This window comes from Chromohalobacter sarecensis (genome assembly GCF_023061135.1).
GTDB classification, from domain to species: Bacteria; Pseudomonadota; Gammaproteobacteria; order Pseudomonadales; family Halomonadaceae; genus Chromohalobacter; species Chromohalobacter sarecensis.
Map to the genome: position 1 here is coordinate 112947 of NZ_JAKGAN010000005.1, position 57259 is coordinate 170205.

Here is a 57259-nt window from a genome sequence, read left to right on the forward strand (position 1 = left end):
CTAGCCAGGCCTGTGCATTTTCGGGATCGAGCCAGGCATGGGGATTCAACCCGTCGTGAGCGTGATCATGCTGATGCTGATGGTCGTGGTCGTGGTCGTGGTCGTGGCTATGCCCATGATCGTGGTCGGCATGATCGTGATGATGCGCTTCGAAGGTGGCCCCCTGGCGGTATTCGAGTGTCTGCGTTTCGGGCAAGTCCATCAGTTCGACGCTGAGGGCGTCGTCACCCAGGGTATCCAGCGAATGCGTCAGCCAAGGGGTCAGGTCTTCGCCGATCCAAAAGACGGCATCGGCGTTCTCGAGCGCTTCGGCTTCCGAGGGGCGCATGGCATAGCGATGAGGGGATGCACCCTGCTGGATCAGTAGGTGCGGGGAGCCTAGATCTCCCATCACACGATCGACCAGCGAATAGACCGGGGGGATATCCACGGCAACGGAAGGGACAGCGGCGTAGGCGGCAGCCGGCGACATGAGTAGTGCGGCCAGGTAGGGGCTGAAACGATGCATCGGACGGTTCTCCAGGCGTGTGTGAGCGAGTATTGAACACCAATATGTTATGTTATAACATATTTTATAGTGCAAGGAGCAACCCTTCCTTTTCATCCGTGAGGTCATCCCTTCGTGGAGCAGCGACTTATGTATCCGGATTCCCCATGAGACTACTGTCGATAGCTGAACTGGATCTCGCCCTCGGTGGTCATCTCGTGTTGGAAGATATCCACCTTGATCTCGAGCGGGGCGAAATCGTCACCATCGTGGGACCCAACGGCTCGGGCAAGACGACCTTGCTGAAAAGCATTATCGGCGCCTTGGTGCCGCAACGCGGCTGTATCGACAAGTCGCCGGGCATGGTCATTGGCTATGTGCCGCAACGTTTACACCTCGATGCGACGTTGCCGATGACGGTATCGCGCTTGATGCGTCTTCCGCGGCGACGACCGAGGCATGAGATCGATACAGCGCTCGAACGTGCGGGCGTCACTCAGCAGGCCAGTAGCCAGATTAGCGACCTCTCGGGCGGGCAGTTTCAGCGCGTTCTGCTGGCGCGTGCGTTGCTTTCGTCTCCCGATCTATTGATTCTCGACGAGGCGACGCAGGGGCTCGATCAGCAGGGGATGGCCGACTTCTATCGCCAGATCGAACGGGTACGCCAAGAATTGGGATGCGCCGTCCTGATGGTCAGCCACGAACTGCATGTCGTGATGCGGGCCTCGGATCGCGTGGTGTGTCTGAACCGTTCCATCTGCTGTGCGGGAACGCCTGAGCGGGTCGCCGCCTCACCGGAATATCGCGCCATGTTCGGCCTCGATGACGAAGACGCCTTGGCGCTATACCGTCACCGCCATGCTCGTCCCTACTTGGAGATTGCCCCGTGATACTCGATGACTTCCTGGTACGCGCCACCCTGGCCGGCGTGGGCGTTGCCTTGGCGGCCGCGCCGCTGGGTTGTTTGGTCGTGTGGCGGCGCATGGCCTTTTTCGGTGATGCGACCGCACATGCGGCTATCCTGGGCGTGGCGCTGGCTCTGTTGCTGTCGACGTCGATTTTCGCCGGCGTGCTGGTGGTGTCGTTGCTTATGGCGACGATCGTGTCGCTTCTGAGCGGCAAGGGGTATGCCATGGATACGCTATTGGGGGTCATGGCACATTCGTCGCTGGCGTTGGGCCTGGTGGCGGTCTCCTTCGTTTCCGGCGTACGCATCGATCTGATGGCCTACCTGTTCGGCGATATTCTTGCCGTCGGCAAGGCCGATCTTGCCGTCATCTGGGGAGGCGCGGCCCTGGTCATGGCCTTGATGGGATGGCGCTGGTCGCGCCTGCTGACCGCAACACTCAATGCGGAGCTGGCGCATGCCAGTGGTATTGACCCGCAACGCGAACAGCTCATCCTTACGTTGTCGCTGGCCATCGTGGTGGCCGTTGCCTTGAAGGTCGTCGGCGTATTGCTGATCGCTGCCTTGTTGATCATTCCCGCAGCGGCGGCACGTACGCTTAGCCGCACGCCGGAAAGCATGGTGGTGGTCGCGGCGATGATCGGTGTGGCGGCTGCCGTCGGTGGTTTGCAAACGGCCTACTGGTTCGACACACCGACGGGGCCCACCATCGTGAGTCTTGCCGCCGCGCTGTTTGCCTTGGCGAGTGTGGTCGCGTATGTCTGGCGCACGGCGTTACGCATCATGGCAGCGCGCCCGGAGCGGTCCGCGTAAAGACATCGAATCCGCCATCCAGGCGATGGCGGATTCGAAGCGTCGCGAGTCGTTGCAAGGCGCGATGCTCAGGCCGGTGTCCAATTCCATTCCGTGCGAGCGACCGCGTCATGGGCATGCAGACTTTCGGCATGCACGATGCGAGCCTTGAAGCCGCGGACGTTTGCGTGTCCGCGCAGGGCATGCTGCACGCGGCGTGCCGCATCCTCGCAGAACATCAAGTTCTGGCCGTTAGCCAGAGCGAAGGCCTGTTCGTCGACGCGCTTGACCGCCGTCTGCAAGGCCGTGCCCAGCGCATTCTCGACGTTATCGATCAGTGCCTCGATGGGGAGTGTATCGAGGCCGTCGACCAGACGTAGCGACAGGTGCGCCTGGCTGCGCTGGCTGTGCGGCGTGGCCAGAATACCTTGCTCGCTACCCAGCCATGCCTTGACGGCCGCGTGATGGACGGGCATGTCGGTGAAATCCTCGTCGAAGGCCTGCTGGATCGACTGTTGCGCCAAGGCCGCCGAGCAGGGGCAGGTCGAAGAATAGCCGATCGTGATCTCGAGAGACGCCTGCATGCCGTATGCATCTTGGCGACAGCGCAGCGTAAAGGGGTACGCTTTCCAGCCCGCGCGTGGGCTGATTAATGCAGGGCGCTTGATCAGGACGTCACCGCTCAGATCGAGAAACGCCGTGCTGGATAAGTCGTCATGGCTATCCAGGAAGCGCTGCAATACCGTGCTCACGCGCGATAGCGTTACCTCCTGGTGCTCCAGGGCATCCAATGCCAGATAGAGACGCGACATATGGATGCCACGCGCGTCGGCAGCATCCAGTGAAACCCCGGCCGACACGCTGGCATTGAGAGGCTGGCCCGTTAGACGCACAGGCAAGGCAATATTCTCCATGCCGACCCATGCAAGCGTGCCATCCTGTGATGCCAAGCCGCTGGCCACATCGCTTAATTCAGACTCATTCATAGTAGATTGCATGTATCAGTCCCAGGCTGGAAAAGGATCGGGCAATGTCTGCCAGTGCGCATTGCCGGCGAGCATTTCCTCTTCGCTCAACAAGCAGGCATCGAGCGCTTGACGCATTTGTGACTGATTCAGGCGTTGACCGATGAAGACCAATTCCTGGCGCATGTCGCCGAAGGGTTCCTGCCATTTATCCATGATCGCCTCCCGATACTCGGGGTCGTCGGGCCAGTGCGCTTTGGGTACGGCTTTCCAGAACATCCCCGCGAAACCGTAATGCGCGATGCCGCCGGCCTGGCTCCACTGCCCAACGTATTGAGGCCGTGTGGCCAGCCAGAAGAAGCCCTTGGAGCGCAGCAGCGTGGCGTCGAAGCCATCGCCATGAATTAGCTCGTAGAATTTCTGTGGATGAAAAGGACGCCGGGCATGGTAAGTGAAGCTCGAAATGCCGTATTCCTCGGTTTCCGGCACGTGTTCGCCGCGCATTTCCTTCAACCATCCCGGTGCCTGCTGGGCGCGCTCGAAACTGAAACGTCCGGTATCCAGAACCTTGTCCAGCGGCACCTGGCCATGCGCCATGGGGATCAAGTCGGCCTCGGGATTGAGCGAGCGCAGCACTGCCGTCAGCTCATTTAGCTGTTCGGTTTCGAGCAGATCCGTCTTGCTGATCAGCAAGACATCGCAGAACTCGACTTGGTCGACCAGCAGGTCGGCGACATTGCGTTCATCGTCTTCGCCGAGGCTTTCTCCGGCCTCGGACAACGACTGGGCCTCGTGATATTGGGAAAGGAAATTGGCGCCATCCACCACGGTGACCAGCGTATCCAGCCGGGCGACCTGAGAGAGGCTCTGGCCGCCTTCGTCCGTAAAGGTAAAGGTCTCAGCTACCGGCAATGGTTCGGAAATGCCCGTGGATTCGATCACCAGATGGTCGAAGCGTTCCTCGGCGGCTAGACGCCGCACCTCGACCAGCAAGTCCTCGCGCAAGGTGCAGCAGATGCAGCCATTGCTCATCTCGACGAGGCGCTCTTCGGCTCGGTTGAGCGTCACCGTGTCGTCGGGCGCCTGTTCTTCGGTGGCCGCGCCGCGGATCAGTGAGGCGTCGATATTGACCTCGCTCATATCGTTGACGATCACTGCCACGCGCCGTCCTTCACGGTTGGCGAGAATGTGGTTGAGCAATGTGGTCTTGCCGGCCCCTAGAAAGCCGGACAGTACGGTGACCGGGAGTGTTTTCTGCGATGACGCCATGATGTTTCTCCTCTTACCTAGTATGCGCAGCGCTGTGATGTACTCGACGCCCACTTATGACGTGGCGGCACTAAATAACATGTTATATCATAACAAATTGGTAATTACTGAGATAGCCATCATGGCGATGACGTGGCCTGAGCCCGTTCCAGCGGTCACTTTTTTGGCGCATGATACCGGTTCAGGGTTTTGGTTTATCGACACAAGAAGGGAAGCGTAATGAAAGGATGCGTGCTGGGTGGGACGCTGGTGCTGCTGAGTGTGGGAAACGTGGCGCTGGCCCAGGAGGGCGCGATGGACGATCAAGCTCGCGAGGTGCTCGACCCCATCGTCGAATCCTTGATGGAGGCGCAACACATTCCCGGTATGGCGGTTGCCCTCGTCGGGCCGCAAGGCACGACGATCTCCCATTACGGTATCGCCGACCACGAGACCGGCTCAGCGGTCGACGGCGCCACGCTGTTCGAGATCGGTTCGCTCAGCAAGACGTTCACCGCGACACTCGCCTCCCAGGCCTCCGTTCAGGGCAAGCTCGATCTCGATGCCCCGGTCAGCCGCTATCTGCCCGCGCTCGAGGGCAGCGCCTTCGATGAGATCAGCGGCCTCAACCTCGGCACCCACACCACCGGTGGGCTGCCGCTGTTCGTGCCGGATGAGGTGACCGACCGTGCATCGCTGATGAGCTGGTTCCGCCAGTGGCAGCCGCCGGAAACGATTGGCGACGTCCGCACCTACTCCAATCTCGGTATCGGGCTACTCGGCGTGGAAACGGCGGCGAGTCTGGATAGCGAGTTCGTTCCCGCGATGCGTGCGCATGTGCTGGAGCCGCTGGGATTGCAGCACACCTGGTACGATGTTCCCGACGATCATATGGCTGATTACGCCATGGGTGAGAACAAGGACGGCCAGCCGATGCGCGTGGCGCCGGGCGTGCTCGACGATGAAGCCTACGGCATCAAGACGACCGCCGGCGATATGGCCAGGCTGGTGCAGGCCAACCTGCATCTCGCGGAGATCGGCGCCGAGCTACAGCAGGCCATCGACGCTACTCGCCAGGGGTATTACCGAGTCGGCGACATGACGCAGGATCTGATCTGGGAGCAGTACCCACTCCCCGTCGCGCTCGATACGCTGCTGACCGGTAACGGCTATGACATGATCCTCGACCCCAACGCCGCCAAGGCGATCGAACCGCCGCAAGCGCCGCGTGACGATGTCTGGATCAACAAGACCGGCTCCACCAACGGCTTTGGCGGCTATGTCGTGATGCTGCCCGGCGAGCAGACGGGGCTGGTGATGCTGGCCAACAAGAACTATCCCAATGACGCTCGCGTTGAGGCGGCTTATCGCATCCTGTCCGGCCTTGGCGTGATCGACGTGCCGTAGTGGGGTGATGCGTGTCTTAGCCCGGCATCAACAGGCTCCACCACGCCACACCCAGCAGTAGAAGGGCCAGCCCCCGGTTGAACCATTGCCACTGCCGCCTCGTACGAAATAGCCGGCCACGCCGCTGCTCCTCCGTGGAGCAGTTTGGCGTTGGCAATGCCAAACTAGGGAGAATTGTTTACACTTGAGGAAGTAAGAGGAGGAGCCCCTATGAGCATCCAGCTAGATCCTATCGTCTCGGAGTTTGCGACCCAGGAGCAGGCCGACAGCTATGATCGCTGGTTCCGGGCCAAAGTACAGCACAGCCTCGATAATCCAGGTCAGGGGATGTCCCATGACCAGGTCATGGCCAAGGTCGATGGGATCATTGCCGCCGCAGAGCGGCGCCAGGATGACAAAGAGTTGTGAGCCTACTGATCCACTGGCATGACGATGCCATTGCCGACCTGCTTGAACTGATCACCTATATTGCCGAACGCGATCCCCAAGCCGCCCAACGGTTGCGCACCCGCCTCGAGGTAGCCATTGCCTCAGTGGCTGAGTACCCCTATCTGCATCAGGTTGGCCGCGTGCCTGGCACGCGGGAGATCGTGGCTCATCCGAACTTCATCGTGGTCTATCGAGTAACCGACCGCATTGAGATCACGTCCGTAGTTCACGCTCGCCAGAATTATCCATGATGGGTTCTTCGTCACTTCATGTGGATCTTGTGTGATATAGCATGCGCCTCACGGCGTTGCCGATCCCGGCATCAACAGGCTCCACCACGCCACACCCAGCAGCAGAAGGGCCAGCCCTCGGTTGAACCATTGCCACTGCCGTGTCGTACGGAACAGCCGAGCGACACCGCTGCCCATCAGCGCCCAACTCGCCAGGCAAGGTACGGCCACGCCGCCGAAGATGAGTGCCAACACGGCAACGTGCGCCGTGCTCGACGCGCCATCGGTGAATACACTGACCACCGAGAGCGCCATCATCCAGGTCTTGGGGTTGACCAGTTGCAGCCCGGCGGCCTGCAAGGCGCCAAAGTGCGGTACCCGGTCGGAGGCGTCGTTTGCCAGCGTCGGTGGCGGGCTGCAATAGAGCTTCCAGGCTAGCCAGCTCAGCCATATGACACCGAGCATTGCCATGATCTGGCGAACGCGGGGGTAGGCAAGCAGCGTATTTGCCAGGCCACCGCCGACGACCAGCACGATCATGGCGGCCGCCAGGCTGGCACCGAATACTGCGGGCAGCGCGCGCTTCCAGCCCCGGCGTGAGCCTTGCGTCAGAATCAGCAGGTTGGTCGGTCCCGGCGTGATCGAGGCGACGAAGGCGAAAAGCGTGAAGGGCAACCAGGACGACATGGGGAACTCCGCAAAAAGAAGGGAATTGCCACTATGGCGTCGGTGGGCGTTCGCGTCTGGAAGGTTTGAGCAGCGACGTGTGGGCTCAGGTCGGTGGCCGGCAACGGCGCCGATAGTCGGCCGGTGTCAAACCGTAGGCACGCCGAAACCAGCGGCCCAGGTGGCTCTGATCGGCGAAGCCGAGTTCGCCGGCCACGGCGGCGGGTGATTCGCCTGTGGCGAGCCGCTGGCGGGCGAGACTCAAGCGCAGCTGTACCAGATAGGCATGGGGCGCCAGGCCGAAGGCAGCCTTGAAAGCGCGGGTCAGGCGGAAACGATCGACGCCGCAATGCTCGGCGAGCGTCTGCAGGCCGATATCGTCACTGCTATGGGCGTGGAGATACGCCTGGGCGCGTCGCGCAACACGGGGCAGACGCGGATCGTCATCCCGGCGTCGCTGACGCCAGCCCAGGTGCGGCACCATGCCCTGCAGCAGCGTATCGAGCGCGGCATCGCGCTGGAGCCGCGTGCTCGGCGCGCGCAGCATAGTGAAAGCGTTAGCGACGGCGGCGATCAATGACGCGTCGTCGACCAGGGTCGAGGCGAATCCCGGTTCTCCCGCAGCGACGCCCGGCGTGCCGAATTGATGCAGCTCGCGTTGCAGCCAGTCTGCGTCAAGATAGAGCATGGAATACGTGAAGCCGCCACGCGTCGGCGCGTGGCCGTCGTGAATCTCGCCCGGCTCGACGAAGAAGAGACGCCCCGGCGTACTATCGTGTCGCGAACGCCGACAGTGAAACTGCTGCACGCCCTGTTCGGTGAAGCCGACCAGATAGCTATCGTGCCAGTGTGGGTCGTAGGCATGGCCCTCGAAGTGCGCGCGGATCGTCTCGATACCCGTATCGCCATCCTGCTGCAGGTCGATCCAGTTCGTCGATGTCATCTCATCCCCCTGCGCCCTCATCATGCTGAGCCGTTTAGCATGTCAGTGCGCGCAACGCTTGTCTGGAACGTTCGTGCATCAGTCCGGTACCGGGGTCTCGAAGGTATCGCGTCGGCGCACCGTCAGCGTGGTGCCGATCGAGGCGACGATGATCAGGCCAATGGCCAGCCATTGCAGGCCGCTCAAGAGTTGGCTCAGGAACAGCAGGCCGGAAAGTGCGCCGATCGCGGGTTCCAGGCTCATCAAGGTGCCGAACGTCTGGGTAGGGAGGCGTGGCAGCGCCACCATTTCGAGCGTGTAGGGCAGGGCCGTGGACAGCACGGCGACGGCAAGCGCCAGCGGTAGTACTTCCGGGGCGAAAATCGCTGGACCGACGTCGATCAGCCCGACAGGGGCGATCACCACCGCCGCAATGGTAATGCCCAGCGTGGCGCTTTGGGCGCCGTTGACCGAGCCTGCCTTCTGGCCGAACAGTATATAGAGTGCCCAGCAGACGCCAGCGCCCAGCGCGCAAGCCGCCCCATAAGGGTCTATCGGGCCATTGCGGTCGTCGCCCAGCAGCAGAAGGAACACCAGGCCGAGCACGGCAAATGCCACCCATAGCAGATCCAGCCAGCGTCGCGAGGAGAGCATCGCCACCGTCAATGGCCCGGTGAACTCCAACGCCACCGCGATACCCAGCGGCACGGTCTGCAGCGCCTGGTAGAAGAGCAGATTCATGACGCCCAGGGCGACGCCGTAGATCACGGTCGACTTCCAGGCGCGGCGGCTGAATCGCTGGCGCCAGGGCCGCATCACGATCAGCAGTATAAGCGCGGCGAGAATCAAGCGGATCGAGGTCGTGCCGGTGGCGCCGATGACCGGAAACAGGGTCTTGGCGATGGAGGCGCCGGTCTGGATCGAGCACATCGCCACAATCAGTATGGCCACCGGCCACACTCTGGCCACGAATTCGCGCATGGCGACTGACATGACACCTCCCTTGTGCTGGAACATGATACTTCCCTGATGACGCCAGGCCCGTCCTCACATGCCTAGAACACGCATTCAAAATTAAAGCGTCTAGACTACGCCGTCTCTACGCGGACATCTAACGCCGTGTCATCGAACGCCAGACGGCCGGCAATCGCTGCCATCTTCGCCAGCGGGTTGGCGTATTGCCAGGCGACATCGTGGTGCTCGTCAACGCTGTAGTACGTGGCGTCGCCCTTGAAGGGGCAGTGGGTTACGGTTTCGGAGCGCTTCAAGTGGCCCATGTGTACGTCGCTTTGGGGCAGGTACTGACGCGGGGGATAACCGCGCTCGCGAAGCTCGATGGCGCGGGTGCTGTCGGCGAGCAGCGTGTCGCCGTCCCATACTCGAACGCGACGCGTGTGGGGGTGCAGGCTGATGCGGTCTTGCGTGGTGTCCGCGGGCATGAGGCCTCCCGACTATTGAGTGTCTGCCGATAAGGGGGATCCAGCGAGTGCGCGTTTCACGGCAGTCTCGGCATGCAGTGACTCGATACTCGGTCTTCCCGCGAGACGGATTGTCGCACCTTGCCTTGCATCATAGCGCCGCAGGCCGCCTCTGACCCGGGGTGCGTGCGCATGGCATCGGATACACCATGAGCACGCGCAATCATCTGGCTGTGTTTGGCACAGGGCTGCGCTAGTATGGCACGCGTCTGACAATCCCCCGGCCGATTCCATGTTCTTTTTCTCGCGCACATCCACGCGTCGTCTCACTGCTTGGCTGAGTCTGTTCGCCATGCTGCTGGTCATCTGCGGCCCGGTGATAGGCCAGGCCAGCGCGTCCCTGCGGGATGATTCGATGCCCGCGCACAGGATGATGCACGCTGACGGTGGGCAGGGTGCGCCGTCCAGCGGCCATATCGAGTCGGTCGGGCTTCACGATCAGTGTGCTTATTGCTCGTTATTCGGCCATTTCCCGGTCATCGAGGGGGCTTCCAATGCCCCTTTACCGGACAATACCGCCGTCATTGCGCCGCGCGTGCCGAGGGTACTTGCATCCCAGGCCGTGGCGACCACCTTCCCTAATGCACTGACCCGCGCCCCACCTCCCGTTTTTCGTCACGTCTAAGCGGTCTCGATCCGAGCCAGGCGTGTGCATATCGACGCATGCTCAGGGTCGTCGACCAACGATGGATTCGGCTACCTGTCGGTAGCCAACGGCACGCTATGCGGGGGCTTCATGTCTCGTTCTTCACGTGACGCCAGCGACCTTTATCGGTCGGTCTGGCGTTGGCATTTCTACGCGGGTCTCATCGCGATTCCCTTTCTGATCTCGCTGGCGGTGACCGGTGGGCTGTATCTCTTCAAGGATGAGATCGACCAGTGGCTCAACGCGGACATCGTGCGCGTCGAGGCACAGTCGTCGCCCACGGTAGCGCCGCAGCAACAGCTCGATGCCGCCGTGGCGGCACATCCCGGCGAGGCATTCCGCTACGTGCCGCCGGCAGCGCCCAATCTTGCGTCGGAGGTTGACATCACCACCGCCGACGGCAAGCAAGCCGTCTACGTCGACCCTTATACCGGTGAAGTTACCGGCACGACGGCCTATCGCGGCAGCGTGATGTGGATCGTGCGGTCTATCCACAGCCTCAGCTACTTCGGCGAGACGGCCAGCATGATCATCGAGATCGTCGGCGGCTGGTCGATCCTGCTGGTACTGACCGGGCTCTACTTGTGGTGGCCACGCGGACGGCGCGGGGGCGTGATGACGGTACGCGCGACCCCGGCGAAGCGGCTCTTCTGGCGCGATCTTCACGCCGTTACCGGGCTCTTCGTGGCTGGCTTCATTCTCTTTCTCGCCGTGACCGGGATGCCCTGGACCACGGTCTGGGGTAGCAAGGTCAATGAGCTCGCCAACGGCCACAATTTCGGTTATCCGGACGGGGTGCGTGTCAACGTGCCGCTCTCCGACGAACGGCTGGCGGAGCGGGAGAAGACGACCTGGTCGCTGGAGCAGGCGCAGTTGCCGGAATCGACGCCCGGGGGCGCGGACGCGCAGAGCATCGGCCTGAACGGCGCAGTACGGACGTTCGACGATCTGGGGCTCGCGCCCGGCTATGCCGTCAGCCTGCCGAGCGACCCTAGCGGGGTCTATACCGGCTCGATCTACCCCGACGATTTGTCACGGCAGCGCGTCGTGCATCTGGATCAGTACAGCGGCGAGCCGCTTCTGGATATGAACTATGCCGACTACGGCCCGCTGGGCAAGTCGCTGGAGTGGGGCATCAACGTCCATATGGGCCAGCAGTACGGGCTCGCCAATCAGCTGATTCTAGCGCTGGCCTGCGCGGGGATCGTGCTGCTGTGCGTCTCTTCGGGCGTGATGTGGTGGAAGCGCCGACCCAGCGGCAAGCTGGGAATTCCCCCTGAACCCAAGGATCCTCGCCGACTGCGCGGCGTGCTGGCGTTGCTCGCCATCGGTGGCGTCATCTTCCCGCTGGTGGGCGCCTCGATGATCGTCATGGCGGTGGTGGATGCACTGGTGCGTCGGTTCAGTGTCCGGCGTGGGGTGGCGGCCGTCTAGTCCGGGGTGGCGGCGCGGTCGCCTTGGTGGACGACCGCGCCATATCCCTCGCCAGGACGGGGTATTATCCTGAAGGGGAGTATGTTCTCTCTCCGACCAGGATCGACGCGATGAACGCTGCCTCCGCTCGCCCCACGACCCTTTCCGCCGCCTGGAGCCTATGGACGCTGTTGCTTGGCGTGGGGCTTCTGATGATGGGCAATGGCTTGCAGGGCTCACTGCTCGGGGTGCGGGCGTCGGCAGCGGATTTCGGCAACACGGTGACGGGGCTGGTGATGTCGTCCTACTTCGTCGGCTTCCTGTTGGGCTCGGTGCTGACGCCACGCAAGCTGCGCGAGGTAGGGCATGTGCGGGTCTTCGCGGCGCTGGCGTCGATCACCTCAGTGGCGATTCTGATCCACGCCTTGTTCGTCGAGCCGATGGTCTGGGCGGCCATGCGCTTCGTCACCGGTTTCACGTACGCGGGGCTTTATGTCGTCGCCGAGAGTTGGCTGAACGGCTACGCCTCCAACCGTCTGCGCGGGCGCCTGCTGGCGATCTATATGGTGATCAGTTACCTCGGCATGGGCGGTGGGCAACTGCTACTTGGCAGCGCCGACCCGTCGGGCATGGCGTTGTTTCTGCTGGTGTCGATCCTGGTGTCGCTGGCCCTGGTGCCGATCTTGATTAGCTACACGCCGCAGCCCGAGCTCAGCCAACCCGAGGCGATGAGCCTGCGCGCGCTGTACCGGCTCTCGCCGTTGGGGACGGTGGGCTGTTTCATGACCGGCATCACCAATGGCGCGGTCTTTGGCATGGGCGCCGTGTTCGCTACCAACAGTGGCTTGAGCGTCGCGCAGGTGTCGGTCTTCATGGGCGCATTCATCTTCGGTGGCGCGATATTGCAGTGGCCGTTGGGCAAGCTATCCGACAAGGCTGACCGGCAATGGGTGATCGTCGGCGTCGCGCTGGTCGCGGTGCTGCTGGCGCTGGTCGGCGCGCTCGTCAGCGGCTGGTCGCCCCTGGCGCTGACCCTGCTCGGCGCACTATTGGGTGCGACGACGCTTACGCTTTACTCAATCTTCCTGGCCTGCGCCAACGACTTCCTCACCGACCAGCAGACCGTTGCGGCCAGCGCGAGTCTCGTCCTGGCGTTGGGTATCGGCGCGATTCTGGGACCGGCCAGCGCCGGCGTGCTAATGGAATGGCTGGGGCCGGACGGTTTCCTTTGGGACCTGGCCGTCATGCATATCGTCATGGTGTTGTTCGGGCTCTACTGCATTCGTTATTACCCGACTAGCGCATCGCCAGAGCAGGGCCACTACGTGATGGTGGCCTCAGATACCACGCCGCTGGGCACGGCCTGGACGGAAGAAGCCGCGCAGGAAGAAGGGCAACTGGAGCTGGCGCTGGAAATGGAGGCGGAACCGGAAGCAGATGATGATAGTGGCCAAGGGCCGGTCTGACGGAGGGATGGCTGAGCGAATGCTTCCTTTAGGTGCGTAGCATGCGATAGGTGCACCGTTTCGGTGAATCGAATGGCGTAATATCAAGAGGAATGGCGTGCAAGGCGTGCTGTAACATCATGTAGAGTCTTGTTACTTCAACGTTTTACCGCAAACGGCACGTTTTTTCCTTGTCGTTTGTCACAAGCCTGGGACAACGCTCCTGTAAGCCTTGAATGAATTCCAATGACATCGGCAACGAAGCCTGGACGCCCCATGGGACGTTCAGGCTTTTTTTGTGGGCTGGCTATGAAACTTGAGATTCCCGTCGGGCTGCTCTATTCGACGACCGGCACCTATCAACGCATCAGCAACAATGCACGCAGCGGCGCTTTGCAAGCGGTCGCCGACATCAACGCCGACGCGACGTCTGGCGTGACGCTGGTGGCGCATGAGTATGACCCGCGCGGTGAACTCGAGGCCTACCATCAGGGCGTCGAGGCCTTGTTGGCCCAGGGAGTGAACCACGTGGTAGGCACCACGACCTCGGCGAGTCGTAAGGATATCGTGCCTGACGTCGAGCGCGACGACGCCCTGTTGTGGTACGCCTGCCCCTACGAAGGTTTCGAGTGCAGCGAGAACGTGCTCTATTCCGGCGGTTGTCCGAGCCAGAATCTAGTGCCGCTGCTGGCCTATGCGCTGCGTGAGCATGGCAAGCGTGGCGTGCTAATCGGCTCCAACTATGTGTGGGGCTGGGAGAGCAACCGCATCGCCCGCGAGCTGGTGGAAGGCGCCCATGGTCGTATCGTGGCGGAGAAGTACTTTCACTTCGGCGATTGCGATTTCGACGCCATCGTCACCCGGATTCTGGAAGGCGCCACCGACTTCGTGCTCAACAACCTGGTCGGCGAGTCCTCCTATGCCTTCCTGGCTCAGCTAGATGCCGCCTGTGAGCGTCAGGGAATGCCCATTACCGTGCTCAGCTGCAACTTCACCGAGTGCGAGCTGCCGGCTATTCCTCGCCTTGGGCATGTGCGCCTGCTGTCTTGCGGACCCTGGTTCGATCATCCCGGCAACGGCTTCAGTGCGCGTCAACGGGTACGTCATGGTCCGCAGATCTATTCGAGCTGTTACACCAACGCCTACAACGCCGTGCAGTTGCTGGCACGGGCCTGCGACACGGTGGGTAGCGACGATCCGGCCGCGGTGCTGGCGTGGCTGCATTCAACCCCGCATCCCACCTTTATGGGCGAGTTGGCGTTTAATCCGCGCAACAACCATCTGGCACTGCCGTGCTGCATCGCCGAGGCGGGGGATGAGGGATTTCGCATCGTGCACCACGAAAGCGGCGTGCGGGATGCCGATCCCTACCTGACCCGCACCGGTCTCCTCCAGTTCCGCGACGTGGTCGGTGCTGCGCCTACGTCGCCCCACTTGAGGGTCGTGAAATGAATGCGGAAACCCTGACACCCCGGTTGCTGCTGGTGGACTGCGAGCCGCGTTCGCAGGAGATGCTCGACAAGAGCCTGGCGCGTTTGGGCTTGCATGGCTGGGCTGTGACCGAAGATGCTGATATCGCCCTGACCGATGTCGATGGAGTGATCGTCGAGCTGGATCACTTCGCCAGCCCGCGTCTGCTCGAAGCAGCGCACGCGGCGGGCCTGCCGATCGTAGCGATGACCCACCATCAGACGCTGTCGCAGATCCAGCGTGCGCGGCGACTGGGCGCTACGGCGATCCTCAACAAGCCGATCACCCAGCATACCGTCTATACCACGCTGGCCATGGCGAGAACATTGCGTGAACGGATTACCGAGCTCGAAACCGCCCATGACCGGCTGACCGTGCAGGTGGATCATCAAGGCCTCATCGCCCGAGCCGTGGCGCGCATCATGGTCAGCGCCGATCTGGATGAAGCGCAGGCGTTCGAGCGGTTGCGCAGCGATGCCATGTCACGGCAGCTCACCCTGGTACAGGCCAGCGAGCGGTTGCTGGCGCAGATGGCGCCCGTCCGTCGTCAGGGAGGGGCGTCATGACGGTGCTCAAAGCATTGCTAAAGCGCAAGACCGTGGCCATCGCGCTGCTCTATATCTTGATCGTGGTGGCGGCGGCGATCTTCGCCCCGTGGCTGGCACCGTATGATCCCGCCAAGCAATTCTTCGAGGGCCTGACGCTGGAGGGCGCACCACTGCCACCTAACGCCGATTACTGGCTGGGTACGGATTTGCTGGGGCGCGATTTACTCTCACGAGTCATCTATGGCGCGCAAACCTCGTTGATCATCGGCGTCGTCTCCAACGGCATTGCAGTGGTGATCGGCACGCTGGTGGGCGTGACCGCAGGTTTCGTGCGCGGTTGGCTGGGCTCGGTGTTGATGCGTCTGACCGATTTAATGATGGCCTTTCCGGCCTTGCTGCTGGCCATCGCGCTGGCGGCGATCCTGCAACCCAGCTTGTGGATCGTGGCCATGGTCATCGCCATGGTGAACTGGGTGCAGATCGCACGCGTCATTTATTCGGAAACGATCTCTATTTCGTCGAAGGACTTCGTCGCCGTCGAACGCACCATCGGCGTCAGCGCACCGCGCATCCTGTTTTCGCATCTTCTACCGCATTTGCTGCCGACCATTCTGGTCTGGGCCACTTTGGGCATCTCAACCACGGTGCTGCTCGAAGCCACGCTGTCGTTTCTGGGCGTCGGCGTGCAACCACCCAAGCCTAGTTGGGGCAACATCATCTTCGAGAGCCAGACCTACTTCACCTCGGCGGTATGGCTGGTGCTGTTCCCCGGCATTGCCATCATCGCACTGTCCCTGAGTTTCAACCTCGTCGGCGATGCGCTGCGGGATGAACTCGATCCCACGCTGAAAGGGAGAAGCTAATGGTCTGGTACATCGCCAAGCGCGTCGTCTATTCGCTGCTCATTCTGCTGGGGGTGACGTTCGTTACCTACCTGCTGCTCTACATGATTCCGGCCGACCCCGCACGGCAGATCGCCGGTCGCAGCGCCACCGCCGAGGTGGTGGCCAACATCCGCCACCAGTTGGGGCTGGACCTACCGTTCTACGAGCAGTACGTCCGCTATCTGGGCAACCTGCTGCAGGGCGACCTGGGGCGCTCCTACGTGCAGCGCTCGGAGGTCTCGACGCTGCTCGCCTCGCGAGTGGGCCCGACGTTACAACTGATGGTCGCCGGCATCGGCTTCGAGCTTCTGATCGGCATCACGCTGGGCATCGTCGCGGCGCTCAAGCGGAACTCGGTGCTCGACCAGGTGCTGATGGCGTTCTCGTTCATCGGCGTATCCTCGCCGCATTTCATCGCCGCGATGCTGGCGCTGTATTTCTTCGCGGTCTATCTCGGCTGGTTTCCGTTGGGCGGTTACGGCGGCGTCGAGCACCTGCTGCTACCGGCCATCACCCTAGGCGTGCTGGGCAGCGGTTGGTACTCACGCATGGTGCGCTCGTCGATGATCGACGTACTGCATCAGGACTTCATCCGCACCGCCCGAGCTAAGGGGTTGGGACGCGCTCGCGTGCTGCTGCGCCACGTGCTGCCCAACGCCATCGTGCCGGTGATTCCCATGATCGGCATCGACATCGGCATCTTCATGAGTGGGCTGGTCGTCGTGGAATCCGTCTTTGGCTGGCCCGGTCTGGGACAGCTTGCCTGGCAAGCCATCCAGCAGGTGGATATTCCGATCATCGTGGGCGTCACCATGCTCTCGGCGGTCGCCATCGTGCTGGGCAATCTCGTGGCCGATCTGGCCGTGCTCTTCGTCGATCCGCGCATCGACGTCACCAAAACTTGAACCTCAAGGGAACCCTGCCATGAATAACAAATTGAAAGGCTTTGCTCTCACCGCGTTGAGCGTTGCGATCAGCACACAGGCCGTCGCGCAAGACACGCCTCAATCCGGCGGCGACATCATCGTCACCTACCAGAACAACGTGGCGACGCTGGATCCGGCGATCGGCTACGACTGGCAGAACTGGTCGATGATCAAGAGCCTGTTCGACGGCCTGATGGACTATGAGCCGGGCACTACCGAACTGAAGACGGACCTCGCCAAGGATTACGCGATTTCCGAGGATGGCCTGACCTATACGTTCCATCTGCGCGAAGGTGTCAAGTTCCATAACGGCCGTGAAATGGTCGCCAGCGATGTGAAGTATTCGCTGGAGCGCACGATCAATCCGGAGACGCAAAGCCCCGGCGCCGGTTTCTTTTCGTCCATCGAAGGTTTTGATGAGGTGGCGTCTGGCGATGCCACTGAGCTTAGCGGTATTACCACGCCCGACGACTACACCGTCAAGATCCAGCTGTCCGCGCCGGATGCGGCCTTCCTGCACATCATGGCTCTCAATTTCGCCTCGGTGGTACCCAAGGAGTCAGTCGAGAAGTGGGGACGCGATTTCGGCAAGCATCCGGTGGGCACGGGCGCCTTCGCGCTTGAAGACTGGTCGCTTGGCCAGCGTCTGACCTTCGTCAAGAATGACGACTACTATCGCGATGGCATTCCCTATCTCGACCAGATCGACTTCGAGATCGGTCAGGAGCCCAATGTGGCGTTGATGCGCCTGCAGCGCGGTGAAGTGGATATCGCCGGCGACGGCATTCCGCCAGCGCAGTTCCTGCAGTTCCGCAACGACCCTGAGTTCAAGGAACTCATGGTCAGTGGCAACCAGTTGCATACCGGCTATCTGACGATGAATGTCACCATGCCTCCTCTGGATGACGTCAAGGTACGCCGCGCCATCAATATGGCGATCAATAAGGAGCGGATCGTACGCATCATCAATGGCCGTGCGATTCCCGCCAATCAGCCGTTGCCGCCCGCGATGCCCGGTTACGACAAAGATTACGAAGGCTATCCCTACGATGTCCAAAAGGCCAAGGCGCTGCTCGAGGAAGCCGGCTTCGGCGACGGCTTCGACACCGAGATCTACGTGATGAATACCGATCCGCAGCCGCGTATCGCCCAGGCGATTCAGCAGGACCTGGCGCAGATCGGGGTGCGCGCCGAGATCAAGTCGCTGGCGCAGGCCAACGTGATCGCCGCGGGTGGCGACAAGGACCAGGCGCCGATGGTGTGGTCGGGCGGCATGGCGTGGATCGCCGACTTCCCCGATCCCTCCAACTTCTGGGGACCGATCCTGGGTTGCGAGGGTGCGGTGCCTGGTGGCTGGAACTGGGCGTGGTACTGCAACGAGGAACTGGACGCCGAAGCCGAAGCGGCCGACGCCATGGTTGCGCCGGATCAGCAGGAAGCACGTGCCGAGCGCTGGGGTGAGATCTTCACCTCGGCGATGGACGATGCGCCTTGGGTGCCGATCTTCAACGAGAAACGCTTCACCGTGCATTCCGCTCGCATGGGCGGCGACGATGCTCTGTACGTGGATCCGGTCCACGTCCCCGTCAACTACGACTATATCTGGGTGAAATGATGTGCGACCACGGATTGATCAAGACCATTCACGGGCACCAATGCCATCTCGGATGGGATAACGCCATCGCCCCGGTTGCGCATGCCGCACCGGGGGCACGGCTGTCGTTCGCCTGCAACGACTCTTCGGGCGGGCATTTCACGCCGGATTCCGATGTCTCGGCGGTGGCCGACATGCCCTTCGATCGCATCAACCCGGTGACCGGGCCCATCTTTGTCGAGGGTGCCGAACCCGGCGATATCCTCGCGGTGCATATCGAAGACTTCACACCGTCCGGCTTCGGCTGGACGGCCAATATTCCCGGCTTCGGATTGCTGGCCGACCAGTTCGAGGCGCCTGCGCTGACGCTTTGGCACTACGATACACAACACATGACACCCGCGGCGTTCGGACAACACGCGCGGGTGCCCTTGAAACCGTTCGCCGGGACGCTCGGCGTCGCGCCGGCGGCACCGGGCACGCACTCGATCGTGCCGCCGCGGCGCGTGGGCGGCAATCTCGACGTGCGCGACATCGGCGCCGGCAGTACGCTTTACTTGCCGGTGGAGGTCGCCGGGGCGTTGTTCTCTATCGGCGATACGCATGCCGCCCAGGGCGATGGCGAAGTCTGCGGAACGGCGCTGGAAAGCGCCATGGACGTCTCTTTACGTCTCGACCTGATCAAGCAGACACCACTGGCGATGCCGCGTTTCTCCACGCCGGGACCGGTAACGCGGCATCTCGATGGCGCCGGCTACGAGGTCTTTACCGGCGTCGGCCCGGACTTGATGGAAGGCGCGCGCCAGGCCTTGAGCGGTGCCATCGAGTGGCTGGTCAAGACCCGCAACATGCCCGCCGAGCAAGCCTACATGCTGTGCTCGGTATGTGGCGATCTGCGCATCAACGAGATCGTCGACATGCCCAACTGGGTGGTGTCGTTCTATGTGCCACGCATCGTGTTCGAGTGAGGAGGGCGATGATGACGACGCAGCCGGGATCAGGCGAGCGACGGGTGCTCTCCGTCGAACGCTTGTCGATTGATATTTCGCACGAGCACGACACGCAGCGCGTGGTCGATGATTTGAACTTCGCGCTGTATGCCGGGCGCACGCTATGCATCGCCGGTGAGTCGGGCAGTGGCAAGTCGCTCTCGTCGCTGGCGATCATGGGCTTGCTGCCCAAGATGGCCAGGCTCCCGAGTGGCGCCATTCTCTACGGCGAACGGGACCTGCTGGAATTGCCCGAACGCGCCATGCAGCGTCTGCGTGGGCGCGAGATCGCGATGATCTTTCAGGAGCCAATGACATCGCTCAATCCGCTGATGACGGTCGGACAGCAGTTGGAGGAAACCATCCGCCGCCACAAGTTGGCCGAGGGTGGGCAAGCCACCCAGCGCGCCAGGGAAATGCTCGATGCCGTGCGTGTGCCCCATGTCGAGCAACGCCTCAAGCAGCATCCGCATGAGCTCTCCGGCGGCATGCGCCAGCGGGTGATGATCGCCATGGCCATGGTATGTCGTCCCAAGGTTTTGATCGCCGACGAGCCGACCACCGCGCTGGATGTGACGATTCAGGCACAGATCCTCGAGCTGATGCGTGAACTGCAGCGCGAGTTCGAGACCGCGCTGCTGATGATCACCCATGACATGGGGGTGGTCGCCGAGATGGCCGACGACGTGGTTGTCATGAATCAGGGCATCGTAGAAGAGTCGGCAACGGCCCGGGCAGTATTCACTGCACCGCAATCGGCGTATACGCGCAAGCTGTTGGCGGCGGTGCCTCGCTTGGGGACGGCGCCATCTCGGCTGCCCGTGCATGGCACGGACGTGACACGGCTGGAGGTGAATGGATTGCGCGTACGCTTTCCGGTCAAGCGGCGCTCGCCGTTCGAGGTGCGTCGCGAAGTGTGTGCCGTCGAAGACGTGAACTTTACGTTGGGCGCAGGCGAGACGCTGGGCATCGTCGGCGAAAGCGGCTGCGGCAAGTCGACCACCGGCAAGGCGCTGATGAACATGCTCGATTTCTCGGGCAGTGTCAGGCTCGACGGGCGTGAACTCAATGGCATGCGTGGCAGTGAACTCAAAGCCGTACGTTGTGACATTCAGATGATATTTCAGGATCCCTTCGCCGCACTCAACGCCCGCAAGAGCGTGGGGGAGCTGGTCGGCGAGCCGCTGCTGGTGCATGGCTTGGGTGACGCCGACGAACGCCAGCGGCGCGTGGCCGAACTGCTTGAGCAGGTCGGGCTGCCGGCCGAGGTGGCGCTGCGCTATCCGCATCAGTTCTCCGGCGGCCAGCGCCAGCGTATTTGCATCGCGCGAGCGCTGGCGCTCAATCCCAAGGTAATCATCGCCGACGAACCGGTATCGGCCTTGGATGTGTCGGTGCAGGCTCAGGTGCTGGAGCTGCTTGAATCACTCCAGCGGGAATACGGCTTGAGCTACGTCTTCATCTCCCATGATATGGCCGTTATCGAGCAGATATGCCATCGCGTGGCGGTGATGTATTGCGGACAGATCGTCGAGATGGGTTCCTGTCAGCAAGTGCTTCACAATCCGCAGCATCCCTATACACAACGCTTGCTTTCCGCCGTGCCCATGCCGGATGTGGATCAAAAACGGGATTTCGCGACCTTGTTGCACGTCACGGAGGTGCCCGACCCGATCAAGCCGCGTGGCCACCAGATGCCGACGCTGCGTTATGCCGAGTCACAAGCCGGGCATTTCGTCGCCATGGCCTGATCATACTTCGCCCCGCTGATGAGATAACGCCGCAACCGGGGCGGGGCGGAATCAAATACTGACTAGCGATTCCCACCAGCGCGTGAGGCTGCGTTGCCAGTCCGGTGTGTCCCGGTGCGCGTCACGTATATCGTTGAGATAGACCGTGGCGGTGAGCCCCGCCGAGAGTTGGACGTCCTCGGGCACGTCGTCAAGAGCGATGCGCACGGGGATGCGCTGCGAGAGCCGCACCCAGTCGAAGGAGGTGCTGACGTTCGCTAATCCGCTTCCTTGGCTGTCGAGGCTCTTGTCGGAGATACCCCGCGCGATGCTGTCGACATGCCCCCACAGTGGCTCATCGCTGGAGAGTAGCTGGATGCGTACCGGGGCGCCGATGTCGATGGCATCGAGCTTGGTTTCCTCGAAGTAGCCGAGCACATGGAAGCTGGCGGCGTCGACCAGGGTGACGGCGTCCTCGCCGGCCGAGACGTATTCGCCGGGGCGCAGCAGCAGGTTGGTGACATAGCCGTCGACCGGAGCGCGCACCGTGGCGCGTTCGAGGTCCAGCTTGGCCTGCTCGACCGCCACCTTGGCCTGCTCGACCTGGGCCTGGGCGCTGGAATAGGCGAAGCGCGCGTCGTCGCGGTCTTCCTGAGAGGCGTAGTCGCCGAGTTTCTGGCGGCGGGCGCTGGCGGCCTTGGCTTCCGCGCGTTGCTGTTCGAGGTTGTTGAGATTGGCCTTTGCCTCGGCCAATGCCAGTTCGTAGCGCTTCTTGTCGATGGTGAACAACGCGTCGCCAGCCTGCACGGCGTCGTTGTCCTCGACCTGAAGGTTCTCGACCAGGCCCGCGACGTCGGTGCCGAGGTTGATGACATCGGCCCGGACACGGCCGTCGCGCGTCCAGGGGTCGTGCATGTAGTGGTTCCAGATCTGCGCGATGGCGACCACGGCGATGGCGAGTATCACCAGTGTCAGCAGCGGGCGCACGAACTTGCGCGCGCGCGGGGAGAGCGTCATGGCGTCATCCTTCTTGTGGGTGGGCGATCGGCAAGGCGCCGGTCAGGGCGAGTACCGACCACAGCAGTAGGGCGTAGAGGGCGATGTCCACGAGCACCGGTTGCCAGAACCAGTGGTAGACGCCGAGGCGCGTGAATACCCGCCGCAGCAGAAGATAGAGCCCGAGCGCAACGAGTACAGGGACGGCCAGCGGCGGCACCAGAAAGCCGATAAATGCCCATTCAGCGAACATGCGGCGTCTCCTGCCGAGGCGGTGTTGCTTGTCGATCAAGCGACGCGGCCTGGGCATCGTCGTCGGCGCGGGCCTCCAGCGTGACACCGGGCGCCTCGCGCATGAGATGCCCCAGCATGGCGATTTCTCCCGCTGTGGCGACGGAGAGCTGGGCATCGTGATAAAAGCGGTCGACCCACTCGCGCGCCTGGTCGGAGAGTTGACGCCAGACCTCGGGCGAGTGGTGGCGCCGCGTGGTCAGGCGTTGGCCGATGTCATCCAGCCAGGCCTCGAGTTCCTGACGATGCGGGGCCAGTTCCTCGCGTAGCCGTCGAATGCGCCAGACGCACAACGCCAGGGCGTGCAGATCGAGCGCTTCGCGCAGCGTGTCATCCGTGCCGCCTAAAGCGACGATGCGCCCCAGGCGGTCGTAAAGACGACTCTCCAGACGCGCCCGGTTGGGCAATGTGGGCTCGCGCATCAAGCGCGCCACGCCTTGCCAGTAGGCGCCGAGCAGTGTGCGGATGCGCTCGGCGGGAGAGCGTTGCTGCATCAGCGAGTAGGTGATCATGGCGACGACCGTGCCGAGGACCGATGCCAGTCCGCCGTTGATGTAACGGGTCGGCGAGAAGTTGTAGGTCGATTGTAGATTGAGCAGCGTCATCAGGGTGATGGCGCCGGCCAGTCCGATCAGCGACCAGCGAGGATGCGGTGTCAGCAGGGTGCCGATGGCGACTGGAATGCCGATGGCGATGGCCAACAGCGGGAAGCCGTTGATGACTGGCAACACCAGGAAGAGCAGGACACCGCCGAGAAGCACGGCGGCGATACTCCCCCACATGAACTGGTAGACCACGGCGGCGGGGTTGGGCGCCTTGGCGAACAGCATGGTGAACACGCCCAGCAGCATCATCGCCAGGTAGCCGGAATGCCAGCCGCTGTGGACCCAGAACAGCCCCAGCAACTCGAAGGCGACGAATACACGCAGGGCGTTGAAGCGGGCTACGAAGTGCTCGTTGTGCGTGGTGCGAGTGCGCTTTTCGTGCGGCAAGGTATGCACTTTGGCCGAGGCTGGGTCGTTCAGTGCATGACGCAGGCGTCGACCGTGCTGTAGCAGGCCGAGCACTTCCCCGAGGCGCTGACGTACCAGTTCGGCGCGCACGCGGCTGCGTGGGCTCACCTGCTCGACGTCCCACTCGAAGTCCGGCAGCGTCAGCTTTTCCAGCGGCTCGCCGGCGGGCTGCTCGGCGATCATAGTGAGTAGCGGTGCGGCATGTGCATTCAATTGCGCCAGCCAGCGCTCGCCGTCTTCGCACGCGCGCAGATAGTCGATGGCGGTTTCCAGCTCGCGGATGGCGGTGATCAGCGCCAGGCTGTCACTGGCGAAACGGTCCAGTGCGGGAATGAAGTGGCTCAGACGCCGCGTTTCCAACCGGGCGAGGCCGCGCAGCTTCTCGAACTGTTGATAATGGCCGAGCAACGTCTTGAGGCGTGCGTCCTGGGTGTCGCGGGAGCGCTGGGTATCCAGGGCCGCGTGGGTTTCCTCGGCGGCGCTTTGTAGAAATTGGGAAAGCGCCTCGGGCAACGCCCGGCTTCCGAAGCGCGGGGCGATGAGCAGGTGCATCAAGACGCCGCAGCCGATGCCCAGCGCGGTTTCCGAGAAACGCCCCAGCGCGACGGTCCAGATGCTATCGATTCCTGTGCCGATGGCGGTCAACGAGACCAGCGTGGCGGTATAGCCGCTGAGCATCATCACGTAGCCCAGGTACTCGTCCTGCTCGAGCATCACCCAATACATGCAGAACGCCAGCCAGGCGCCAGCGAACAGCAGGTACAGCATGGGTTGCTGACCGAACAGCGCGATCAGCACCAGCCCGGCGATGGCGCCGAACAGCGTGCCGAAAAAGCGTGCCACGCCGCGCCCGAGGATGATGCCGATGGGTGGCGTGCCGCCGGTGAACATCACCGGCTGAAGGGTCACGATCATCACCGCGAGGATGGCCCAGGCGGGCTGGTATAAGTCGAGGCGCAAGGCGAGGAACAATGCCAGCCAGACGGCCAGCACGGTGCGTAACGCCAAGAGCCAATGATCGGTGGAAATGCGCAGCATAACGTCATCCGGCCCCGACCGCGTGGCCGGAGCATCAGGGAAAAAGCGATATAAATATTAGTCTGCGAATTATCTCAGCTCGTGCGACCTATGTCTAACCTCACCGTCAATCTCGCCGGGCCGAGCGGTGTGGCCCCTGGAATTTTGCGGCGTCGCCCTCACCTTGGAGAAATACTCTGCAGTGATATGTGCAGTGACAGCAGTGACAGAAAAGGAGAACGCAGGATGAGTTTTCAGGGCGAGCAACACCCCGGCGTCGAAACGCCGCCGACCGAGACGCAGGGCTTTCGTTTCAACCACACCATGCTGCGGGTGAAGGACCCCGAACGTTCGCTGGCCTTCTATTCGCGGGTCTTCGGCATGCGCGTGCTGCGCAAGCTCGACTTTCCGGAAATGCAATTCACGCTCTACTTCCTCGCCAACCTCGGCGATGACGACGCCGTGCCGGACGACCCGGCCGAGCGCAATGCCTACACCTTCGCGCAGAAAGGCCTTCTCGAGCTGACCCACAACTGGGGCACCGAAGACCAGGAAGGCTTTGCCTATCATGATGGCAACGCCGAACCCCAGGGCTTCGGGCATATCTGCTTCTCGGTGCCGGACCTGCATGCCGCCGTGGCCTGGTTCGACGCCAACCACGTCGAGTTCAAGAAGCGCCCGGACGACGGCAAGATGAAGGACGTCGCCTTCGTCAAGGACCCCGATGGCTACTGGATCGAGGTCGTTCAGCCCGAGCTTTCCAAAGGCCTGGGGCAATAAGCCACGCGATCGCATGAACCTTGAAAACCCGGTGCCGACGCATCGGGTTTTTTGATGCGCCAAGGCATGCGCATGGCGGAGATATTACGTTGAAAGTACGAGAGACGCCGATGGCGTGGGAACCGTTTGTCTCGGGTAACGTCTGATGTAGGTGTACGACAAGGAAACTTCCACCTTATTGGTAGAGGGACGCCCCCATGATGGACCGTAGGACCCTGCTCAAGCGCTCGCTGGCGCTGGCCGCCTTTTATGGACTGCCCGCCGCGCCGCTATTGGCGGCGACGCGCGACATGCCTGAGATCGCCGATGGCGAGTCCAGTGACTTCAGCTTCGATTGGTTGCAACGCGTGGCCAAGGAGATGGCGAACGACAGCTATCAAAACAACGTACGCGAGTTGCCCTCGACGCTGGCGGATATGAACCCGCAGGATTACAACGCCATCGGTTACGATCCAGGCCACTCGCTGTGGCACGATCTCGATGGCAAGCTCGACGTGCAGTTCTTCCACGTTGGCATGGGGTTCAACCAGCCGGTACGCATGTTTGCCCTCGACCCGGATTCCCGCCGTGCCCGCGAGATCCACTACGATCCGTCGTTGTTCCGCTATGACGAGGCGGACGTCGACGTCTCTCAGTTCGAGGATGATGAGGCACTGGGCTTCGCCGGTTTCCGCGTCTTCAAGGCGCCCTCGCTGACCGAGCGCGATATCGTCTCCTTTTTGGGAGCGAGTTATTTCCGCGCCGTGGATGACACCTACCAATACGGTATTTCGGCACGCGGGCTGGCGGTCAACACGTTCGCCGATGCCGAGGAAGAATTCCCCACTTACACGCGCTTCTGGCTGGAAACACCCGCGCCGGACAGCACGACCTTCACGGCCTACGCCTTGCTCGATTCGCCCAAGGTGGCCGGTGCCTATCGCTTCGTCATTCATTGCGAGGCGGAACGCGTGGTCATGGAGATCGACAAGCATCTCTACCCGCGCGAGGCCATCGAACAGTTGGGCATCGCGCCGATGACCAGCATGTTTAGCTGCGGCACTCACCAGCGACGCATGTGCGACACCATTCACCCGCAAATTCACGATTCCGACCGTTTGACGATGTGGCGCGGTAACGATGAATGGGTCTGCCGTCCGCTCAATAACCCGCCGAAACTGCAGTACAACGCCTTCGCCGACGACTCGCCCAAGGGCTTCGGACTGTTGCAGACCGAGCGGGACTTCGACGCCTATGAAGACGTGGTCGGCAATTATCACGAGCGCCCCAGCCTCTGGGTCGAGCCGCGTAATGACTGGGGCGAGGGCGAGATCCAGATGATGGAGATCCCCACCACTGGCGAAACCATGGACAACGTGGTGGCGTTCTGGAAACCCAGCAAAGCCGTTGAGCCGGGGGATTCACTGAACTTCGCGTATCGTCTTTACTGGAGTGCACAAGCCCCGGTGACTACCGACCTCGCTCGAATTCGGGCGACCCGTAGCGGTATGGGTGACTTCACCGAAGGGTGGGCGCCTGGCGAGAACTATCCTGAGGAGTGGGCGCGACGCTTCGCGGTGGATTACGTCGGCGGCGATATCCTGCGTATTGCCAAGGATGGACCGCCGATCATGGCGCAGTTGGAAGTATCGCGCGGCAAGACGGGCGATATTCAGATCTTCCAGGTCGAGGAGTTCGAAGGCATTCGTGTGATTTTCGACTGGTATCCCACCGAGGATTCGGTCGATCCCATCGATATGCGCATGGTCCTGGAAGGCGCCGACGAAACGCTGAGTGAAACCTGGCTCTACCAGTACTTCCCGCCGCCCCCCGATCAGCGCGAGCACCCGCCGCACCCGCTGGATGAGTGATATTCGAATGCGGTGGAAGTGTTGATAACCGATACGACAAAGGGCGGTGCCATGGCACCGCCCTTTGTCGTTTCCGGGGTGGGCGCTCAGTCGTCGAGGGCTTGTGTCAGCTTGTCGACGTTGTGCTTGAACATGCCGAGGTAGGTGCTGGCGTCGCCGTCGCTGGCCAGGGCATCGGCGTAGAGCGTGCCGCCGATGGCGACGCCGGTTTCGTCTTCGAGCTGCTCGAGAAGCGCCGGGTTGGCCATGTTCTCGAGGAATAGTGCCTTGACGTCGCGTTCGCGGATCTGCTGGATCAACTCGGCCATATCGGCGGCACTCGGCTCGGCCGATGTGGAGAGGCCGACGGGCGAGAGGATCTCGAGAGCATAGGCGTCGGCGAAGTAGCCGAAGGCGTCATGGCTGGTGATCAGGATCCGATTGTCTTCGGGAATGGCTTCCAGACGCTGGTGAATCTTGTCGTCTAGTGTGCCGATGGCGTCCAGATACTGTTCGGCATTGTCGCGATAGTCATCGGCATGCTCGGGGTCCGCTTCGACAAGCGCGTCGCGGATGTTTTCCACGTACCGCTTGCCGTTCTGCAGGTCCTGCCAGGCGTGCGGGTCTTCCGGGCCATGATCGTGGTCGGCATCATGACTGTGGTCGTGGTCGTGGTCGTGGTCGTGGTCGTGGTCGTGGTCGTGGTCGTGGTCGTGGTCGTGGTCGTGGTCGTGGTCGGCATGTCCCTCGCGTTCTTCATCGAAACTCAGGGCGTCGATGCCCTGGCTGGCGACAACGATTGGCCCCGCATAGCCGCTGGCTTCCACCAAGCGGTCCAGCCAGCCTTCGAAATGCAGGCCGTTGACGACGAATAGATCCGCTTCGCCCACGGCGCGCGCATCGGTAGGGCTGGGCGAGAACACATGAGCGTCGCCATCCGGGCCGACGAGCGTAGTGACATCGACATGCTCGCCGCCGACGTTCTCGACCATGTCGCCGAGAATACTGAAGCTGGCGACGACATCCAGCGGTGCCTCGGCACGCGCCGCGCTAGAAAGCGTCAGAGCGGCGGTGCAGAGCAGTAACGTCAAAGACTTGGACATGCAGTTTCCCTCTTGTCGGTAAATAAGGTAGCCAGGTGTGATGCGCTCATGACGGCTTGCATGCGTTCTCGTCTGTCTCCAGCGGTGCGGCGCGGCGGCGTACGCGTGCCAGCAGACTGCCGTGGCGACCGCACAGCGCCGAGGCGAGATAGGCAATGCCAGCGACCAGGATGATGCACGGCCCGGAGGGCAGGCCCAGGTGGTACGAGACCAGCAAGCCGCCGGTGCTCGAGACCATGGCGATGAGGATCGCCAGGCCGATCAAGCCTTCGAGACGCTGCGTCCAGAAGCGTGCGGTGGTGGCGGGCAGCATCATCAGGCCCACCGCCATCAGCGTGCCCAGCGTCTGAAAGCCAGCGGTCAGGTTGAGCACCATCAGCCCCAGGAAGACGCCATGTACCAGGCCGCCGCGAATGCCCTGGCCGCGCAGGAACAACGGGTCGAGGCATTCGACCACCAGCACGCGAAAGATCAATGCCATTACCAGCAGCGTGGCGCTGGCCACTGAGGCGATCAGCCATAGTGCGGTGTCGTCGATGGCGAGAATCGAGCCGAACAGCACGTGGGTGAGATCGACGCTGCTGCCGCGCAGCGAGACCAGCATCACCCCCAATGCCAGGGAGATCAGATAGAAGCTGGCCATCGCCGAGTCCTCGCGGTGGCCGGTCATGCGCGACACGCTGCCGGCCAGGCCGGCGACCAGCAAGCCCGCGACCAGCCCGCCGAGACTCATCGCCGGCAGCGAGAAGCCCGCGAGCACGAAGCCCAGCGCCACGCCGGGCAACACCGCGTGAGCCATGGCGTCACCTACCAGACTCATGCCGCGAAGCATCAAGAACACGCCTAGCGGCGGCGCGGCCAGCGACAGCGCCAAGCCGCCGACCAGGGCGCGGCGCATGAAGGCGTAGTCGGTCAGCGGGGCGAGCAACCACGCATTCAGCGTGGTCAGTAGGTCGAGCATGGCGGAACGTCCGGCAGGTTCAGGGAAATAAAGGGGGCCTGGGTATGCGCGTGGCGACGCGCCGGCGCATGATGCCGCTCGAGCAGCGTTTCTGGCTCGACCCATTGAGCGTGGCCGCTGGCCAGCAGCAAGACACAATCGGCCAACTGCGCCAGCTGTTCCATGTCATGCAGGACCACGATCACCGTGGCGCCAGCACTGGCCATCTCGCGCAGGGTATCGCAGAGAATTTCCACGGTATGCGTATCGACGTTGGCGAACGGCTCGTCGAGCAGCAGCAGTTCCGCTTCTTGCATCAGCGTGCGGCCAAGCAAGGCGCGCTGGCGCTGGCCGCCGGAAAGCTCGCCCAAGGGACGGTGCGCCAGGCCGCTCAAGCCTAGGCGCTGCATGATGGTGTGCATGCGACGGTAATCGGCCGGCCCGTAACGCTTGAAGGTGCCGTGCGTGGGCCAACAACCGCTGAGCATCAACTCCTCGACACTCATTGGAAAGGTCAAGTCCAGCGCCAGTTGCTGCGGCAACCAGGCACGGCGTTCCTTGGGCACGCCACAATTGACCTTCCCGCTGAGGGGCGTCAGCAAGCCCATGATAGCCTGGATCAAGGTGCTCTTGCCCGCGCCATTGGCACCCACCAGCGCGGTGATCGCGCCGTCCTCGAAAGTGCCGCTGATGTTCTCCAGTACCGTGCGCCCGCCCTGGGCCAGTGTCAGCGCCTCGAGGCTCAGGCGACTCATGCAAAGGCTCCCATGGCCCACGCCACGGCCAACCACAGCAGCCCCAGCGGTAGCAGCGTCAACAGCACGCGGCGCCCCGCGCCCATCGACATCAGTGAAAAATGACAAGGCCCATCCGGGCGGTGACGATGTGACATAACGACTCCTTTGAATGCCGGGGAGGTTATAACATAACAAAACTTTTGCCAAGCACTGTGTTCATGATCGCTCTCTGGATCACCACGTTGGCATGCCACAAGGCTTGACTGAGTGATAAAGAATTGTTTTCTTAATACGCCTGTTCAATAAACGGCACTTTTCCGTATTGCTTCTAAGCTAGTAATAGCGGAGTGGCGAGCTGTGCGCACGCTGCCGTGAACGCAAACCTTGCCTGAACCAGATCAGGAATTCCTATGACGACACAATCCAATGAAGAGGCGCCGTCACGCGACCGCCTCAATGGGCCGGTGTTCTACAGCTCGGTGGTCGGCATCGTCGCCTTCTCGCTATGGGTGATGCTTGCGACCGACCAGGCCAACTCGATCATCAACGCCATTCTCGGCTGGATCTCCAATACCTTCGGTTGGTACTACTTCCTGACCGTCGTGATCTATCTGGCTTTCGTGATCTACCTGGGGTTCTCGCGCTACGGCAAGATCCGCCTGGGGCCCGAGCATTCGCGACCCGATTTCAATATCTTCTCGTGGGCGGCGATGCTGTTCTCTGCGGGGATCGGCATTGGCGTGATTTTCTTCGCCCTGGCCGAGCCACTGACGCAGTTCTACAACGCGCCCAACGCGCCTGATGATCAAGTTGCGGCGGCCCGCCACGCCATGGAGCTGACCTTCCTGCACTGGGGGGTTTCCGGCTGGGGTATCTACACCCTGGTAGGCATGTCGCTGGCCTTCTTCAGCTACCGGCACAACCTGCCGCTGACCATCCGTAGTGCGCTCTACCCGATCTTCGGCGATAAGATCTACGGCATCATCGGCCACGTGGTCGATACTGCCGCCGTGCTGGGCACGGTCTTCGGCATTGCCGCCAGCCTGGGCATCGGGGTCATACAGCTCAACTTCGGCCTGGACTACATGTTCGGCATTCCCAAAGGCACCTGGACGCAGGTGGTGCTGGTGCTGGGCATCGTGCTGTTTGCGACTATCTCCGCGGTGACCGGGGTAGAGCGTGGCATTCGCCGCCTTTCCGAGTTCAATATCCTGCTTGCGGTATTGCTGCTGTTGTTCGTGTTGTTCGCAGGCAAGACGATCTTCCTGCTCAACGCACTGGTGATGAATGTCGGCGACTATCTGTCCAACTTCATCAGCCTGTCGTTCAACACCTATGCTTTCGACCGGCCGACCGAATGGCTCAACGGCTGGACGCTGTTCTTCTGGGCCTGGTGGATTGCTTGGGGGCCGTTCGTCGGGCTGTTCCTGGCGCGCATCTCGCGCGGCCGTACCATCCGCACCTTCGTGCTCGGCACCATGACGCTGCCGATCATCTTCATGTTCCTGTGGATGTCGTTGCTGGGTAATAGCGCCATCGACATGGCGATGAACGGTGCCAGCGAGTTCGGCGAGCAGGTGATGAACAATCCGCCGGCGGGGATCTATCTGTTCCTCGAATCGTATCCGATGCCGATTGTGAGCACCGCTGCGGTGAGTATTCTGGCGATCGTGTTCTTCATTACCTCCGGGGATTCCGGGGCGCTGGTACTCTCGAACTTCACCTCGAAGCTCAAGAACGTCAGCAGCGATGCGCCGATCTGGATGCGCATTCTGTGGTCGGCGGTGATTGGCATTCTAACCCTGTCGCTATTGCTCGCCGGGGGGCTAACGACCCTGCAGAGCGCGGTGGTGATTACCGGGTTGCCGTTCTCGATCGTGTTGTTCTTCATGATGGCGGGACTTCTCAAGGCACTGAAACTCGAGGCCTTCAAGGAAGACAGCCGGCGTCTGAGCCTGGCTGGTCAGCTTTCCGGGCGTAGCGGCGGTGGTAGTGAACGCGACGCGCGCAACTGGCAGCAGCGCCTCAAGCGTGCCATGAGTTTCCCCGGCAAGAAGCAGACACGGCGCTTCATGGACGACACCTGCAAGCCGGCCATGGAAGCCGTGCGTGACTCCCTGCAGGAGCAAGGCGTCTCGGCCGAGATCCACCAAGGCGTGCAGAACGGCGACGACTACATGTCGCTCAATGTCGACTTCGAGGACGAGCAGAACTTTACCTACCAGATCTGGAGCCAGAGCTTCTCGACGCCCGGCTTCGCGATGCATGCGCCGCAGGCTGACTCGCGCTACTACCGTCTGGAGGTCTACCTGCTCGAGGGCAGCCAGGGTTACGACCTGATGGGCTACACCCGCGACCAGGTGATCAGTGACATCCTCGACCAGTACGAACTGCACATGCAGTTCCTGCACCTCAACCGGATCGAGCCGGGCAACATCAACATGCCCGACAGCCCGGAACAGCCGCCTGCATAAGGCGTGCCCGGTCGGCCGTTATGCGGCCGACCTTTGTTATGAAGATGCTTGCCCCCGGTCGCGACGCGGTCGGGGGTTCTTGTGTGTATGGCCGCGAAAAGTCGTTGTCTGCAGCAGTCGCTGATTCGCCCCGAGCGAAGGTAAAGACCATTGCGTATGGCTGAACTGGCATTAATGTGAACTTCGTGCTACATAATAGATCACTATGTAGCGCGAAGGTGTCATATGGCGACTCCTCACAATCCTCCGGCAGCTGTGCGGCGCGCGCTGCGCAAGCTTGGGGCCGACATTTACGATGCGCGACGCCGGCGTAGGCTTACCATGGCCGTCGTTGCGGAACGTGCTTTCACTTCGCGTTCGACCCTGCAGAGAATCGAGGCGGGTGACGCCAGTGTCGGCATCGGTATCTATGCTAGCGTTCTGCAGGCGTTGGGACTTCTCGATGGGCTTGCTCACATCGCTGATATTGGCAACGACAGCGTTGGTCAGGCGCTTTCCAGCGCCGAGCTGCCCAAGCGAGTCGTGTTGACGCGATCACCGAGGTCTTCACGCAATGACTGAGTTCGAAGTGCATATCGATCTTAATGGAGAAACATCTCCAGTCGGCCTGGCCAGGTGCAATCGCGTTCGCGGCACGGAGAGGATTCTCTTCGAATACGACGCCGCATGGCTCGAGTCTCCGGATCGCTTCTCACTGGAGCCTGCTCTTGCGCTAACGCGTGGGGCCTTTGCACCGCCTGCGGGGCTGACCAGCTTCGGCTCAATTGGGGACTCGGCCCCTGATACCTGGGGCCGGCGTCTCATGCAGCGTGCCGAGCGGAGGCGTGCCGCGCGGGAAGGTCGCAATGTTCGAACGCTTGCCGAGAGCGATTATCTGCTGGGAGTCGCGGATGAGACCCGGCTTGGCGCCCTGCGTTTTCGCCGAGTGGGCGAGGAATCTTTCCAGGCGCCGGTTCAGTCTGGCGTTCCCGCGCTCGTCGAGCTGGGCCGGCTGCTCCAAGTCACGGAGCGTGTCTTGCGTGATGAGGAAACGGATGAAGATCTCCAGCTCATCTTTGCACCCGGTTCTTCCCTGGGGGGTGCCCGTCCGAAAGCGTCGGTAATCGACCAACACGGCCATCTCTCTATCGCCAAGTTCCCGAAGGATACCGACGAATATAGCGTGGAGACCTGGGAGGAAATCGCGCTCCGCTTGGCCAACCAGGCGGGCATCGTGACGCCGCAGCACGACCTGGTCGACGTGGGAGGTCGGGCCGTCATGCTCTCAAGGCGGTTCGACCGAGACGGCACCACCCGCATCCCGTTTCTTTCCGCGATGGCAATGATGGGCGCCAGGGATGGCGAACCTGGCAGCTATCCCGAGATGGTCGATGCCCTGACCGCGCATGGTGCTCAAGGAAGGACAGATGCGCACGCCCTTTATCGGCGCGTCGTCTTCAGCGTGATGATCTCCAATGTCGACGATCATCTGCGCAATCACGGCTTTCTGTGGTTGGGGAACGCTGGATGGTCACTCGCTCCGGCCTATGACCTCAACCCGGTTCCCAGTGACCTCAAGGCGCGGGTGTTAACGACGAACATCGATCTCGACGAGAGCACCTGCTCGGTCGATCTGCTGGAGGCAGCATCCGGCTATTTTGGGCTCACGCTGGCGAAGGCTCGGCGGATCATCAAGGAAGTTGCGTTGGTAACGGCCACTTGGCGGGATACTGCCAGGGCGGTTGGCGCACGCTCGGCCGAGATCGAGCGTATGACCAGCGCCTTCGAGCATGCTGACTTACAGCGAGGGCTGGCACTGTAAAGGCGTCTTGTACGTTCAACGGGAAGTGTTGTCTCACCTTCACTTTTGAGGGTGAGGACGCCATCTTGGTTGATTATCAGGACTATGCTGCCATGTGCCGTTACTTCTTGCGTCAATAAAGCCATTGCCGCAGGGCTTCGCGGTTACCGAGTTCGATCTGCTGGGCACGTGGGTCGCCTTCCACATGGCGATGGTTGATGCCGTATTCACGCAACACGTATTGAGCCAGCGCGCAGCGGCAGGTGATCTCCAGCACGCGTGCCGTCATGGCGTAGTCTTGGGCGATCAGGATTTGCTCGGCCTCGCTGAGCCGCCGGTCGGGGATGATTTCCAGCGTGAGGCGTTGTGTCCAGGCGGTATCGTTGGCGGGGGCGGCGGCGGGCAATGCATCGCCGATGGCCTCGGGCACATCGCGAAAGCGCGATAGGACGAAATCACGAAACGCGACGTTCTTCTCGCAATACGCACGAACGTGCCAACGCCCTGCGGCATAGACCAGAGTGTGCGGGGCAATGAGCCTGTCCTCGCCTTGGGGGGAAGAAAAGCTCGCGTAGACGACTTCCAGGCGTTGCTTTTCACGCGCCGCCGACACGACTGCCCGCACCACCTCCGGCGAAACATCGCGAATCGGCATCGGAACCGATTCCGTATTGGCCGCGCCCAGACCCAGCCCCACGAACTGCGGATTCAACGCATCGTGCGTGCCGAGCAGGTGCAAATATTCATCCACATGGCCGCGAATGAAATACGGCGTGAAATGCGACGTCGGCACCCACGCCTTGCGCGACGTATCGTAGACAAGGTTATCCACAGCGACTTCCTCGCGATAAGTGCGCAGCACCTGCTGGGCCCGGTCCTTGCCCAGTTGAAAGGCCTCGCGCAGCGCGGCGGCCGTGACGCGACCCTCCCAGTACGCCAACAGCTCGATGACGTGATAACGCGCCTGCGTGTCCCAGGCGAGCGGCGATGTTTCCTTCATGATGCATCCCCCATGGTCTTTCGCTTGTGCAACCGGCCGGAAAATTCCCCTGGTGTTTTATCCATGGGCTAGTCGGGCTCAATCGACTTTGCTTATATGAGGGTAACAGAGCGTAAGCCGTTGAAGCCGCCCCCAATGCCGGAGGTTCCATGGATGATTTGTCACCGTCGGATCTAAAAACGATCCTGCACTCCAAACGCGCGAATCTGTATTACCTCCAACATTGCCGAGTCCTGGTCAATGGCGGTCGTGTCGAGTACGTCACCGACGAAGGCAAGCAATCGCGCTACTGGAACATTCCCATTGCCAACACGACATCGCTGCTGCTGGGAACGGGCACGTCGATTACCCAGGCCGCGATGCGCGAGCTGGCAAAGGCCGGGGTGCTGGTGGGGTTCTGTGGCGGTGGCGGCACGCCACTGTTCGCGGCGAACGAAGTCGATGTGGATGTCGCCTGGCTGACCCCGCAGAGCGAATATCGACCCACCGAGTATATGCAGCATTGGGTGCGTTTCTGGTTCGATGACGACAAGCGCCTCAACGCTGCCCGTGCCTTCCAGATGGCGCGGTTATCGCGCATCGAATCGCTGTGGCAAAGCCGGCCGCTCAAGGAGGCGGGTTTTGACATATCCGCCCAGCATTTGAGTGATGCACTGGCACAACACCGAGAAGCGATCGCTAATGCGACCGATACCGTGGAATTACTGACGCTCGAAGCGCGTTTGACCAAGACGCTGTTCAAGCTGGCGGCGCAAGCCGTCAAGTATGGCCAGTTTACGCGTGCCAAACGTGGTAGTGGCGCCGACCCCGCAAACCGGTTTCTCGATCATGGCAATTACCTCGCCTACGGGCTGGCGGCAACGGCAACCTGGGTATTGGGGATTCCCCATGGCTTGGCGGTCTTGCATGGCAAGACGCGGCGGGGCGGGCTGGTCTTCGATGTCGCGGACCTGGTCAAGGACGCCATCATTCTCCCGCAAGCGTTTCTCTCGGCCATGAAAGGGGACGAGGAACAAGAGTTTCGTCAGGCGTGTATCGAACGGCTAACGCGTACCGAATCCCTCGACTTCATGATCGATACGCTCAAAGCCGTGGCCCTCGACCTCGGAGGGCCTGACGCATGAATGTGCTGCTGGTCTCCCAGTGCAACAAGAACGCGCTCAAGGAAACGCGGCGCGTCCTCGATCAATTCGCCGAGCGCCGGGGAGAACGTACCTGGCAAACCCCGATTACGCTCGAAGGGCTCGATACGCTGAGAAAGTTGCTGCGCAAGACGGCGCGCAAGAATACCGCCGTGGCATGCCACTGGATTCGCGGGCACGATCACAGCGAGCTTATGTGGGTCGTCGGCGATGCCAAGCGCTTCAACCTCCAGGGCGCGGTACCGACCAACACCACCTCACGGGATATTCTGCGCCGCGAGGACGAAAACGACTGGCATAGTGGCGAGGATATTCTGCTGCTGGCGTCCATGTCAGCATTGCTGCACGACTTGGGCAAGGCGTCTCTGGCCTTCCAGCAACGGCTGCAAGGCAAGCTGGAAGGGCGCAACCTTTACCGTCATGAATGGGTGTCGCTGCGGCTCTTCCAGGCCTTCGTCGGTGACGATGATGATGCGACCTGGCTCGCGCGACTCGCCGAGGGGCGTTATCAAGAGCAAGACTGGCTAGAGAATATGGAGCGCGATGGGCTCGATCCCGAGCCTTCTGCCATATTCCGGCGTTTGCCGCCCTTGGCTGCGGCTCTCGGGTGGCTGATCGTGAGTCACCACCGGTTACCCCTCAAGCCACCCGACGACATATCGAACCCCGCAGCGCGTTGGGGCAGCCAGAATGTCACGCTGCAAATGGACCAACTGGGGGACGTGCTGTCGCTGATCAGTGCGCAGTGGAACGAGATCCCCACGACTCAGGAGTCGAAACGGGTCACGCCGTATTGGACGTTTAGCCAAGGGCTACCGCTTTCCACGCGACGTTGGCGCGAGCGCGCCGCCAAACAGGCGAAACGACTGCTGGCGCGATTATCCGATGATACGAACTGGCTCGATAGCCCCTATGTCATGCATCTCTCGCGCCTGTCGCTGATGCTGGCGGATCACCACTACTCGAGTCTTGAAGATCCGGCCAGGCGGGTAAGAGGAGAGCCCAACTATCCACTGGTGGCTAATACCGTGCGCAAGACGGGGCAACCCAACCAACTGCTCGATGAGCATATTCTGGGGGTCGAAAAGCACGCGAGTGCCATCGCGCGTGCCTTGCCGACCGTGGAGAGCCATTTAGCACGTCTGGCGCGGCATAAAGGCTTTCGCAAGAGAAGCGATCATCCTCGCTTTCGCTGGCAGGACAAGGCGTTCGATCTTGCTCAGTCGCTGCGTGAGCGAAGTCAGCGTCAGGGCTTTTTCGGCATCAATATGGCCTCTACCGGTTGCGGTAAAACGCTGGCCAACGGGCGAATCATGTATGCCTTGGCCGACCCTGAGCAGGGTGCGCGTTTTAGCATCGCGCTGGGACTTCGCACGCTGACGCTGCAAACCGGCCAGGCGCTGCGCGAGCGCTTGCATCTCGGGGAAGATGAACTCGCGGTGCGGGTCGGCGGCAGTGCCAACAAGGCACTATTCGAGCACTATGAGCAAGACGCCGAAGCCAGCGGTTCGGCCTCGACGCAAGGGTTGATCGATGAAGATGCCCACGTGGTATTCGAAGGCAATATCGACACGCATCCCGTGCTTCGCCGCCTGGGGGATGAGCCGGGTACACGCTCGCTGATCGCCGCGCCCATTCTCGTCTGCACCGTGGACCACCTGGTGCCGGCCACTGAAAGCACGCGAGGCGGACGCCAGATCGCGCCGATGCTGCGTTTGATGAGTAGTGATCTGGTGCTCGATGAGATCGACGACTTCGATATCAACGACTTGCCGGCCTTGACACGCCTGGTCCATTGGGCCGGCTTGCTCGGATCGCGCGTATTGCTGTCATCGGCCACTTTGCCGCCCGCCTTGGTGCACGGATTGTATGAAGCGTATCGCAGCGGGCGTGAAGCTTATCAGTGTCATCGCGGCGAGCCAGGCCAGCCCGTGGATATCTGCTGTGCGTGGTTCGACGAAAATGATCGCCAGCATCAGGACTGCGCCGACGGTGACGCCTTCAGCGCCGCGCATGCTGCCTTTGCGACGCGACGCCTCAAACGCCTGGCCGAGAATCCCGTGCGCCGCCGAGGCGAACTCCTTCCCTTGCCGGCATTGGGCAAGCGCCCGGAAGAGATTCGTGCTGGCCTGGCCGAGGTGCTGCGCACACAGGCTGCTCAGCTACACGAGCGTCACCATTCGCCTGATCCTGTCACCGGCAAGCGCGTAAGCTTCGGTTTGATCCGCATGGCCAATATCGACCCGCTGGTCGATGTTGCCAGATCGCTCTTCCAACAAGGCGCCTTCGCTGGGCAACGCATCCATCTGTGCGTGTACCACTCGCGGCATCCGCTGGTGATGCGCTCGGAAATCGAACGTCGCTTGGATCGCACGTTGCAACGTGCCGAGCCGGACCGTGTGTTCGAGCAGGCCGATATCCGGCGTCTACTTGATGGCAGCGACGAAGCCGACCATCTGTTTATCGTGCTCGGGAGCCCGGTCACCGAAGTGGGTCGCGACCACGACTATGACTGGGCGATTGTCGAGCCTTCCTCCATGCGCTCGATCATTCAGTTGGCCGGGCGGGTATGGCGCCATCGCGACAAGCGCTGTGACACGCCGAATATCCAGCTCCTGGAGACCAACCTCAAGCACCTGGAAGACCCTGGGCGACTTGCTTTCCAGCGTCCGGGATTCGAGACCGATGAGGCTTGGCGACTCAATAACCACTCGTTGAATGCGCTGCTCGCGCCGGATGAATACCAGGTCATCGACGCCCGGCCCCGTGTGCTGGCACGCGAGACGCTATCTCCACGCGATAGCCTGGTCGATCTGGAGCACCAGCGGCTGATAACGCAAATGCTGGAGCCACCCACGCCGCCGCTGACCAAAAAAGAGCGCAGGCTGGGCATGGAGCCGTCACCACCGCCCTTGGGAGCTTATAGCTGGTATGCCGTGCCGCGTATGCATCTGACCGGCGTACTCACCCAGCGTCAGCGTTTTCGCCAACCCACCCAGACTGACGTAGCGCTCGCGCTATTACCCGACGAGGGCGGCGAAATCTGGACACTGCATCGCGTGGAAGATGGTGCCAAGCGTGGTGAAACGCTGTACGTAGAAGTCGAAGAGAGCTTGATGGCGCGGATAGACCTGGAGCATGAACGGGGCGAGCGCATTCAGCCCTGGGGCGCCGATGACTACCTGACCGCGCTTGCCGATCTCGCCGAGGACCTGGATATCTCGCTCGATAAAGCCGCACGCACGTTCGGCATCGTCAATGCACCCGAAAGCACGCATGGGTGGCGCTATCATCCCGTGCTGGGGTTTGTGAAAAAGGGGTAAGTAAACTTGCACGTAAAGCAATATAGGGTGGCAGGTAAACTAATGTTAAACGTGTGTCGATTAGGATGAACTATGACAATGACACCACAAGCAGCGGGGATACGCGAGGTGATCGAGCGTTTCATACAAGAACGCTTCGATACCAAAGCGGAAAAGCTGGCCCCCGATGACCCGAAGTACCAAGCGCTGGTTGAACAGTTTCAGCGTGAAAACTGGCTCCAAGACGCCGCGCGGCGTGTCCGCCAATTGCAAGTCGTAACCCACTCCCTTAAACCCATTCATCCAGATGCAAAGGGCTCTAATCTTTATGCGCCCCCAGAGTCTCTGGATGAACATCAAGGGGTGGGCAGCCATGTCTTACCGTCGGATTTCGATGGCGATGTTGTAGGTAATGCGGCTGCACTCGATGTCTATAAATTCCTGAAGCTCGAGTACGAGGGCAAATCGCTGCTGGAGCGAGTGCTGGAGGAAGATGCCGAGCTGGCGAGTGCCTTGAGCGATAATGCAGAGCAGTCACAAGCGTGGATGAAAGCCTTTGCCGCCATTACCGAACCTCGCGGTGAACACGCCTCCCATACTCGTGCCAAGCAAGTGTATTGGCTGACGGGAGAAGATGCAGCCGATGACGATGACTTCCATCTATTGGCGCCGCTCTATGCAACTTCGCTGGCACATCAAGTCTTTCAGACGATCAATCGCGACCGGTTTAGCGACGAGGCCAAGGAGGCCCGCAAGGCCAAACGCGAAGGGAAGCTGGTCGAACAAGAAGTTCATGACTATCCCGATATTGCGTCACAAAAGATGGGCGGTACCAAGCCGCAGAATATCTCGCAACTGAATAGCGAGCGAGGCGGTAATAACTACCTACTAGCCTCGTTACCGCCGCGCTGGAACGTTCGCGATATTCGTCCACCGCTGAAGGTCGAGTCAGTACTAGACGACCCCGGAATATTTGGTTGGCGCAAGGAGGTGCGGGTACTGGTCGGTGACCTGAAGCGATTTCTGGAAACCAATCCCAACACGGATATGCATATCCGTGATCTGCGCGATGACTACACCGCCATGATCCTGGATGAACTCGCGCTATTCACGATGCAGATGCACGGACTCCCACCGGGCTGGAGCGCCGACGAAAACTGTCGCCTGGCGATTGAAGAAGCCTTCTGGCTGGATCCTGGCCGTGCGCAAGACGATAGCGAATTTCGCGACGCCCGCAATAGCACCGACTGGCCTGACGAGATTCGGCGGCGATTCGCTAATTGGCTCAACAAGGCACTCGGCGGCAAGTTGCCCCTGGGCGATGTGGAATTTCGCCATTGGCATAAGGAGCTTGCCCGGGATGCCAGCCAGCAACGCTTGCTGGATAGCGACCGCCGCTGGATGGAGGCCTTGATGGACGATCTGGAAAGTATCGACGATTGGCAGGAGGGGGAAGGCAATGAGTAACGTCAAAAACCTTCTAGTACTGCCGCGTCTTCGCATCCAAAACGCTAACGCGATTTCCAGCCCGATGACGTGGGGCTTTCCGGCCATGAGCGCCTTTGTGGGCATGATGCATGCCCTGGAACGCAAGCTGGCGGCGGCGGATATCAACGTATCGCTGGATCGTATCGGAGTGATATGTCATGACGTCGAGGCACAAGCGACCGAAGGCGGCTATACCCGCGCTTTTCACCTCACTCGCAACCCTGTCGATAAAACCGGTGGTACGGCTGCCATTGTCGAAGAAGGCCGCATCCATCTGGATATTACCCTGATATTCGCGATCACTGCCCAGGCGACGGACGAGCAGCGCCAGCAGATTGCACAACAGGCGGGCGATATCATGGCCGGTATGCGCATAGCGGGTGGCAGCGTGATGCCGAATCCGCGTGTTTCTCCGGACTGGCAACGCCCGATGTGGATCGCACTGGATGACGATTCGAGTGAGCGCGAAAAACAGTTCAAGCGTCTGAAACGCCGTTGGTTGCCAGGTTTTGCCCTGGTGTTACGCGATGATCGTCTTGCCGAGCACATCGGGACGCTTCAAGCCCAAGACGAAAACGCGACGGTGCTGGATGCGTGGCTCGATCTATCGCGCCTCAACCATGAATGCCATGTCGACCCCGAGAGTGAACAGGTGAGCTGGGAAGTACGGCGTCCTTATCCCGGTTGGCTGGTGCCGATTCCGGTGGGGTATGGCGCCATCTCCGAACACTTCGAGCCGGGTAGTGTGGCGAATGCGCGCGATACGCAAACCCCATTTCGCTTCGTGGAAAGCATTTACTCCATCGGGCAGTGGATCAGTCCTCACCGTTTGACGTCTCCCGAAGACTTGCTCTGGTACGTCGATAACGATCTCGATGCCGGCCTTTATCGCCTTAACAACGACTATGCCCAGCGCGCGCACCGCGCCTAATGACAAGGAGCCCAACAATGGCTAAGAAAGATGACGCTTTGAAAACTGCTTCCGTTCTCGCCTTTGAACGTAAACTCGATCCCTCCGATGCATTGCTCTATGCCGGGCAATGGTCGCAGCGTGATGCGCTGGAAGACTGGCAGGCGGTGTCGGTTCGTGAAAAGTCGGTGCGCGGTACGATCTCCAACCGCCTCAAGGCCAAGGAGCAAGATCCTGCGAAGCTCGATGCCGCAATCGAGAATCCCAACCTCCAGACCGTCGATGTCGCCACCTTGCCCCATGACACCGACACGCTGATGGCCCGTTTCACGTTGCGGGTGCTGGGCGGCGCGGGTACCCCTTCGGCATGCAATAACGCCGACTATCAAGCCAAGTTGCAACAGGCCGTTGCGGACTATGTGAAGGCGCAAGGGTTCGGTGAACTGGCGCGGCGTTATGCCCAAAACCTGGCGAATGGGCGTTTCTTGTGGCGTAACCGTGTCGGCGCCGAACAAGTCGAGGTGCGCATTCGACGCATGGAAAAGGGCCACGTCGCCAAAGAATGGACATTCGATGCACTGAGTTTGTCACTCCGCGGTTTTGACAGTGATACGCAAACCTCGGAGTTGGCTCAGGATATTGCGGACGCCCTCGCGGGCGAGCGTCATTTGATTCTGGAAGTCATCGCCTTTGCGCATGTGGGTAACGGGCAGGAAGTTTTCCCGTCGCAAGAGCTGATTCTGGAGCGCGGACGGGGCGATAAAAGCAAGACGCTCTATAGCGTTGGCGACGTGGCCGCCATCCACTCCCAGAAGCTCGGCAATGCCATCCGCACCATCGATACCTGGTATCCGGCGCCGGAAGATGGCAGCGACCTCGGTCCTATCGCCGTCGAGCCTTATGGCTCCGTGACCACTCAGGGGGCCGCCTATCGCCAGCCCAAGCAGAAAGTGGATTTTTATTCGCTGCTGGATAACTGGATGATCAAGGATCAAGTGCCGGAAACGGAACAGCAGCACTTCGTAATGGCGACCTTGATCCGTGGCGGTGTCTTCGGCGAAGCGGGGTAAGCCATGGACCATTATCTCGATATTCGGCTACGGCCGGACCCGGAGTTTCCGGCGTCGATGCTGATGAACGCACTCTACAGCAAGCTCCATCGGGCGCTTTATGATCTGCAGGCCGATGATATCGGCGTGAGCCTGCCCGATCACAAAACCGGCGTGCGGGCACGCACGCCGGGTGATCGGTTGCGGCTACATGCGCGACAAGAGCGGCTCGAGCAACTGATGGCGCTTTCATGGTTGGCGGGCATGCGTGACCACGTCGAGCTTGCCGATATTGCACCGGTGCCGGCGGCGACGCGCCATTGTCGTGTTACACGGCGGCAGTTCAATACGGGCGGCCCAAGCCGGGTCAAGCGTTACGCACGTCGCCACGACATCAGCGAAGAAGAAGCGCGCCAGTGCCTATCGGCTCCCGCAGAACGCAAGATCTCACTGCCGTTCGTGCAAGTGAACAGTCGTTCTAGTGGTCAACGCTTTGCACTGTTTATCGAACACGGCGCCCCCCTGGACGAGCCTGCGGCTGGACACTTCAACCACTATGGGTTGAGCCGTGAAGCGACCGTGCCGTGGTTTTGACCCTTTTTTGGCGCTGCTTTTAAGTGCCTTATAAATCAATGACCTAGCGCCACCCCTTACAAAAGGGTGTGGCGCTTTCTTTGCACGAATGCTCTTTAACAATCAGGCATTTAGCTATGATAAGCTCTAGTGCGCTGCCGCCCAGGCAGCTCAGAAACGGTAGCTATCTGTGCCCCGTCTGCCCATCGAGTGCGCTGCCGCCCAGGCAGCTCAGAAAAGGCCAACGCTCACCGGAATGCCGGTGTTCCGGTGCGCTGCCGCCCAGGCAGCTCAGAAAATTCGTGGCGTTAAGAGTGAAATAAGGGGCATGTGCGCTGCCGCCCAGGCAGCTCAGAAAATGAAATCTCAGCCATTGGTAGCCTCCTGTTTGTGCGCTGCCGCCCAGGCAGCTCAGAAAGCCGAAAATGCCCTTGGCTTGCTCGAAAAAACGTGCGCTGCCGCCCAGGCAGCTCAGAAAATGGCGCGAGCGCCAGCACCAACGGCAATCACGTGCGCTGCCGCCCAGGCAGCTCAGAAACGGCGAACGGCTGGCGCTCGAGCCAGCGGTAAGTGCGCTGCCGCCCAGGCAGCTCAGAAAGTAGACGTCGAGGCGCTGCGCGTCGCGAGTTAGTGCGCTGCCGCCCAGGCAGCTCAGAAATTCTGCTCTGACCAGGTCTCGCGCTCGATGTCGTGCGCTGCCGCCCAGGCAGCTCAGAAAGGGATGCGTGCGCCTCTGCAATGCCTCAATGGGTGCGCTGCCGCCCAGGCAGCTCAGAAAAAATTCAGAGAGTGGGAGGAGATCGCCCTGGTGTGCGCTGCCGCCCAGGCAGCTCAGAAAATTCCAGACGCTGGAATTGACCGGCGTGCTGGGTGCGCTGCCGCCCAGGCAGCTCAGAAACACGGCCGCGACCGATGCGGCCCACTCATACGGTGCGCTGCCGCCCAGGCAGCTCAGAAAAGGCGAATCGAGATGTCGCTCTCGTTATTGACGTGCGCTGCCGCCCAGGCAGCTCAGAAATTGCCGCGAGAGCCGCAGGGGGCAATCATGTCGTGCGCTGCCGCCCAGGCAGCTCAGAAAGTCATGGTTGTTGTTCAACCGCGTGCGCATCATGTGCGCTGCCGCCCAGGCAGCTCAGAAAAGTAGGCGCCGGGGATCGTGGCGGGGATGGCGGTGCGCTGCCGCCCAGGCAGCTCAGAAAAAGCAGCGTAAGCGCCTCACCGTCGATCAGTAGTGCGCTGCCGCCCAGGCAGCTCAGAAAATGGCGCGCGATCTTAAACTCCAGGTAGTCCTGTGCGCTGCCGCCCAGGCAGCTCAGAAAGTAGACGTCGAGGCGCTGCGCGTCGCGAGTTAGTGCGCTGCCGCCCAGGCAGCTCAGAAAACTCACGATCAAGCAAGCGATGTTCGTGGTTTGTATAGCGTATATATATGCTATATAACATCGAGGTGGTGAACTACGAGGATTACCACTGACAAGGGCGTGAGCATGCCCCCGTTTGGCTCAAGCAACAGTATATCGGCCCGAGCGGTCGCGTATCCGAAGTGTTGAACCGCAAGCGCAAGCTCAGCCTGCGCATGATTCGGCGGCTTCACGATGGGCTCAATATTCCTTACGAGAGCTTGATGAACGAGACGGCCGCCTGAATTATTACTCTTCTTCTGCCAGTACTTCCTTCAGCCGATCGGGAAAGTTGGTGAAGAGTCCGTCGACGCCCCAGTCGAGCAGTTGGTGCATCTGGTCTTTGTCGTTGATGGTGTAGACGTGCACCAGCAGGTCGTTGGCGTGGGCCTGCTCGATGAAGCCGGCGTCGATGACCGGTTCACCTTCGTAAAGGTCGTTGGGGCCGACGCCGTCGGCGTAGTCGGCGATGGCCTGGAAGTCGGCATCGGTGATGTCGGCTGGGCTGGGGGTGACGCCGGTCCATTCCTCGAGGGTGTTGCCGTCTTCGCTGGGGGAGTACCAGAGGAGTTGGACAAGCGGAATATCGGGGTTGAGGTCGTGCACTTCCTGCAGGCTGGCTTGGCTGAAGGATTGGATGACCACAGAGCCCGATTGCACCAGGCCTTCGGCTTCGAGCTTGCTGACCAGGGCGTCTTGCAGTTCGGGGTAGTCTTTGGGGGACTTGGTCTCGATATAGTAGCGCACGTCCTGACCGTAGCGGTCGATGACTTCGTCCAGAGTTAGCAGCTTGGCGCCGGCGTAGGCGTCGTCGGCGTATTCCGGGTGGGCTGCGTTGAACCAACTACCGGCGTCGAGTGCCTTGAGTTCGTCGAGGCTGTGTTCCTTCACCGGCCCTTGGCCATCGGTGGTGCGTTCCAGGGTGGTGTCGTGAATGGCTACCAGGCGCCCATCGGCACTCATGTGGACATCCAGCTCGAGGTAGTCGGCGCCCATGGCAAGTGCTTTGTCGTAGGCGTACCAGGTATGTTCCGGGGCGTGGCCGCTAGCTCCGCGGTGAGCGATGACCTGGAAGTTCTGAAGATCCTGGCGTTGCTGTTCGATCGCCTCGGTCTGGGCGGCCACGGGCGCCACGAGTGTGGCACTGCCGAGCAGGGCCAGCGTGGACGAAAGCACAGGGCGAAGAGTCGACATGGTCATCCTTTTGTTGAATGTTTACGCAACAACCTAACCGGGGCCGGGTATGTGCTGCAATTCGATGCCGATGAAAAGGCAGCGGCTCGCACGGCCGCGCTAGTCTTCTTCGTCCTCGAGCGTGGGTTCCAAGGCGCGTTTGTCGTCGGGAAGGCGGACGAAGTCGCCGACGCTGAGATCGCCGTGGCGCTGGTGGCGTTTGCCTTGGGTGTCGATGAGGGCGGCGACCTTGCCGATGCTGAGGGCGTCGTCTGCGCGGTAGGCTTCGACTTCGACGCGTACCACCATGCCTTGGTAGCGGGCGGAGAGCATCATGCCGGGGTGGGGCTGGACTTCGTGCTGCTTGTCGCTGGCGTAGTGGCGGGTCACGCTGGCGTTGCCGGGGGCGTCCCAATCGATGTGCTTGTGCATGGCGGGCTCCTGTCGTGTCTGTGTGTGTTCACAGGGTAGCCCGCCAGATGGTGGAACGCCTAGCCGTGCGGCTGTCACAACGAGCGGTTGTCAGAACCGGTAGCTGAGGCCACCCATGACCACGACCGGGGCGATCTCCACGTCGGCGTGATAGTCGTTGCCGCCGAGCGTGGCGGTGGCGTCGCTGTCGATATCCAGATACCAGGCGGCGGCGTTGAGCGCCCAGTGGTCGTCGATCAGCAGGTCGACCCCGACTTGTGCAGCGCCGCCCCAGCTATCGTCGAGTTCGAGCTCGCCGCCGTCGAGTTTTTCGTCGGAGAAGTGGGTGTAGTTGATCCCGGCGCCGAGATACGGCTGCACGCGGGCGTCGGTGCCACCCAGCGGGTAATACTGCAGCGTGAGGGTCGGCGGCAGGTGGTGGATGCTGGCCATGTCGCTGCCGTTGAGCCGCACCTGATGCTCGAAGCGTTGCGCGGCGAGCAGTTCCACGCCGAGCTTGTCCTGGAAGCGATACCCCAGGGTGAAGGCGAAACCGCTGTCGTCGTTGGCGTCGATCTTCATGTTCAGCGGGGCGCCGAAGTCACCGTTATCGCTTTTCGGGGCGACCTTGGCGACACCGAAGCGGGTGTAGAAATCCCCTTGGCCGTAGGCAAACGCCGAGGTAGCGGGTACGAGCGCGGCGGTGAGGGCGAGAGAAGAAACGAGCAGTACACGGCGCATGGGGCGGCTCCTTGGTTTGAGGCAAGTTGGTTTAGGGTGGGTTCGGAAGCGACGTGCGCTTCGTATGCATCAAGCCTAAACCAAATAACCACATAAAAAATGTGGTTATATGTCGCAGCCCCCTTGGCTGTCGACGCTGGCCCAAAAACGACGAAGCCCACCAAGAGGTGGGCTTCGTGTTCCTGCCGAGTGCGTGGGGCGCCGTTACTTCTTCTTGGCGCGCTTGCGCTCGCTCTCGGTGAGGTGCTTCTTGCGCAGACGAATATGGTCAGGAGTGATCTCGACCAGTTCGTCGTCATCGAGGAACTCGATGGCTTGCTCGAGGCTGAAGCGGATCGGCGGCGTCAGCACCAGGGCTTCGTCAGTGCCGGCGGAGCGCATGTTATCGAGCTTCTTGGCCTTGGTGGGATTGACCGCCATGTCGTCGGCACGGTTATTGATGCCGATCAGCATGCCTTCGTAGACCTCGGTGCCGTGCTCGACGAGCAGCTTGCCGCGATCCTGCAGGGCGAATAGCGCGTAGGCCAGCGCCTTGCCGGGGGCCATGGAGACCAGCACGCCGTTGCGACGCTCGACGGAGGCGTCGGGCTTGAGCGGGCCGTAATGGTCGAAGCGGCTAGTGAGGATGCCGGTGCCGGAGGTCAGCGTCAGGAACTGGCCACGGAAGCCGATCAGCCCACGCGCGGGGATGATGAAGTCCAGGCGCACACGACCCTTGCCATCCGGGTTCATGTTGGTCATCTCGCCCTTGCGGTAGCCGAGCTCTTCCATCACCGCGCCTTGGTGCTGCTCCTCGCAATCGATGATGACTTCTTCGTACGGCTCCTGCTTGACGCCATCGTTCTCACGGATGATGACCTCGGGACGGCCGACCGCCAGCTCGAAGCCCTCGCGGCGCATGCTTTCGATGAGTACCGAAAGGTGCAGCTCGCCGCGTCCGGAGACCTTGAACTTCTCGGGCGTTTCGCCTTCCTCGACACGCAGCGCGACGTTGTGGATCAGCTCCTGCTCGAGGCGGTCACGAATGTTGCGGCTGGTGACGAACTTGCCTTCCTTGCCGGCGAACGGCGAGTCATTGACCTGGAAAGTCATGGAGACGGTAGGCTCGTCGACGGTCAGCACGGGCAGCGCTTCGACATTAGCCGGATCGCACAGCGTATCGGAGATCGCCAAATCGCTGATGCCGGTGATGCAGATGATGTCGCCGGCTTCGGCCTTTTCGGTCTGCACGCGCTCGAGGCCGAGGTGTGTCATGACCTGGCCGACCTTGCCCTTGCGGACATTGCCTTCCTTGGAGATCACGCTGATCTGCTGCCCCGGGCTCACGTTACCGCGCTTGATGCGGCCCAGGCCGATGACGCCGACGTAGCTGTTGTAGTCGAGCGCGGAGATCTGCATCTGGAACGGACCATCACGTTCGACCTTGGGCGGTTCGACGATATCGACGATGGACTGGAACATCGGCGTCATGTCGTCTTCGAGCGTTTCCGGATCCATGCCAGCGACGCCGTTGAGCGCCGAGCAGTAGATGATCGGGAAGTCGAGCTGCTCATCGGTGGCGCCGAGGTTGTCGAACAGATCGAAGATCTGGTCGATGACCCAATCAGGGCGCGCGCCGGGGCGGTCGATCTTGTTGACGACGACGATGGGCTTCAAACCACGATCAAAGGCTTTCTGGGTGACGAAGCGCGTCTGCGGCATGGGGCCGTCGACGGCGTCGACCATCAGCAGTACGGAATCGACCATCGACATCACGCGCTCGACCTCACCACCGAAGTCGGCGTGTCCGGGCGTGTCGACGATGTTGATGTGGTAGTCGTGCCACTGGATCGCGGTATTCTTGGACAGAATGGTGATACCGCGCTCTTTCTCCTGGTCGTTGGAGTCCATGATGCGCTCTTGCCCTTCGGCCTTGCGGTCGAGGGTGCCGGACTGACTCAGGAGTTGGTCGACCAGGGTGGTCTTGCCATGGTCGACGTGGGCAATAATAGCGATGTTGCGAAGGTTCTCGATCACGTAGGGATCCTGCTTGAAAATTGGGCCGTATTATAGGGTCAGGGGGCCGACGACTGCCAGTTTGATGACCGTTGCCAATAGGCGCGGCACGACAAAAGACGCGTTGGTGCGACGATAACCGTGGCACTATCAGGGGCTTGGGTCGTTTGGACGGCAGGGCAAAAAATACGCAAAAAAATGGCGGCACGCTCGTCAATCGCCAATTATCGCGTCGGGGCGACGCGTGACGTGGGGTGGAGCGCACCGATCTAGAAGGGCTATTCACTCATTAGAGGTGCCCGAGCAGCCAATCATAGAGACGCCCCGCGCTGCTGGCAACGGGTTGCGTGATCTGAAAGCGCGGCAATGCCAGCGGGTCATCGCGATGCGAAAGCCAGCCGGCATGGCTATGCAGGGCTTCCTGAACGCCGCAGCGCTGGGCCAGTTGGCGTATGCGAAGCGACGCTTCCGGCTGCGGATAGGCAAAATAAGACAACGGGTCGCGGCATAGCACGCCGAGTTGGCGACGCGAATGGCGAATCTGCCATTGGATCTGACGGTCGTCGAGGGTATCTAGCGGTGTAGCGGCGACGCCGCGCGCGCCGAATCGCACCAGGCCGTCGCTTTCCAGGCGGCGCACGCTGAAGGGGTCGAGCGTTTGCGGCGCGGTGTCGAACTCGGTACCCAGGGTCGCGCCGAGCCGAGTCAGCATCGATGGAGCGGCTTGCTGCGGAAGTCGTTCGAGATAGTCATGCAATGCGCTGCTGTAGGCGGTGTCCGGATGGCTGGGCCGTGGCGGCGGAAGCGGTAGCCCGGCATCGCCGAGGCATTCGCGAACGCGCGTAGGTTGAGTGCCGTCCCAGAGAATGTCGCCGAGAGTCATCCGCCAGTCGCCTTGCGGGCGGCCGGTATTGCCCGTGGTCAGAAACATGCTGGCCGGCAATGCCAGGCGCTCGAGCTGTCGTAGCGCGACCTCGGCGGTGTCGCGCCAGCCGCCGTCGAAGGTCAGCGCGATGCGCGGAGCCGGGTCGCGATGCAAACGACGGGCACTGGCCAGGGAGACGATCTGGGCGTGGTCGGTGATGTGGTCGAGCAGCCGTCGAAAGCTTTCCGGGCCGAGGCAGTAGGGCGCCCGGTGCGGCAGGCGTGCGGCGCCTTCGTCGGGCAATACGCGCTGGATGACCAGAATCGCGCTGCGTCCACGAAGCGGCTCGCTTAGGTTGCGTCGCCAGTGCCCGCGCAGGCGCTGCACGACGTCATGGGCAAGACTGAGATGACTCATGGCGTGTCCCTCCGCACTGCTGGTTGCTCGGTGTGCCAAGCGTTGTTGCCGTGGTGACATCCTGTCGCGTACGGCAAGGGTCTCCTTTGAAGGGTGATGTTGTGTTGAAGGTTACGATATCTATCAGCATATCTCTTTGTCTCGATTTAGCCAGTCAGTCCCGGTTTGTCTCGTCGGTAGAACGTCATCAGCGCCGCGCCGGTGGCGGTCAACTGCAAGGCGTGCAAGCTCCAGCGGTACCAGTAGATGCGGTAGGCCATACGCGGCGCGGGGGTGTCGTCACGCCAAGCCATGAGTCCGGCGGGAAGCGCGCTGAAGGTCAGGCCGGCCATGCCTACCCCCGGTGACAAGGGCAACCACAGCAGCAAGGCTAGCGGTAGGATCGTGCTTTGGAGGAGCGCGGCACTCACGCGGGGGACGAGGAAGCGCGGATGGCGCGCGGCGCTGGGGATGTATAGACAATGCCGCTGGTGCCGGCGCTGCCGACGCCACCAGGGAATGAGACGGCGTGGGGCTGCATGGTCGATCAGCAAGGGTGTGTTCTGCCAGCAGAGATGCGCGTGGCAGCGCCATAGACGCACCAGGATATCCAAGTCGGCGCCTGCCTCGAGGCGCGGATCATGGCCTCCAAGACGCTCGTACCACTCGCGAGTGACGGCCAGTTGGCCGGCGGGCCAATCCCAGGGATGGTCTTCGAAGCCGCGTTGCGTGCGGCTGAGATACCAACTGGCGAGCGGCGGCGGTAGCGGGGTGGCTGGGTATTGGGCGCAGACGATGGCGTCGGCGGCCTGATAGCTGAAGGCACGGGCGAGCCCAGCAAGCCATTGCTCGGGCACTTCGAGCGCTGCGTCCAGAAACACCAGCACATCGCCATTGAGATAGGTGGCGCCATGGTGGCGAAGCGCGCCCTGTCCATATTGGGGCAGCACGGCAAAGCGGACCTTACGTTCAATCAGCAGGCGCTGGGTGGACTCATCGAGCCTCGTGAGCTGTACCAATGTCTCGGTATGCCCGCTGAAGCGCGCGATACTGCGTGCCAGGGCGCTCAGACAGCGCTCCAGGTGCTCGGGGGTGTGGCTGGCGTCGATTAGCAGACTGTAAGTGCGCATCGCTGGGAGTGCCTTGGGATCAGAGCCCGTGTCGGGAGCTGCTTAACAGACTGCGGCGAGGCGCGACCCCTGGCAATCATCGCCGGGACTGGTTTTTCTAAAGCAATACTGATTACGGGCCTGCGCGAGCAAAGCCCGACAGGGTACGATGTTTTGCCACCGAACGGGCCCTGAGCACGTTTTGCACCATGTTGGTTCATAAGGGCGTTACGCTGCACCTTTACGGGGCTTTAAAAGGCCTCTGCACTTTTATGTGGCGCGCTTAGCGCCAAAGTGGTGCTGGCCGATGCGCCAAGATGGTCTATTTTTTCTCGGTGGATCATGCGGTTATCGAAGGCGCACTTAGATGGCTCAATGATTGGCATGCCTTCTGCATTGAAAAACGTAAAGTGCCTACCCGTGGGCAGTTGCCGGCGGGCGTGCTACAAACGACGTTGAACACGCAAGCAAACGACTCGAGCCGCAGGCTCATAGTGGAGGAAATCATGTCCGAGAAGACCCTCGCCCTGATCGAAGAACACGATATCAAGTGGGTGGATCTGCGCTTTACCGATACCAAGGGCAAGGAGCAGCACGTCACGATTCCGGCCAGCGCCGTCGACGACGAGTTCTTCGAGGACGGCCAAATGTTCGATGGCTCCTCCATTGAAGGCTGGAAAGGCATCAACGAGTCCGACATGATCCTGCGCCCGGAAGATGGTAGCGGTTATCTCGACCCGTTCACCGAAGACGCTACCCTCGTGCTGCGTTGCGATATCATCGAACCGGCCACTATGCAGGGTTATGAGCGTGATCCGCGCTCCATCGCCAAGCGCGCCGAGGCGTACCTGAAGTCCACCGGGCTGGGCGACACCGCCTTCTTCGGGCCGGAACCGGAATTCTTCATCTTCGACGAAGTGCACTGGAACGCTGATATTCAGGGCGCGATGTACAAGATCACTTCCGAGGAAGGCGCCTGGGCGACCGACTCCACCAACGTGGAAGGCGGCAATCTGGGGCACCGTCCGCGCGTCAAGGGCGGCTATTTCCCGGTACCGCCGGTGGATAGCTTCCACGACATCCGTAGCGCGATGTGCAACACCCTGGAAGCCATCGGCCAGACCGTCGAGGTGCATCACCACGAGGTCGCCAACGCCGGCCAGAACGAGATCGGCGTCAAGTTCAACACCTTGGTCAAGAAGGCCGACGAAGTTCAGGAAATGAAGTACGTGATCCACAACGTGGCCCACGCGTACGGCAAGACCGCGACCTTCATGCCCAAGCCGCTGGTGGGTGACAACGGCTCCGGCATGCACGTGCACCAGTCCTTCTGGAAAGACGGCGCCAACATGTTCGCCGGCGACGAGTACGCCGGGCTGTCCGAAACCGCGCTGTATTATATCGGCGGTGTCATCAAGCATGCGCGTGCCCTGAATGCCTTCACCAACGCATCGACCAACTCCTACAAGCGCCTGGTGCCGGGCTTCGAGGCGCCGGTCATGCTCGCCTACAGCGCGCGTAACCGCAGTGCGTCGATCCGCATTCCGTATACCGCGAGCCCCAAGGGCAAGCGCGTCGAGTGCCGTTTCCCCGACCCGACCGCCAACCCGTACCTGGCCTTCTCCGCGCTGCTGATGGCGGGTATCGACGGCATCAAGAACAAGATCCATCCTGGCGACGCGATGGACAAGAACCTCTATGACCTGCCGCCGGAAGAAGGCAAGGCGATCCCCACCGTGGCCGAGAGCCTCGACCAGGCGCTGGAATCGCTGAACGCCGATCGCGCCTTCTTGACCGAAGGTGAGGTGTTCACCGATAGCATGATCGACGCCTACCTCGAGCTCAAGCAGGAAGAAGTCGACCGCCTGCGCATGGCGACGCATCCGATCGAGTTCGACATGTACTACAGCTGCTGATCTCGCACGACGGCGAGTGATAGCCGCTGACCGAGGCCCCGTCCGATGTGACGGGGCCTTTTACGTAATGGGGTGGAGCGGCGTTCTTTCGCAGCGCCTGGCGTGCGCTACACTAGAAACCCGATTGGCCTGAGGAGAGCGACATGCGCGGTTTGGCCACCATCAGCGCTTGGGCGCTACTTATGGCTGGGGTGTTGGGCGTCTCGGCGGCGCAGGCGACGCCGGTCTATCGCAGCGTCGATGCGCAAGGCAACGTGACCTTTTCCGACAGCCCGGTAGGGGAGCAGGTGAACGTCGGCACGGTGAACACGGTGCCCAGTCAGGCGCGTGAGGAACGCGATCGCCAGGTAGCGGACGCAGCGGTCGAGGCGGAACCGGATGCTGAATCGTCCTTCACCGATTACGAGCGTCTCGCCATTGCGGCTCCCGGCAACGAGACGACCCTGCCCACCGGTGCGGCGGGCGATACTCAGGTGCGTGTGGCGATCTCTCCCGAACTGCGTGAGGGGCACAGGCTACGCATCCTCGTCGATGGTGAGGCGAGTGGGGCGGCCCAGCACGCGACGACCTTCTCGGTCACCGAACTAGTGCGCGGGGAGCATACCTTGCGCGTCGAAGTCGTCGATACCGAAGGGCGTGTGCGTCAACGCAGTGCCCCGATCACGCTGTATGTGCAACGCGCCAGCGTGTACTTGCCTGCCAATCCCAACAATCCCCGCAACAATAGTGACAACGGTAGCCAGTGAGCCGATTTGGCGCCTGGCGCTGTCTCCCTTTCTCTTTTTGCACTATTTTGGTGCGTTAGTGATATGTGTACCGATGGCTGCACTGCTCTATACCGGGCGGTATCAGACTGGCGCGCTTCTTGCACTGATAACGTACATGGACGATGGATAATGGACGGGTCATGCCAGAACCTCCTGTGCCACAACATTCGGTCGAATTACCACACTCGGTCGACCCCAAGCGCTTGCTTGAACACCTGACGACGGCGGTGGTGCTGCTCGATGGCGCCCTGCATGTGCGCTGGATGAATCCGGCCGCCGAGTCGTTGCTGGCGACTAGCCGGGTGCGTGTCATGGGCCAGCGACTGGAAAGCCTGGCGGGGGTCGACGGCTGCGTCGAGGCGGTGTTGCTCAAGGCGCGTGATGAGCTGCATCCCTTCACCCAGCGCGAGGCGAGTCTCGTGTTGCCATCGGGGGATTCGGCGACGGTGGATTTCACCGTGACGCCGATGTCCGCCGATGAGCTGTTGATCGAGATCGAGCCGCGTGACCGGTTGCTGCGTATTTCCCGCGAGGAGGCGCTGATCGCGCGTCAGGAAACCATCAAGGTGCTCACCCGCGGGCTGGCGCACGAGGTCAAGAATCCGCTGGGTGGCATCCGTGGCGCGGCGCAGTTGCTCGAGCGCGATCTGCCCGATCCGCAACTCGCCGAGTTCACGCGGGTCATCGTCGAGGAGGCGGACCGCCTGCGCGACCTGGTCGATCGCATGCTGGGGCCCAACAGCATGAGTCGTCACGAACCGCTCAACATCCACAAGGTACTCGAACGCGTGCGGACCTTGCTGGAGGCCGAGCATCCGCGCATCGAGTACGTCCGCGACTACGACCCCAGCCTGCCGGAGTTGGACGGTGATGAGGCGCAGCTTATCCAGGCGGTGCTCAACGTCGCCCGCAACGCCGTCCAGGCGATGGAGGAACAGGGCATCGACGGCCCACGCCTGACCCTGCGTACCCGGGCGCGGCGGCAGTTCACGCTGGGTGCCGAGCGTCATCGGTTGGTGTGCGAGCTGGGCATCCTCGATAACGGCCCCGGCATTCCCGAGACGCTGCGTGAGACGCTGTTCTACCCCATGGTCTCGGGGCGCGCCGAGGGCAGTGGCCTGGGCCTTTCCATCGCGCAGTCGGTCCTGCATCAGCACCAGGGCTTGATCGAGTGCGACTCGGTGCCCGGGTGTACCGAATTCCGCTTATTGATTCCGCTTGAGAGCCACCATTGAGGCTCGGGAGGCCCTATGACTGACGCCGCACGTATTGTGATCGTCGACGATGACCGCGCCATTCGCTGGGTGCTGGAACGCGCGCTGGCGCAGCCGGATCTCGAGGTGCAAAGCTTTGAGCGTGCCGATACCGCGCTGGAACAGATATTGCGTCAACCGCCCGATGTGCTGCTGACCGATATTCGTATGCCGGGACTCGACGGGCTGGACCTGATGGCGCGCATTCGCGAAAGCCACCCGGATTTGCCGGTGATCGTGATGACCGCGCATTCCGACCTCGACAGCGCCGTGGCCTCGTATCAGGGCGGTGCCTTCGAGTATCTGCCCAAGCCGTTCGATGTCGACGAGGCCCTGGCGTTGGTGCGCCGCGGCGTGGCGCATGCCCGCGAGCGGCGTGCGCCGGCGGCGGTACCGGAAGGCTTGTCGGCGGAGATCATCGGTGAGGCGCCGGCGATGCAGGAGGTCTTTCGCGCCATCGGGCGGCTCTCGCAATCGCATATCACGGTGATGATCAACGGTGAATCGGGGACCGGCAAGGAGCGTGTCGCCCAGGCATTGCATCAGCACAGTCCACGGCATGGCGGGCCCTTCATCGCACTGAACATGGCGGCGATTCCCAAGGACCTGATGGAATCCGAACTCTTCGGTCATGAAAAGGGCGCCTTCACCGGGGCCACCTCGCAGCGCCATGGGCGTTTCGAGCAGTCTAATGGCGGCACGCTATTCCTCGACGAGATCGGCGATATGCCCGCCGAGACCCAGACCCGCTTGTTGCGCGTGCTGGCCGATGGCGAGTTCTATCGTGTCGGCGGCCATATGCCGGTCAAGGTCGACGTACGTATCATCGCCGCGACCCACCAGCATTTGGAACGCCTGGTCGAAGATGGCCGCTTCCGCGAGGATCTGTTTCACCGCCTCAACGTGATTCGTATCCATCTACCGCGTCTTTCCGAGCGGCGTGAGGACATTCCGCGCTTGGCACAGCACTTCCTGGCTGAGGCCGCCAAGGAGCTCGCCACCGAGCCCAAGGTACTGACTCAGGACGCCGAACAGCATCTCACGCAATTGCCGTGGCCGGGCAACGTGCGCCAACTCGAGAATACCTGTCGCTGGCTGACGGTGATGGCGTCGGGCCGTGAGGTGCTCATCGAGGACCTGCCGCCGGAGCTGCGCGATATCGAGGGCACCGAAAGTGCCGGCGGTGATTGGCGCGGCGCCTTTCGTGAGTGGGCCGATCGGGCCTTGGCGGCGGGGCATACGCACCTGCTCGAGGAGGCGGTGCCGGATTTCGAGCGCATCCTCATCGAGACCGCGCTCAAGCACACCGGGGGCCGCAAGGGCGAGGCTGCCGAATTGCTCGGCTGGGGCCGCAATACACTGACGCGTAAGCTCAAGGTGTTGCTGCCGGCGTTGGCGGACGAATAGTCCCGGCTGCTCGGTTGGGGCCGCAATACCCGCTCTCGACAAGGGCGGGGTAAGCTCAAGGTGCTGCTGCCGGCGTTGGCGGACGAATAGTCCCGGCTGCTCGGCTGGGGCCGCAATACCCTCTCTCGACAAGGGCGGGGCAAACTCAAGGTGTTGCTGTCGGCGTTGGCGGATGACTGAGTGCCGCGCGATGGGGCAGAGCTGTCGTCTGATCGTCATCGTATCGTCA

Annotated in this window: 51 protein-coding genes and 1 CRISPR repeat array (1 of these 52 running past the window's edge); of the genes, 30 read left to right on the top strand and 21 right to left on the bottom strand. The window is 61.7% G+C overall.

Translation table 11 applies throughout. The features are described from left to right. On the bottom strand, positions 1 to 508 hold the 5' portion of the coding sequence (locus tag L1071_RS09645; RefSeq protein WP_246973651.1) for a zinc ABC transporter substrate-binding protein. It extends 470 nt beyond the left edge of the window; the window shows 508 of its 978 coding nt (coding positions 1–508); the start codon lies at positions 506 to 508; the stop codon falls past the left edge of the window. 146 nt (positions 509 to 654) lie between these two features. On the opposite strand from L1071_RS09645, the gene L1071_RS09650 reads away from it, so the two are divergent. Continuing rightward, positions 655 to 1377 (top strand): metal ABC transporter ATP-binding protein, encoded by a 723-nt coding sequence (locus L1071_RS09650; protein WP_246973662.1) that lies wholly within the window; start codon positions 655 to 657, stop codon positions 1375 to 1377. Further along, positions 1374 to 2207 (top strand): metal ABC transporter permease, encoded by an 834-nt coding sequence (locus L1071_RS09655; protein ID WP_246973680.1) that lies wholly within the window; start codon positions 1374 to 1376, stop codon positions 2205 to 2207. Before L1071_RS09650 ends, L1071_RS09655 begins: the two co-directional genes overlap by 4 nt. 68 nt (positions 2208 to 2275) lie before the next feature. On the opposite strand, the gene folE2 is transcribed toward L1071_RS09655, so the two are convergent. Together folE2 and zigA are read right to left on the bottom strand one after the other, a co-directional pair. After that, complete coding sequence (gene folE2 / locus L1071_RS09660) at positions 2276 to 3184, bottom strand: GTP cyclohydrolase FolE2 (protein ID WP_378110244.1); 909 nt, start codon at positions 3182 to 3184, stop codon at positions 2276 to 2278. 3 nt (positions 3185 to 3187) lie between these two features. After that, entirely contained in the window at positions 3188 to 4420 is a 1233-nt protein-coding gene (zigA, locus tag L1071_RS09665) for a zinc metallochaperone GTPase ZigA (RefSeq protein WP_246899615.1), read from the bottom strand. 219 nt (positions 4421 to 4639) lie between these two features. On the opposite strand from zigA, the gene ampC reads away from it, so the two are divergent. The 3 genes from ampC (at position 4640) to L1071_RS09680 (ending at position 6486) form a co-directional block, all read left to right on the top strand. Continuing rightward, positions 4640 to 5806, top strand: a complete 1167-nt coding sequence (gene ampC / locus L1071_RS09670) for a class C beta-lactamase (RefSeq protein WP_246973683.1) — start codon at positions 4640 to 4642, stop codon at positions 5804 to 5806. A 210-nt stretch (positions 5807 to 6016) separates the two neighbouring features. Next, complete coding sequence (relB, locus tag L1071_RS09675; protein ID WP_246973685.1) at positions 6017 to 6214, top strand: type II toxin-antitoxin system RelB family antitoxin; 198 nt, start codon at positions 6017 to 6019, stop codon at positions 6212 to 6214. Further along, entirely contained in the window at positions 6211 to 6486 is a 276-nt protein-coding gene (locus tag L1071_RS09680; protein ID WP_246973688.1) for a type II toxin-antitoxin system RelE/ParE family toxin, read from the top strand. The genes relB and L1071_RS09680 overlap by 4 nt, the downstream gene beginning before the upstream one ends. A 48-nt stretch (positions 6487 to 6534) precedes the next feature. Here the strand turns inward: L1071_RS09680 and L1071_RS09685 are convergent, their stop codons facing one another. From L1071_RS09685 to L1071_RS09700, 4 genes are all read right to left on the bottom strand, one after another. Further along, the gene (locus L1071_RS09685; RefSeq protein WP_246973690.1) at positions 6535 to 7152 is read right to left on the bottom strand and encodes a LysE family translocator; all 618 of its coding nucleotides are present in this window, start codon (positions 7150 to 7152) and stop codon (positions 6535 to 6537) included. 85 nt (positions 7153 to 7237) lie between these two features. Next, the gene (locus L1071_RS09690) at positions 7238 to 8074 is read right to left on the bottom strand and encodes an AraC family transcriptional regulator (protein WP_246973700.1); all 837 of its coding nucleotides are present in this window, start codon (positions 8072 to 8074) and stop codon (positions 7238 to 7240) included. Between the two features lie 78 nt (positions 8075 to 8152). Further along, positions 8153 to 9046, bottom strand: coding sequence for a threonine/homoserine exporter RhtA (rhtA, locus tag L1071_RS09695; RefSeq protein ID WP_246973702.1), 894 nt, complete (start codon positions 9044 to 9046; stop codon positions 8153 to 8155). Between the two features lie 95 nt (positions 9047 to 9141). Further along, a complete protein-coding gene (locus L1071_RS09700) occupies positions 9142 to 9492 on the bottom strand; it encodes a DUF427 domain-containing protein (RefSeq protein ID WP_246973704.1) in 351 nt (116 codons plus the stop codon). 271 nt (positions 9493 to 9763) lie between these two features. Between L1071_RS09700 and L1071_RS09705 the strand changes: the two genes are divergently transcribed. The 10 genes from L1071_RS09705 (at position 9764) to L1071_RS09750 (ending at position 21197) form a co-directional block, all read left to right on the top strand. Then, positions 9764 to 10156, top strand: coding sequence for a DUF2946 domain-containing protein (locus L1071_RS09705; protein WP_246973715.1), 393 nt, complete (start codon positions 9764 to 9766; stop codon positions 10154 to 10156). A 111-nt stretch (positions 10157 to 10267) separates the two neighbouring features. After that, positions 10268 to 11611, top strand: a complete 1344-nt coding sequence (locus L1071_RS09710; RefSeq protein WP_246973718.1) for a PepSY-associated TM helix domain-containing protein — start codon at positions 10268 to 10270, stop codon at positions 11609 to 11611. A gap of 110 nt (positions 11612 to 11721) precedes the next feature. After that, on the top strand, positions 11722 to 13056 hold the full coding sequence (locus tag L1071_RS09715; protein WP_246973721.1) for an MFS transporter: 1335 nt from the start codon (positions 11722 to 11724) through the stop codon (positions 13054 to 13056). 288 nt (positions 13057 to 13344) lie between these two features. Next, on the top strand, positions 13345 to 14487 hold the full coding sequence (locus L1071_RS09720; RefSeq protein ID WP_246973724.1) for a transporter substrate-binding protein: 1143 nt from the start codon (positions 13345 to 13347) through the stop codon (positions 14485 to 14487). Further along, positions 14484 to 15071: an ANTAR domain-containing response regulator gene (locus L1071_RS09725; RefSeq protein WP_246973736.1), complete on the top strand. Its 588-nt coding sequence runs from the start codon at positions 14484 to 14486 to the stop codon at positions 15069 to 15071. The genes L1071_RS09720 and L1071_RS09725 overlap by 4 nt, the downstream gene beginning before the upstream one ends. Continuing rightward, positions 15068 to 15916 carry an ABC transporter permease gene (locus L1071_RS09730; RefSeq protein ID WP_246973739.1) on the top strand — a complete coding sequence of 283 codons (849 nt, stop codon included), beginning with the start codon at positions 15068 to 15070 and terminating at the stop codon, positions 15914 to 15916. Before L1071_RS09725 ends, L1071_RS09730 begins: the two co-directional genes overlap by 4 nt. Continuing rightward, on the top strand, positions 15916 to 16842 hold the full coding sequence (locus L1071_RS09735; protein WP_246973742.1) for an ABC transporter permease: 927 nt from the start codon (positions 15916 to 15918) through the stop codon (positions 16840 to 16842). Before L1071_RS09730 ends, L1071_RS09735 begins: the two co-directional genes overlap by 1 nt. Before the next feature lie 19 nt (positions 16843 to 16861). After that, positions 16862 to 18478: an ABC transporter substrate-binding protein gene (locus L1071_RS09740; RefSeq protein ID WP_246973745.1), complete on the top strand. Its 1617-nt coding sequence runs from the start codon at positions 16862 to 16864 to the stop codon at positions 18476 to 18478. Beyond that, positions 18478 to 19425, top strand: a complete 948-nt coding sequence (locus L1071_RS09745; RefSeq protein WP_246973748.1) for an acetamidase/formamidase family protein — start codon at positions 18478 to 18480, stop codon at positions 19423 to 19425. The genes L1071_RS09740 and L1071_RS09745 overlap by 1 nt, the downstream gene beginning before the upstream one ends. Before the next feature lie 8 nt (positions 19426 to 19433). Then, positions 19434 to 21197 (top strand): ABC transporter ATP-binding protein, encoded by a 1764-nt coding sequence (locus L1071_RS09750; protein ID WP_246973751.1) that lies wholly within the window; start codon positions 19434 to 19436, stop codon positions 21195 to 21197. A 51-nt stretch (positions 21198 to 21248) separates the two neighbouring features. On the opposite strand, the gene L1071_RS09755 is transcribed toward L1071_RS09750, so the two are convergent. Genes L1071_RS09755 through L1071_RS09765 form a run of 3 tightly spaced genes read right to left on the bottom strand, consistent with a single transcriptional unit; the run spans position 21249 to position 24514 of the window. Beyond that, a complete protein-coding gene (locus L1071_RS09755; protein WP_246973768.1) occupies positions 21249 to 22193 on the bottom strand; it encodes an efflux RND transporter periplasmic adaptor subunit in 945 nt (314 codons plus the stop codon). 4 nt (positions 22194 to 22197) lie between these two features. Beyond that, positions 22198 to 22425, bottom strand: a complete 228-nt coding sequence (locus L1071_RS09760) for a DUF1656 domain-containing protein (protein ID WP_246973771.1) — start codon at positions 22423 to 22425, stop codon at positions 22198 to 22200. After that, complete coding sequence (locus tag L1071_RS09765) at positions 22415 to 24514, bottom strand: FUSC family protein (protein WP_246973774.1); 2100 nt, start codon at positions 24512 to 24514, stop codon at positions 22415 to 22417. The genes L1071_RS09760 and L1071_RS09765 overlap by 11 nt, the downstream gene beginning before the upstream one ends. Before the next feature lie 225 nt (positions 24515 to 24739). On the opposite strand from L1071_RS09765, the gene gloA reads away from it, so the two are divergent. Next, the gene (gene gloA / locus L1071_RS09770; RefSeq protein ID WP_246973781.1) at positions 24740 to 25273 is read left to right on the top strand and encodes a lactoylglutathione lyase; all 534 of its coding nucleotides are present in this window, start codon (positions 24740 to 24742) and stop codon (positions 25271 to 25273) included. A gap of 197 nt (positions 25274 to 25470) precedes the next feature. Then, the gene (locus L1071_RS09775; RefSeq protein ID WP_281504519.1) at positions 25471 to 27123 is read left to right on the top strand and encodes an OpgD/OpgG family glucan biosynthesis protein; all 1653 of its coding nucleotides are present in this window, start codon (positions 25471 to 25473) and stop codon (positions 27121 to 27123) included. Between the two features lie 86 nt (positions 27124 to 27209). Here the strand turns inward: L1071_RS09775 and L1071_RS09780 are convergent, their stop codons facing one another. Genes L1071_RS09780 through L1071_RS09795 form a run of 4 tightly spaced genes read right to left on the bottom strand, consistent with a single transcriptional unit; the run spans position 27210 to position 30037 of the window. Further along, on the bottom strand, positions 27210 to 28205 hold the full coding sequence (locus L1071_RS09780) for a metal ABC transporter substrate-binding protein (protein ID WP_246973784.1): 996 nt from the start codon (positions 28203 to 28205) through the stop codon (positions 27210 to 27212). 46 nt (positions 28206 to 28251) lie between these two features. Further along, positions 28252 to 29166, bottom strand: a complete 915-nt coding sequence (locus L1071_RS09785) for a metal ABC transporter permease (protein WP_246973787.1) — start codon at positions 29164 to 29166, stop codon at positions 28252 to 28254. Next, positions 29151 to 29900 (bottom strand): metal ABC transporter ATP-binding protein, encoded by a 750-nt coding sequence (locus L1071_RS09790; protein ID WP_246973798.1) that lies wholly within the window; start codon positions 29898 to 29900, stop codon positions 29151 to 29153. Before L1071_RS09790 ends, L1071_RS09785 begins: the two co-directional genes overlap by 16 nt. Beyond that, positions 29897 to 30037 (bottom strand): hypothetical protein, encoded by a 141-nt coding sequence (locus L1071_RS09795; protein ID WP_246898324.1) that lies wholly within the window; start codon positions 30035 to 30037, stop codon positions 29897 to 29899. Before L1071_RS09795 ends, L1071_RS09790 begins: the two co-directional genes overlap by 4 nt. 255 nt (positions 30038 to 30292) lie before the next feature. Here L1071_RS09795 and betT point away from each other — a divergent pair, with 255 nt between their 5' ends. The 3 genes from betT (at position 30293) to L1071_RS09810 (ending at position 34157) form a co-directional block, all read left to right on the top strand. After that, positions 30293 to 32356: a choline BCCT transporter BetT gene (betT, locus tag L1071_RS09800; protein ID WP_246973811.1), complete on the top strand. Its 2064-nt coding sequence runs from the start codon at positions 30293 to 30295 to the stop codon at positions 32354 to 32356. 225 nt (positions 32357 to 32581) lie between these two features. Beyond that, positions 32582 to 32917, top strand: coding sequence for a helix-turn-helix domain-containing protein (locus L1071_RS09805; protein ID WP_281504520.1), 336 nt, complete (start codon positions 32582 to 32584; stop codon positions 32915 to 32917). Between the two features lie 241 nt (positions 32918 to 33158). After that, positions 33159 to 34157 (top strand): type II toxin-antitoxin system HipA family toxin, encoded by a 999-nt coding sequence (locus L1071_RS09810; RefSeq protein ID WP_246973814.1) that lies wholly within the window; start codon positions 33159 to 33161, stop codon positions 34155 to 34157. 112 nt (positions 34158 to 34269) lie between these two features. On the opposite strand, the gene L1071_RS09815 is transcribed toward L1071_RS09810, so the two are convergent. Further along, positions 34270 to 35136 (bottom strand): WYL domain-containing protein, encoded by an 867-nt coding sequence (locus L1071_RS09815; RefSeq protein ID WP_246973824.1) that lies wholly within the window; start codon positions 35134 to 35136, stop codon positions 34270 to 34272. Positions 35137 to 35285: 149 nt separating this feature from the next. Between L1071_RS09815 and cas1f the strand changes: the two genes are divergently transcribed. From cas1f to cas6f, 6 genes are all read left to right on the top strand, one after another. Beyond that, on the top strand, positions 35286 to 36260 hold the full coding sequence (gene cas1f / locus L1071_RS09820) for a type I-F CRISPR-associated endonuclease Cas1f (protein ID WP_246973835.1): 975 nt from the start codon (positions 35286 to 35288) through the stop codon (positions 36258 to 36260). Then, positions 36257 to 39601, top strand: coding sequence for a type I-F CRISPR-associated helicase Cas3f (gene cas3f / locus L1071_RS09825; RefSeq protein WP_246973846.1), 3345 nt, complete (start codon positions 36257 to 36259; stop codon positions 39599 to 39601). Before cas1f ends, cas3f begins: the two co-directional genes overlap by 4 nt. Before the next feature lie 72 nt (positions 39602 to 39673). Further along, on the top strand, positions 39674 to 41047 hold the full coding sequence (gene csy1, locus L1071_RS09830) for a type I-F CRISPR-associated protein Csy1 (RefSeq protein WP_246973851.1): 1374 nt from the start codon (positions 39674 to 39676) through the stop codon (positions 41045 to 41047). Next, positions 41040 to 41999 (top strand): type I-F CRISPR-associated protein Csy2, encoded by a 960-nt coding sequence (csy2, locus tag L1071_RS09835; protein ID WP_246973861.1) that lies wholly within the window; start codon positions 41040 to 41042, stop codon positions 41997 to 41999. Before csy1 ends, csy2 begins: the two co-directional genes overlap by 8 nt. A gap of 17 nt (positions 42000 to 42016) precedes the next feature. After that, a complete protein-coding gene (csy3, locus tag L1071_RS09840) occupies positions 42017 to 43048 on the top strand; it encodes a type I-F CRISPR-associated protein Csy3 (protein WP_246898341.1) in 1032 nt (343 codons plus the stop codon). 3 nt (positions 43049 to 43051) lie between these two features. Next, positions 43052 to 43621, top strand: coding sequence for a type I-F CRISPR-associated endoribonuclease Cas6/Csy4 (gene cas6f, locus L1071_RS09845; RefSeq protein WP_246898343.1), 570 nt, complete (start codon positions 43052 to 43054; stop codon positions 43619 to 43621). A 129-nt stretch (positions 43622 to 43750) separates the two neighbouring features. After that, positions 43751 to 44979: a CRISPR direct-repeat array (repeat unit 28 nt; unit sequence GTGCGCTGCCGCCCAGGCAGCTCAGAAA). Positions 44980 to 45246: 267 nt separating this feature from the next. Here cas6f and L1071_RS09850 read toward each other — a convergent pair. From L1071_RS09850 to L1071_RS09875, 6 genes are all read right to left on the bottom strand, one after another. Further along, the gene (locus L1071_RS09850; RefSeq protein WP_246973864.1) at positions 45247 to 46191 is read right to left on the bottom strand and encodes a glycerophosphodiester phosphodiesterase; all 945 of its coding nucleotides are present in this window, start codon (positions 46189 to 46191) and stop codon (positions 45247 to 45249) included. 99 nt (positions 46192 to 46290) lie between these two features. Next, complete coding sequence (locus L1071_RS09855) at positions 46291 to 46602, bottom strand: hypothetical protein (RefSeq protein ID WP_246973867.1); 312 nt, start codon at positions 46600 to 46602, stop codon at positions 46291 to 46293. Positions 46603 to 46692: 90 nt separating this feature from the next. Next, entirely contained in the window at positions 46693 to 47322 is a 630-nt protein-coding gene (locus L1071_RS09860) for an OmpW/AlkL family protein (RefSeq protein ID WP_246973869.1), read from the bottom strand. A 204-nt stretch (positions 47323 to 47526) separates the two neighbouring features. After that, entirely contained in the window at positions 47527 to 49338 is a 1812-nt protein-coding gene (gene typA / locus L1071_RS09865) for a translational GTPase TypA (RefSeq protein ID WP_246973874.1), read from the bottom strand. Positions 49339 to 49606: 268 nt separating this feature from the next. Further along, complete coding sequence (locus L1071_RS09870) at positions 49607 to 50599, bottom strand: polysaccharide deacetylase family protein (protein ID WP_246973877.1); 993 nt, start codon at positions 50597 to 50599, stop codon at positions 49607 to 49609. 146 nt (positions 50600 to 50745) lie between these two features. Then, positions 50746 to 51708, bottom strand: coding sequence for a glycosyltransferase (locus L1071_RS09875; protein WP_246973880.1), 963 nt, complete (start codon positions 51706 to 51708; stop codon positions 50746 to 50748). A 485-nt stretch (positions 51709 to 52193) separates the two neighbouring features. Here L1071_RS09875 and glnA point away from each other — a divergent pair, with 485 nt between their 5' ends. From glnA to ntrC, 4 genes are all read left to right on the top strand, one after another. Further along, on the top strand, positions 52194 to 53603 hold the full coding sequence (glnA, locus tag L1071_RS09880) for a glutamate--ammonia ligase (RefSeq protein WP_246973885.1): 1410 nt from the start codon (positions 52194 to 52196) through the stop codon (positions 53601 to 53603). A 143-nt stretch (positions 53604 to 53746) separates the two neighbouring features. Next, a complete protein-coding gene (locus tag L1071_RS09885) occupies positions 53747 to 54349 on the top strand; it encodes a DUF4124 domain-containing protein (protein WP_246973888.1) in 603 nt (200 codons plus the stop codon). Positions 54350 to 54510: 161 nt separating this feature from the next. Further along, entirely contained in the window at positions 54511 to 55605 is a 1095-nt protein-coding gene (gene glnL / locus L1071_RS09890) for a nitrogen regulation protein NR(II) (RefSeq protein ID WP_246973895.1), read from the top strand. A gap of 15 nt (positions 55606 to 55620) precedes the next feature. Next, the gene (ntrC, locus tag L1071_RS09895) at positions 55621 to 57030 is read left to right on the top strand and encodes a nitrogen regulation protein NR(I) (RefSeq protein WP_246973915.1); all 1410 of its coding nucleotides are present in this window, start codon (positions 55621 to 55623) and stop codon (positions 57028 to 57030) included. Positions 57031 to 57259 lie beyond the last annotated feature (229 nt).

Excerpts from the sequence above, each read along its gene's own strand:
- ntrC (WP_246973915.1), top strand. The coding sequence starts at position 55,621 with ATGACTGACGCCGCACGTATTGTGATCGTCGACGATGACCGCGCCATT.
- L1071_RS09750 (WP_246973751.1), top strand. The coding sequence starts at position 19,434 with ATGATGACGACGCAGCCGGGATCAGGCGAGCGACGGGTGCTCTCCGTC.
- betT (WP_246973811.1), top strand. The coding sequence starts at position 30,293 with ATGACGACACAATCCAATGAAGAGGCGCCGTCACGCGACCGCCTCAAT.
- gloA (WP_246973781.1), top strand. The coding sequence starts at position 24,740 with ATGAGTTTTCAGGGCGAGCAACACCCCGGCGTCGAAACGCCGCCGACC.
- L1071_RS09700 (WP_246973704.1), bottom strand. The coding sequence starts at position 9,492 with ATGCCCGCGGACACCACGCAAGACCGCATCAGCCTGCACCCCCACACG.
- L1071_RS09690 (WP_246973700.1), bottom strand. The coding sequence starts at position 8,074 with ATGACATCGACGAACTGGATCGACCTGCAGCAGGATGGCGATACGGGT.
- L1071_RS09710 (WP_246973718.1), top strand. The coding sequence starts at position 10,268 with ATGTCTCGTTCTTCACGTGACGCCAGCGACCTTTATCGGTCGGTCTGG.
- csy2 (WP_246973861.1), top strand. The coding sequence starts at position 41,040 with ATGAGTAACGTCAAAAACCTTCTAGTACTGCCGCGTCTTCGCATCCAA.
- L1071_RS09745 (WP_246973748.1), top strand. The coding sequence starts at position 18,478 with ATGTGCGACCACGGATTGATCAAGACCATTCACGGGCACCAATGCCAT.
- L1071_RS09735 (WP_246973742.1), top strand. The coding sequence starts at position 15,916 with ATGGTCTGGTACATCGCCAAGCGCGTCGTCTATTCGCTGCTCATTCTG.
- L1071_RS09775 (WP_281504519.1), top strand. The coding sequence starts at position 25,471 with ATGATGGACCGTAGGACCCTGCTCAAGCGCTCGCTGGCGCTGGCCGCC.
- L1071_RS09760 (WP_246973771.1), bottom strand. The coding sequence starts at position 22,425 with ATGTTCGCTGAATGGGCATTTATCGGCTTTCTGGTGCCGCCGCTGGCC.
- L1071_RS09705 (WP_246973715.1), top strand. The coding sequence starts at position 9,764 with ATGTTCTTTTTCTCGCGCACATCCACGCGTCGTCTCACTGCTTGGCTG.
- rhtA (WP_246973702.1), bottom strand. The coding sequence starts at position 9,046 with ATGTCAGTCGCCATGCGCGAATTCGTGGCCAGAGTGTGGCCGGTGGCC.
- L1071_RS09785 (WP_246973787.1), bottom strand. The coding sequence starts at position 29,166 with ATGCTCGACCTACTGACCACGCTGAATGCGTGGTTGCTCGCCCCGCTG.
- L1071_RS09685 (WP_246973690.1), bottom strand. The coding sequence starts at position 7,152 with ATGTCGTCCTGGTTGCCCTTCACGCTTTTCGCCTTCGTCGCCTCGATC.
- L1071_RS09815 (WP_246973824.1), bottom strand. The coding sequence starts at position 35,136 with ATGAAGGAAACATCGCCGCTCGCCTGGGACACGCAGGCGCGTTATCAC.
- L1071_RS09875 (WP_246973880.1), bottom strand. The coding sequence starts at position 51,708 with ATGCGCACTTACAGTCTGCTAATCGACGCCAGCCACACCCCCGAGCAC.
- ampC (WP_246973683.1), top strand. The coding sequence starts at position 4,640 with ATGAAAGGATGCGTGCTGGGTGGGACGCTGGTGCTGCTGAGTGTGGGA.
- L1071_RS09790 (WP_246973798.1), bottom strand. The coding sequence starts at position 29,900 with ATGAGTCGCCTGAGCCTCGAGGCGCTGACACTGGCCCAGGGCGGGCGC.
- L1071_RS09720 (WP_246973724.1), top strand. The coding sequence starts at position 13,345 with ATGAAACTTGAGATTCCCGTCGGGCTGCTCTATTCGACGACCGGCACC.
- L1071_RS09860 (WP_246973869.1), bottom strand. The coding sequence starts at position 47,322 with ATGCGCCGTGTACTGCTCGTTTCTTCTCTCGCCCTCACCGCCGCGCTC.
- cas1f (WP_246973835.1), top strand. The coding sequence starts at position 35,286 with ATGGATGATTTGTCACCGTCGGATCTAAAAACGATCCTGCACTCCAAA.
- L1071_RS09715 (WP_246973721.1), top strand. The coding sequence starts at position 11,722 with ATGAACGCTGCCTCCGCTCGCCCCACGACCCTTTCCGCCGCCTGGAGC.
- relB (WP_246973685.1), top strand. The coding sequence starts at position 6,017 with ATGAGCATCCAGCTAGATCCTATCGTCTCGGAGTTTGCGACCCAGGAG.
- cas3f (WP_246973846.1), top strand. The coding sequence starts at position 36,257 with ATGAATGTGCTGCTGGTCTCCCAGTGCAACAAGAACGCGCTCAAGGAA.
- L1071_RS09870 (WP_246973877.1), bottom strand. The coding sequence starts at position 50,599 with ATGAGTCATCTCAGTCTTGCCCATGACGTCGTGCAGCGCCTGCGCGGG.
- L1071_RS09725 (WP_246973736.1), top strand. The coding sequence starts at position 14,484 with ATGAATGCGGAAACCCTGACACCCCGGTTGCTGCTGGTGGACTGCGAG.
- cas6f (WP_246898343.1), top strand. The coding sequence starts at position 43,052 with ATGGACCATTATCTCGATATTCGGCTACGGCCGGACCCGGAGTTTCCG.
- L1071_RS09780 (WP_246973784.1), bottom strand. The coding sequence starts at position 28,205 with ATGTCCAAGTCTTTGACGTTACTGCTCTGCACCGCCGCTCTGACGCTT.
- folE2 (WP_378110244.1), bottom strand. The coding sequence starts at position 3,184 with ATGCAATCTACTATGAATGAGTCTGAATTAAGCGATGTGGCCAGCGGC.
- L1071_RS09850 (WP_246973864.1), bottom strand. The coding sequence starts at position 46,191 with ATGTCGACTCTTCGCCCTGTGCTTTCGTCCACGCTGGCCCTGCTCGGC.
- csy1 (WP_246973851.1), top strand. The coding sequence starts at position 39,674 with ATGACAATGACACCACAAGCAGCGGGGATACGCGAGGTGATCGAGCGT.
- L1071_RS09810 (WP_246973814.1), top strand. The coding sequence starts at position 33,159 with ATGCAGCGTGCCGAGCGGAGGCGTGCCGCGCGGGAAGGTCGCAATGTT.
- L1071_RS09650 (WP_246973662.1), top strand. The coding sequence starts at position 655 with ATGAGACTACTGTCGATAGCTGAACTGGATCTCGCCCTCGGTGGTCAT.
- L1071_RS09805 (WP_281504520.1), top strand. The coding sequence starts at position 32,582 with ATGGCGACTCCTCACAATCCTCCGGCAGCTGTGCGGCGCGCGCTGCGC.
- glnA (WP_246973885.1), top strand. The coding sequence starts at position 52,194 with ATGTCCGAGAAGACCCTCGCCCTGATCGAAGAACACGATATCAAGTGG.
- L1071_RS09885 (WP_246973888.1), top strand. The coding sequence starts at position 53,747 with ATGCGCGGTTTGGCCACCATCAGCGCTTGGGCGCTACTTATGGCTGGG.
- L1071_RS09765 (WP_246973774.1), bottom strand. The coding sequence starts at position 24,514 with ATGCTGCGCATTTCCACCGATCATTGGCTCTTGGCGTTACGCACCGTG.
- L1071_RS09755 (WP_246973768.1), bottom strand. The coding sequence starts at position 22,193 with ATGACGCTCTCCCCGCGCGCGCGCAAGTTCGTGCGCCCGCTGCTGACA.
- L1071_RS09730 (WP_246973739.1), top strand. The coding sequence starts at position 15,068 with ATGACGGTGCTCAAAGCATTGCTAAAGCGCAAGACCGTGGCCATCGCG.
- L1071_RS09855 (WP_246973867.1), bottom strand. The coding sequence starts at position 46,602 with ATGCACAAGCACATCGATTGGGACGCCCCCGGCAACGCCAGCGTGACC.
- csy3 (WP_246898341.1), top strand. The coding sequence starts at position 42,017 with ATGGCTAAGAAAGATGACGCTTTGAAAACTGCTTCCGTTCTCGCCTTT.
- L1071_RS09795 (WP_246898324.1), bottom strand. The coding sequence starts at position 30,037 with ATGTCACATCGTCACCGCCCGGATGGGCCTTGTCATTTTTCACTGATG.
- L1071_RS09740 (WP_246973745.1), top strand. The coding sequence starts at position 16,862 with ATGAATAACAAATTGAAAGGCTTTGCTCTCACCGCGTTGAGCGTTGCG.
- zigA (WP_246899615.1), bottom strand. The coding sequence starts at position 4,420 with ATGGCGTCATCGCAGAAAACACTCCCGGTCACCGTACTGTCCGGCTTT.
- glnL (WP_246973895.1), top strand. The coding sequence starts at position 54,511 with ATGCCAGAACCTCCTGTGCCACAACATTCGGTCGAATTACCACACTCG.